This is a genomic window from Frankia sp. Hr75.2 (genome assembly GCF_949319125.1).
Classification (GTDB): Bacteria; Actinomycetota; Actinomycetes; order Frankiales; family Frankiaceae; genus Parafrankia; species Parafrankia soli.
Map to the genome: position 1 here is coordinate 57672 of NZ_CASGGV010000099.1, position 53483 is coordinate 111154.

Annotated in this window: 42 protein-coding genes and 1 tRNA gene (1 of these 43 only partly in view); 17 read left to right on the forward strand and 26 right to left on the reverse strand. The window is 71.6% G+C overall.

All coding sequences use genetic code 11. The features are described 5' to 3' along the window. From AC559T_RS09040 to AC559T_RS09060, 5 genes are all read right to left on the reverse strand, one after another. Window positions 1-1016: the 5' portion of a hypothetical protein gene (locus AC559T_RS09040; protein ID WP_498868437.1), read on the reverse strand. It extends 757 nt beyond the left edge of the window; 1016 of the gene's 1773 nt are visible here — the first part of the coding sequence; the start codon lies at window positions 1014-1016; the stop codon falls past the left edge of the window. 83 nt (window positions 1017-1099) lie between these two features. Continuing rightward, on the reverse strand, window positions 1100-4078 hold the full coding sequence (locus AC559T_RS09045; protein WP_498868438.1) for an ATP-binding protein: 2979 nt from the start codon (window positions 4076-4078) through the stop codon (window positions 1100-1102). Between the two features lie 187 nt (window positions 4079-4265). Continuing rightward, window positions 4266-5093, reverse strand: coding sequence for an FHA domain-containing protein (locus AC559T_RS09050; protein WP_498868439.1), 828 nt, complete (start codon window positions 5091-5093; stop codon window positions 4266-4268). A 190-nt stretch (window positions 5094-5283) separates the two neighbouring features. Then, entirely contained in the window at window positions 5284-5679 is a 396-nt protein-coding gene (locus AC559T_RS09055) for a hypothetical protein (protein WP_498868440.1), read from the reverse strand. Between the two features lie 421 nt (window positions 5680-6100). Next, the gene (locus AC559T_RS09060; RefSeq protein WP_498868441.1) at window positions 6101-6724 is read right to left on the reverse strand and encodes an HD domain-containing protein; all 624 of its coding nucleotides are present in this window, start codon (window positions 6722-6724) and stop codon (window positions 6101-6103) included. 580 nt (window positions 6725-7304) lie between these two features. Here AC559T_RS09060 and AC559T_RS09065 point away from each other — a divergent pair. Further along, window positions 7305-8318 carry a tyrosine-type recombinase/integrase gene (locus tag AC559T_RS09065; RefSeq protein ID WP_498868442.1) on the forward strand — a complete coding sequence of 338 codons (1014 nt, stop codon included), beginning with the start codon at window positions 7305-7307 and terminating at the stop codon, window positions 8316-8318. Between the two features lie 90 nt (window positions 8319-8408). Here the strand turns inward: AC559T_RS09065 and AC559T_RS09070 are convergent. Then, window positions 8409-8481: transfer RNA gene (locus AC559T_RS09070), tRNA-Arg, on the reverse strand. Between the two features lie 143 nt (window positions 8482-8624). Further along, window positions 8625-9158, reverse strand: coding sequence for a metallophosphoesterase family protein (locus tag AC559T_RS09075; protein WP_112109242.1), 534 nt, complete (start codon window positions 9156-9158; stop codon window positions 8625-8627). 146 nt (window positions 9159-9304) lie between these two features. Between AC559T_RS09075 and AC559T_RS09080 the strand changes: the two genes are divergently transcribed. After that, window positions 9305-10864 carry an MFS transporter gene (locus AC559T_RS09080; RefSeq protein WP_498868443.1) on the forward strand — a complete coding sequence of 520 codons (1560 nt, stop codon included), beginning with the start codon at window positions 9305-9307 and terminating at the stop codon, window positions 10862-10864. Between the two features lie 93 nt (window positions 10865-10957). Here the strand turns inward: AC559T_RS09080 and AC559T_RS09085 are convergent, their stop codons facing one another. Beyond that, on the reverse strand, window positions 10958-16144 hold the full coding sequence (locus AC559T_RS09085) for a BTAD domain-containing putative transcriptional regulator (protein WP_498868444.1): 5187 nt from the start codon (window positions 16142-16144) through the stop codon (window positions 10958-10960). Between the two features lie 329 nt (window positions 16145-16473). Here AC559T_RS09085 and AC559T_RS09090 point away from each other — a divergent pair, with 329 nt between their 5' ends. Further along, window positions 16474-17160, forward strand: coding sequence for a hypothetical protein (locus tag AC559T_RS09090; protein WP_368954981.1), 687 nt, complete (start codon window positions 16474-16476; stop codon window positions 17158-17160). Between the two features lie 98 nt (window positions 17161-17258). On the opposite strand, the gene rpsD is transcribed toward AC559T_RS09090, so the two are convergent. Beyond that, window positions 17259-17864 (reverse strand): 30S ribosomal protein S4, encoded by a 606-nt coding sequence (rpsD, locus tag AC559T_RS09095; RefSeq protein ID WP_112104952.1) that lies wholly within the window; start codon window positions 17862-17864, stop codon window positions 17259-17261. Window positions 17865-17946: 82 nt separating this feature from the next. On the opposite strand from rpsD, the gene AC559T_RS09100 reads away from it, so the two are divergent. Continuing rightward, complete coding sequence (locus AC559T_RS09100; protein WP_498868445.1) at window positions 17947-18603, forward strand: hypothetical protein; 657 nt, start codon at window positions 17947-17949, stop codon at window positions 18601-18603. 54 nt (window positions 18604-18657) lie between these two features. Here the strand turns inward: AC559T_RS09100 and AC559T_RS09105 are convergent, their stop codons facing one another. The 6 genes from AC559T_RS09105 to AC559T_RS09130 form a co-directional block, all read right to left on the reverse strand. Next, window positions 18658-18945 carry a hypothetical protein gene (locus tag AC559T_RS09105; protein WP_071062308.1) on the reverse strand — a complete coding sequence of 96 codons (288 nt, stop codon included), beginning with the start codon at window positions 18943-18945 and terminating at the stop codon, window positions 18658-18660. Window positions 18946-19014: 69 nt separating this feature from the next. Further along, window positions 19015-19284 carry a hypothetical protein gene (locus AC559T_RS09110; protein ID WP_020463714.1) on the reverse strand — a complete coding sequence of 90 codons (270 nt, stop codon included), beginning with the start codon at window positions 19282-19284 and terminating at the stop codon, window positions 19015-19017. 122 nt (window positions 19285-19406) lie between these two features. After that, the gene (locus AC559T_RS09115) at window positions 19407-24410 is read right to left on the reverse strand and encodes an FtsK/SpoIIIE domain-containing protein (RefSeq protein ID WP_498868446.1); all 5004 of its coding nucleotides are present in this window, start codon (window positions 24408-24410) and stop codon (window positions 19407-19409) included. A 48-nt stretch (window positions 24411-24458) separates the two neighbouring features. Next, on the reverse strand, window positions 24459-25706 hold the full coding sequence (locus tag AC559T_RS09120) for a GGDEF domain-containing protein (protein ID WP_071062312.1): 1248 nt from the start codon (window positions 25704-25706) through the stop codon (window positions 24459-24461). Window positions 25707-26070: 364 nt separating this feature from the next. Next, window positions 26071-26868, reverse strand: a complete 798-nt coding sequence (locus tag AC559T_RS09125) for an enoyl-CoA hydratase/isomerase family protein (protein WP_020463678.1) — start codon at window positions 26866-26868, stop codon at window positions 26071-26073. Between the two features lie 64 nt (window positions 26869-26932). After that, window positions 26933-27790: an LLM class F420-dependent oxidoreductase gene (locus AC559T_RS09130; protein ID WP_248829842.1), complete on the reverse strand. Its 858-nt coding sequence runs from the start codon at window positions 27788-27790 to the stop codon at window positions 26933-26935. Window positions 27791-28318: 528 nt separating this feature from the next. Between AC559T_RS09130 and AC559T_RS09135 the strand changes: the two genes are divergently transcribed. Further along, window positions 28319-29887 (forward strand): ABC transporter substrate-binding protein, encoded by a 1569-nt coding sequence (locus AC559T_RS09135; RefSeq protein ID WP_498868463.1) that lies wholly within the window; start codon window positions 28319-28321, stop codon window positions 29885-29887. Between the two features lie 439 nt (window positions 29888-30326). Here AC559T_RS09135 and AC559T_RS09140 read toward each other — a convergent pair whose 3' ends face one another. Beyond that, window positions 30327-31178, reverse strand: coding sequence for a DUF72 domain-containing protein (locus tag AC559T_RS09140; RefSeq protein WP_112108718.1), 852 nt, complete (start codon window positions 31176-31178; stop codon window positions 30327-30329). 144 nt (window positions 31179-31322) lie between these two features. Here AC559T_RS09140 and AC559T_RS09145 point away from each other — a divergent pair, with 144 nt between their 5' ends. Together AC559T_RS09145 and AC559T_RS09150 are read left to right on the forward strand one after the other, a co-directional pair. Beyond that, complete coding sequence (locus tag AC559T_RS09145) at window positions 31323-32390, forward strand: ATP-binding cassette domain-containing protein (RefSeq protein WP_498868447.1); 1068 nt, start codon at window positions 31323-31325, stop codon at window positions 32388-32390. Then, window positions 32387-33244: an ABC transporter permease gene (locus tag AC559T_RS09150; protein ID WP_071062324.1), complete on the forward strand. Its 858-nt coding sequence runs from the start codon at window positions 32387-32389 to the stop codon at window positions 33242-33244. The genes AC559T_RS09145 and AC559T_RS09150 overlap by 4 nt, the downstream gene beginning before the upstream one ends. Before the next feature lie 59 nt (window positions 33245-33303). On the opposite strand, the gene AC559T_RS09155 is transcribed toward AC559T_RS09150, so the two are convergent. Then, complete coding sequence (locus AC559T_RS09155) at window positions 33304-36552, reverse strand: ATP-binding protein (RefSeq protein ID WP_498868448.1); 3249 nt, start codon at window positions 36550-36552, stop codon at window positions 33304-33306. 233 nt (window positions 36553-36785) lie between these two features. Here AC559T_RS09155 and AC559T_RS09160 point away from each other — a divergent pair, with 233 nt between their 5' ends. Further along, on the forward strand, window positions 36786-38318 hold the full coding sequence (locus AC559T_RS09160) for a PstS family phosphate ABC transporter substrate-binding protein (RefSeq protein ID WP_498868449.1): 1533 nt from the start codon (window positions 36786-36788) through the stop codon (window positions 38316-38318). A 173-nt stretch (window positions 38319-38491) separates the two neighbouring features. Next, window positions 38492-39274, forward strand: a complete 783-nt coding sequence (locus tag AC559T_RS09165) for a TSUP family transporter (RefSeq protein ID WP_498868450.1) — start codon at window positions 38492-38494, stop codon at window positions 39272-39274. A 177-nt stretch (window positions 39275-39451) separates the two neighbouring features. Here the strand turns inward: AC559T_RS09165 and AC559T_RS09170 are convergent, their stop codons facing one another. The 3 genes from AC559T_RS09170 to AC559T_RS09180 all read right to left on the reverse strand — a co-directional run bounded on the left by AC559T_RS09170 (window position 39452) and on the right by AC559T_RS09180 (window position 41808). Then, window positions 39452-40594, reverse strand: a complete 1143-nt coding sequence (locus AC559T_RS09170) for a glycosyltransferase (protein WP_498868451.1) — start codon at window positions 40592-40594, stop codon at window positions 39452-39454. Between the two features lie 54 nt (window positions 40595-40648). Continuing rightward, entirely contained in the window at window positions 40649-41224 is a 576-nt protein-coding gene (locus AC559T_RS09175; RefSeq protein WP_112108712.1) for a TetR/AcrR family transcriptional regulator, read from the reverse strand. Window positions 41225-41370: 146 nt separating this feature from the next. Next, on the reverse strand, window positions 41371-41808 hold the full coding sequence (locus AC559T_RS09180; protein ID WP_235014822.1) for an MmcQ/YjbR family DNA-binding protein: 438 nt from the start codon (window positions 41806-41808) through the stop codon (window positions 41371-41373). Between the two features lie 124 nt (window positions 41809-41932). On the opposite strand from AC559T_RS09180, the gene AC559T_RS09185 reads away from it, so the two are divergent. Genes AC559T_RS09185 through AC559T_RS09195 form a run of 3 tightly spaced genes read left to right on the forward strand, consistent with a single transcriptional unit; the run spans window position 41933 to window position 43580 of the window. After that, entirely contained in the window at window positions 41933-43066 is a 1134-nt protein-coding gene (locus AC559T_RS09185; protein ID WP_498868452.1) for a zinc metalloprotease HtpX, read from the forward strand. Beyond that, window positions 43015-43422, forward strand: a complete 408-nt coding sequence (locus AC559T_RS09190; RefSeq protein WP_498868453.1) for a hypothetical protein — start codon at window positions 43015-43017, stop codon at window positions 43420-43422. Before AC559T_RS09185 ends, AC559T_RS09190 begins: the two co-directional genes overlap by 52 nt. Then, window positions 43419-43580, forward strand: coding sequence for a hypothetical protein (locus AC559T_RS09195; RefSeq protein ID WP_498868454.1), 162 nt, complete (start codon window positions 43419-43421; stop codon window positions 43578-43580). The genes AC559T_RS09190 and AC559T_RS09195 overlap by 4 nt, the downstream gene beginning before the upstream one ends. A 68-nt stretch (window positions 43581-43648) precedes the next feature. Here AC559T_RS09195 and AC559T_RS09200 read toward each other — a convergent pair whose 3' ends face one another. From AC559T_RS09200 to AC559T_RS09220, 5 genes are all read right to left on the reverse strand, one after another. Further along, the gene (locus AC559T_RS09200; protein ID WP_235014821.1) at window positions 43649-44188 is read right to left on the reverse strand and encodes a hypothetical protein; all 540 of its coding nucleotides are present in this window, start codon (window positions 44186-44188) and stop codon (window positions 43649-43651) included. 144 nt (window positions 44189-44332) lie between these two features. Then, window positions 44333-45079 carry an SDR family NAD(P)-dependent oxidoreductase gene (locus AC559T_RS09205; protein WP_498868455.1) on the reverse strand — a complete coding sequence of 249 codons (747 nt, stop codon included), beginning with the start codon at window positions 45077-45079 and terminating at the stop codon, window positions 44333-44335. A gap of 54 nt (window positions 45080-45133) precedes the next feature. Next, window positions 45134-45559: a cupin domain-containing protein gene (locus AC559T_RS09210; RefSeq protein WP_498868456.1), complete on the reverse strand. Its 426-nt coding sequence runs from the start codon at window positions 45557-45559 to the stop codon at window positions 45134-45136. A 39-nt stretch (window positions 45560-45598) separates the two neighbouring features. Beyond that, window positions 45599-46111 (reverse strand): flavin reductase family protein, encoded by a 513-nt coding sequence (locus AC559T_RS09215; protein WP_498868457.1) that lies wholly within the window; start codon window positions 46109-46111, stop codon window positions 45599-45601. Further along, window positions 46108-47121: an SGNH/GDSL hydrolase family protein gene (locus AC559T_RS09220; protein ID WP_498868458.1), complete on the reverse strand. Its 1014-nt coding sequence runs from the start codon at window positions 47119-47121 to the stop codon at window positions 46108-46110. Before AC559T_RS09220 ends, AC559T_RS09215 begins: the two co-directional genes overlap by 4 nt. A gap of 255 nt (window positions 47122-47376) precedes the next feature. On the opposite strand from AC559T_RS09220, the gene AC559T_RS09225 reads away from it, so the two are divergent. From AC559T_RS09225 to AC559T_RS09245, 5 genes are all read left to right on the forward strand, one after another. Beyond that, window positions 47377-48534 (forward strand): LLM class flavin-dependent oxidoreductase, encoded by a 1158-nt coding sequence (locus tag AC559T_RS09225; RefSeq protein WP_498868459.1) that lies wholly within the window; start codon window positions 47377-47379, stop codon window positions 48532-48534. A gap of 66 nt (window positions 48535-48600) precedes the next feature. Next, complete coding sequence (locus AC559T_RS09230) at window positions 48601-49455, forward strand: SDR family NAD(P)-dependent oxidoreductase (RefSeq protein ID WP_498868460.1); 855 nt, start codon at window positions 48601-48603, stop codon at window positions 49453-49455. Further along, window positions 49452-50300: an SDR family NAD(P)-dependent oxidoreductase gene (locus tag AC559T_RS09235; RefSeq protein WP_498868461.1), complete on the forward strand. Its 849-nt coding sequence runs from the start codon at window positions 49452-49454 to the stop codon at window positions 50298-50300. Before AC559T_RS09230 ends, AC559T_RS09235 begins: the two co-directional genes overlap by 4 nt. A 27-nt stretch (window positions 50301-50327) precedes the next feature. Beyond that, a complete protein-coding gene (locus AC559T_RS09240) occupies window positions 50328-51242 on the forward strand; it encodes an IclR family transcriptional regulator (RefSeq protein ID WP_112108705.1) in 915 nt (304 codons plus the stop codon). A gap of 130 nt (window positions 51243-51372) precedes the next feature. Further along, a complete protein-coding gene (locus tag AC559T_RS09245; RefSeq protein ID WP_071062340.1) occupies window positions 51373-51987 on the forward strand; it encodes a class I SAM-dependent methyltransferase in 615 nt (204 codons plus the stop codon). A 54-nt stretch (window positions 51988-52041) separates the two neighbouring features. On the opposite strand, the gene AC559T_RS09250 is transcribed toward AC559T_RS09245, so the two are convergent. Further along, entirely contained in the window at window positions 52042-53106 is a 1065-nt protein-coding gene (locus tag AC559T_RS09250) for an NAD(P)-dependent alcohol dehydrogenase (protein WP_498868464.1), read from the reverse strand. Window positions 53107-53483 lie beyond the last annotated feature (377 nt).

Genomic DNA, 53483 nt, shown 5'->3' on the forward strand with positions numbered 1-53483 from the left:
AGATCGCGAATACCATCGATAATTTCGACGATATTGACAACCTCTTCGACGAAATCCCGAACGAACTTCGCCGCTTCAACCGCCGCGGTATGACTGTCGCCCCGCTCATGGGCCTCGTAGGCATTTTCGAGGTGCTTCTCGGCCTGCGCGAAGGGGGCGTACTTCACACCTTGTTCCGCGGCGTCCCTGAGCGCCTCGTCGGTGCCGACGCCCTGGCTCTTCTCCGCCACGAAGGTGCTCACCGCCTCGATACCTACCGGATAGAGTTGCGCATACACTTCGCGCAGCTCGTTGTACAGCTCCTTCTTGCCGTCAGCTTGCTGTGCCGGGTCCCCGAACACCACGTCCCACTCGGCATTCATGATGGATGCCGAATGCTTGACGATCTCCACGGTCTCCTTCAGCCCAGGGTAGGCGATCGCGGGTATCGCCTTCTCGAGAACCTCGTTGAGGGTCTCGACTGTTGGATTTGACCCGATCTTCCGATCGGCCTGCCGCGCGGCCTCCCCAATCTCCGCCGCCTTTTTCTCGACCGTGTCCATGACCGCCAAGGCCTTCTTCTCGACGGCACTGGCCGCCTCGTGCGTCATCTTTTCGGCGAAGGCTTCGGCCTCCCGAATCTTTGCCGCTGCCGCGCTGTCGAGAGCTCTCCCGAGCTCCTTCGCCATGTCGAGCTGTGAAATCGGTGCGGTCGCCGCCCGGGCCAAAGAGTCATCGCCCTTTGCCTCCAGGGAACCGCTTCGCTGGCTGCCGCCGTCCGGGGCCGGGGCGCGGCCGGCCTCGGGCCGCGCGTCAGTCTGGCCGGGCTCAGGGCGAGCGAAGTCCGCCGAGAGACTCTGCTCGACCTTCGGCAGGTGCTCGTCTCGCTGGGTGACGCCGCTCCGGTCGGGCCCATGCGCATTGTCGCGACTCTCAATGCGGCTCTCGGCACTGTGGATCTCGGAACTGTGGCTCGCAGCACTGTGGCTCGCGGCCTGGCTGGCCGCGGAGGAATGCTCCATTTCGAGTCCGTCCACCGGATAGCCCTATCCGCTGTACGGAGCGCGGTCGTCGGACCTGGAACTCGTCTCCGTACTGATGTCGCGTCGAGCGGCCCGCATCACAGACCGGCCTCGGCCATCACGCGGGCGAGAATCCGGCGGCTCGTTCTCGGCAGTTTCCGGCGGTCGCCGGCGAGCATCTGCTGCTCGAAGCAGACGCACACGCGGCGGACCGCGAGTTCGACGTCGCGGGCCACCTCCGCGGGCGTCTCCGAATCGGGGAACTCGACCAGCTCGTACGCGGCGTCCTGGCAGACCTCCCAGGTCTGCTGGGCGCGGCTGTCGCCGGAGGCCGTGTCGTTCTCGTCGGCCGTGCGCCACGGGGCCTGGTACCGCCCACTGGCCACCAGGTCCGCGACGGCCGAACGGTAGAGGCACAGCGGCGGCTCCTGGGCGCAGACCAGCTCGCAGACGGGGTACGGGGAGAACTCGCGGGCGTCCAGCCGGTGCACCGTCCCGCGAAATGCCGCCGCCAGCTCGCTGGCGTGCGGGTTCCCGGCCAGTCTGGCGAGCAGCAGCTCGCGGAGGCGGTCACGGAACTCGGCCGTGTCGGCGTACGACCACCCGCCCTGGATGCCACGGCGGGTGGCGAGCCAGTCCGATCCGTGCCCGAGATAGGCCCGGGACAGGTCGTCCGGCTGGACGGTGACCGGTCGCTGCGCCCGCAGCACGAGAAGCAGGTCGTCCCAGAGCCGTTCGAGCGCATCCGGCCGGGTGGTGAGAGAGAGCACCAGCCTGCTCAGGGTCCGCCGCGCGGATTCGTCGTCCGAGATCCGCCGCGCCGCCTCGCACGCCGCCGGGGTCGCGCAGGTCGACGCGCAGAAGGGCTGCGGGAGGAAGAGGTCGTCGAACGAGCCCGCGGCCCGCCACCGTCGCATGTGCTCGGCCACCCGGGTGTCGGACGGTGGAGCGGCGGAGATCGCGTCCTTGACGAGGGGAACCCGCACCAGCAGAGGTGCGTCGTCGCCGCCGCTGAAGACCACCGCCTCTCCCACGTCGAGCGAGGTCAGGGCGGACGACTGCCGCTCGTCCATCGCCATGGCGCCGGACAGTGCCGCCCGGTCGTCCGCCGCGACGGTCCGATGCGCGATCTTGAGATTCGTGTTCTTGATGACGTCGGGGGCGAGCCGGACCGGTGCCTGGTCGACGATCACGACACCCTGGCCATAGGCGCGGATCTCCGACAACAGATGGGAGAACGTCTGGACGGCCCTGCCCCGCGGGTTCGCCGTCTCCTCGGAGGCCGGCGTCGCTACGTTGGCCAGCAGCCGATGGGCTTCCTCGATGACGAGCAGGTGCACGAGGTCCGCCGACTGCCCCTGTGCCCGCCGGTGCTCGGCGAGCCGGATGAGCAGCAGGCCGATGAGGAAGGCCCGGTCCCCCTCGTCACCGAGCGCCTCGAGCTCGACAACGGTCGGCATGCCGAACAGTTCCCGCGCCGGCAGCGACCGGACGACGTCCAGCATCGCGCCCTTGGCACCTTGGCGCAGCGAGTCGAGCCGGGTGACGAGAGCGGCCGTCAGATCTCCGGTGACCTTCTGGTCGTAGCCAAGCGTCCTGATCACGTATTCGCTCTTCGCGATCAGGTCGGACAGCGTGGGGAAGGCGGCGGCCCTGTCCAGATCCGCCGCCTGGCGGCCGTCGGGCGCGCCGAGCCGCGCGTTGGTGTTCGTCCGCAGGTCCCACCCCCGGTCGACATAGACGTCGTGGAGGCAACGTTCCAGAATCTGCGGCAAGGGCGTCCACATGCCGAACGCCGCGGTGAAGACCGCCCGCAGCAGGTTGAGGTGCTCGCTCACCGACGTTCCCACGGGCACCTCGAACGGGTTGAGTACGAACGGTCCAACAGTCGGGCTGCCCGCGGTGAACACACGCATCCGCGGGCCCAGCGCCGGATGGTCGATGAGTGCCCGATACTCGGCCTTCGCCGGCTCGATCAGCAGGAACGGGACGTCGTGCGCCGTGGCCGCCAGCAGCAGCGACATGATCGTGTTGGTCTTGCCGGATCCGGTCAGACCAGCGACGAAGGCGTGGCGCGTCAGGGAGCGACGGGACACCTTGTACGTCCCGGCCGTCGGACGACGATGTTGCAGTACGCGACCGACCAGCAGACCCTCGTCGCCTTCGACCGCCGGTCGCGCCACCACGTCGAACCGAGCGGCAACGTCGACCGAGAAACCGGGCGTCTCGATCTCTGGAAGATGTGCGCACGCCGCGAGCTGGGCTGTCGAGAGAAAGGTCTGGCATTCGAACGGACGTCGGTAGAGTCCAGGCGGGTTGTCGCCCGGCTGGTTCGGCATCGCCCAGGCCGTGACCAGCTCGCCGACCTGGTCACGGTCGAACACCCGGACCGGCTCGGGCAACGAGCGCTCGCCACACATGACGCTGCGCCATGCCGCAGCCAGCCGCGGATAGCTCTCGTGATCGCCACCGAGGTATACGGCGGTGCGCCACGCCCCGACGGCAAGACCTTCTCCCGCGGAACGGAGCACCGCCCTCAGGAACTCCACGTACTGCGCGGTCAGCGGGCTGGGCGCGCGCGCGTCCTGGGCTGCCGACTCGACCGCGCGCATCTCGTTGAGGACCATGTTCCGGATGTTGCCGACCGTCTCCTCGCCGAGGGGATACGCGAGCACGAGAGCGCCCCAGTGAGCGCCACTCATCGAACGGATCACCCGGTCCATCGGCGCGGCCCCGTCGTGCTGGTCGACTCCCGCCGGCGCGGGGACTCCGAGTGCCATGCCGGACAGCGGCCAACGAGGTGGCAGAACGGCGGCGCTCTCCACGTCGACGATGGGATACAGGCCCCTCAGGACGGACTCGACCACGCCGATCCGACGATCCTGGATGGCGCCCGAGCCGGCCTTCGTCGACCAGGTCCCCATCTGGACGGACACCCCGTCAGGCGCGCCGAGCACCTGCAGGACGAACGGGATGCGGTATCCGTAGAGGCCGGTGATCAGCTCCGTGGTAGGGGACCGCCACCGTTCGCCGTCCGCTGCCACCGTCGCGCGGCGGAGCTTCTCCGTCCTGCCCACACCTCGCACCCGAAGCAGTCGACGCGCACCGGGCACAGCCTCCGTCCACGGCGTTCCGAGGAACGTCGGCCCGGGACCGCAACGCTGCAAGTAGTCCATTCGCACCGTGGTGACGGATGCTGTGGACATCGTTCCACCGTCCTCTTCCACGTTTTCGGCAGCCGGCCGCGCCAGCTGTTCACGCCGACTACTGGACCTCAGCGCCGGTCGAAGCGTTAATGACTTTCTTCGCTATCAAGGCCCCGTGCTTCCAGCGCCCGGAGACCTCGACCTCGTCGCCGTCGCTGAGCCGCCCGGTCCGGTGCCGGTAGTAGTCGACATTGACCTCGACCGGGGGCATCCGGTTACCCATGGCGTCGTATCGTTCGACACGAAATCTCAGGACGCCATCGGTCTCGGACACGCCCCGGGCGACCCCGCGGACCTTGTCGTTGCCACGCCTGGCCTGCTGGTCGACGGGCTGTGCACGCTCACCTGGCTGCAGCAGGCGCTGCAGCCAGTCGGACGCTGCGTCGAACGCGCTCGCCGGTCCCGCCGTGCTTTCGGGTGCCGCCTGCCCGGGAACCTGAGGCAGCGGCCACCACGGCAGCGGCTGGGCCCGCTTCGACGTGGAAGGTGCCGCCTGGGAGGAGACTGTCGGCACGAATTCGGCGTCCATGTCTTCGGTGACGTCGAGGTATTTGCCCGGCTGTGGGCCGACGTCCTGGCTGTCGGTACTACCGTCGGCGCGGAACGTCAGCCGCGCCCGGCCGACCCGGATCGAATCACCCGACACGAGCAGCTGCGGCGCGCTGATCGTCCGCCTGTTGACACGTACGCCGCGGGCGGGATCCAGGTCGCGGATCAGCCAGCCCTCAGCACGCCGCTCAATCTCCGCGTGTCGACCGGAGACGGTCCCGTCGCCGGGGAACGCCAGGTCGTTGCCGTGGTCCCGGCCGAGCGTGAAGGGACTGCGCGACACCGCGATCGCCAGGAGTTGGCCCCCCTGGGACAACTCCAGGAACACCTTGTTCACGGTTACCTCCGACAATTGGCCAAGATCGGCCCACCGGGTCGGCTACTACCTGTTCGCCGATCCAAATTCGACACCGTAGTGGACGGTTCGCAGCCATCCATGAATTTCCGGCGACGCTGTAAATGTCGACTGGACGACAGCGACGGAAAACCGGTCCGGGCGGCTGGGCGGCGCCGGGCGACCGTCGCGGTCAGCCGACGACAGCGCCGGCGAAGATCCCCGCCAGGACGAAGAGCATGAACAGGACGAAGAACGTCAGGCCGGCCGCGGTCACCACCTTTTCCGAGGTGGCAGAACCGTGGATCCGCGCTCCGGTGGAAAGGTTGGTGGCATTCTTCGCCAGCAGCGTTCCACGAGACCAGCGGCCGGAGACCTCGACTTCGTCGCCGTCGTCGAGCTGACCGCTCTGGTAGTGGGTGAACTCCGCACCGACCGGGCGCAGCCGGTTGCCCATGGCGTCATATCGCTCGATGCGGAACGACAGAACGGCACCTTTCCCCGTCTGGCGGACCTGAACGTACCGGGCGGTACCGCGGATATCGCCCTCGGCGCCGTCCCGGTCGGGCACGGAGTGACTGCGCGACACCGCGATCACCTGTGCTCACCATGGGAGAGTTCCCGAAACATCTTGTCCACGCATACCTCCGACCAGCCGGCCAGGATCGGCGCACCCGCCTCTAGTGGACGGTTCGCGCCCGCCCATCGTTCCCACTGGGAAAACTATCGGCCGATCCCGCCGAGGGGCAGGGTGCAGGCCGCACGTTTCCGGGAGTGCTGGCACCCCAGACCGCCGCTAGCCGACGGAAAAGCATATCGGGACCAGCAGTCGCCTCACTCGTAATGCGCGCCACCTCCATCGCGGGCCAGCCCTATGCGGGCTCCCACCGATGATCACCCGCCTGCGGTCCGCCCTTCGCCAAGACTCGACCGTTCGCCAACTCTGTGGTGAAGCCCAGGTGGTCAGGTCATGAGGCAAGAGCCGTGTCCAGAAGCTCCCACCGCACGTGTCACTGGGAACGCGTGTCCAGGCTGTCGACAGCCAAATGACCGAAAGCGTCGCTCCAGGCCGCATACCACTGGCGGAACCATGGATGGGACTGCGCGAGCGGGACGACAGAGCGCACCGTCTCCTGGTAGTACGAACGACGTTTCTCCGGCCGAGGATGTGCGTCCAGCCGCTGCACGTTGCTCAGCCGGTCCGCCAGCTTCACCAACAGTGCATCATCCGGAGCGCTAAGCAACCGTGTCAGATATGCCGCCCGCACCTCCTCACGTGTCTGGCCCTCCGACGGTGCGGGCTTGGTCACCCAGTCGACCAAGCCCGCGACGCGGTCACCGAAGCGCTCGCGCACATCCTCCAGCGAGCACTCCGTGTCCTCGACCACATCGTGGAGCACGGCCGCGCGCAACACGTCGATGTCAGTCGTTCCGATCGCCTCCACCAACACACACACGACCTCAAGCAGATGCTCGGCATAAGGCTCACCCGCCGGCCGAGTCTGGTCCCCGTGCCACCGAACAGCGAAGGCGACCGCATCATCCAGCGAGGCTAGATCCTGTTCCGCAATGCGCCTGGCCAATCGCTCACGCACGGACGGCCAACCGGCCGCCGCCTCGAACACCTGCAACATGCCCCGAGCTCCCTTCATGTGCCACAGCGACCGGCAAGCAGAACGCCCTCGTACACGATCACATCAGGACACTACTAGTGATCCACGGCATGCCCGTGCCTGCTGAAAGGTGGGGTCTGACCAGGGCAAGCCGGACGGCGGCGTACGGCTGGGGTCCGACTGCTGCGATCGAAACTCGCAGCTCACACGAGATTCCGCAGGCTACCGGCCGCCGAATCGGATTGAAGCATGGCGCCCGTTGGTGGTGTCCGGAGAGATCGGAATTTTTGCTGCCTCGGGTTTGAAGGTGACTCCGGGACGGATGGGCGCTGGTAGGCGGGCCGGTCATGCCGCTTGATGGTCAAAGAGGCTCGGCTGTCCGGCCTTCCACGGATTTCGTTGGGAAGCCGACCCGTACCGCAGGCGCCTCCGACGCCGAGGAACGGAAGCGGCGCGGCAGCTCTACTTTTCCCTGCTGCCGCTGGTACAGCGACCCGACGTGGAACGCTGTGTCTCGACGTCAGGGGCCACCCCTGGATGCGCTTTCCGCCTTCGGCCATGGCGCGGTGCGGGGTGCGACGCCCCCGGCGAGCACGGCCGCTTGCGGCCGCGCACAGGCGGTCGCGCGGCGCAGCCTGCACCGCGCGCTCTTGACGAGATCGTCGACCCGTCGGAACGGGCGGAGTCCACGAAGTCGAACTACCGCGTCATGGTGAACAACCACATCCGCCCGGCTCTCGGCTCGCGCCGGCTCGTCGAGCTGAAGCATGAGGATCTTCAGCGGTTCCTTAACCGCAAGGCGGCGGACGGTTACAGCACGTCGACCATGCGCACGCTGCGTTCCGTCCTGCGGCAGGCGCTCAACGAAGCGGTCATCACCGAGAAGATCAGTCGCAATGTCGCCGAGACGCTGCGGGTCCCGAAAGCGCGGAAGCCGAAGCGGAAGGTGGCCGCGCTGAGCAGGGGCGACGGGCTGCGGCTGCTCGACGAAGCGAAGTCCACCCGGCATTACGCGCTGTATGTGCTGCTGGTGCTGGTCGGTCTACGCCGTGGGGAAGCGCTCGCGTTGCGCTGGTCCGACTTCGACGAATCGGCGTGCACGCTGCGGGTGGAACGCCAGGTGACCCGGGTGAGTGGCGTGAAGGGGCTGGTCGTCGGCCCGACGAAGAGTCAGGCCGGAACGCGCACGCTCACGCTGCCGACCCGGTGTGTCCGGGTGCTCCAGGCACACCGCACCGCCCAGCACGCCCACCGGCAGGCCGCGGGGAAGCGGTGGAAGGAGAACGGGCTGATCTTCCCGAGCACCGTCGGCACGCATATGGAGCCGCGCGGGCTGAACACTCACCTGTCCAAGCTGTGCCAGCGTGCCGGGCTGCCGCACCTCGGCCCACACGCGCTGCGCCACACCGCGGCGACGATGGCCTACGCGCTCGGTGTCGACTGGAAGCAGATACAGGGGATGCTCGGCCACACGATGCTGTCGACGACCATGGACATCTACGTGGACATGGTCGACACCGTGCACGGTGACGCGGCGGCCAAGCTGGACGGCTGGTTCCCGGTGGAGGACAACGAGGACCCGGAGGACGGGACGACCGAGGCAGAGGGGGCCTGACGGGCTGTTGGCTGTCAACTAGGCTGTCAAAAGAACAGAGCCCCGCGCCGTGTTATCGGCTGCGGGGCTCTGACCTGTCTCAACCAGACGTGCGCTCGGAGGGACTCGAACCCCCAACCTCTTGATCCGTAGTCAAGTGCTCTATCCGTTGAGCTACGAGCGCCTGCCGGTCACTCTCGCGGCCGGCTTCGCCAGCTTACAGCACCCGGAGGGCAGCCTTCGAACCCCCTCCCCTCCAACCGCGCCCCGGGTCGGGGCGCCCAGGGCACGCTCCGCGCGGGGGCGCGTTTCGCCCGGGATGGCCCGTCAGCGCGCTCGGACGGGGGTCGGCTGCGGTAGGCGGTGCAGCTCGACATCGAGCAGTGTCTGGTCCTCGATCGTCGCTGTCAGATAGGTCGGATGGGGCTGGCGCCGGCGGTCCGTGGGTGAGCCGGGGTTCAGCAGCCGCAGCGGGCGGCCGTCCTGCGGTCGGATCGTCGTCGTGTCCCACGGGATGTGGGAGTGGCCGAAGACGATGACGTCGGCTTCCGGGTAGGTGGCGGCCAGGCGGCGATCCCGGGCGGCGGCGGCCCCGGTCTCGTGGACGATCACGAAGCGCAGGCCTTCCAGCGTCACGCGGGCGATCTCGGGCAGGATGGCGCGGATCTCGGGTCCGTCGTTGTTGCCGAAGCACGCGATGAGGCGCCGTGATCGTTCCGTGAGCTGGCGCAGCAGCTCGGGGCCGACCCAGTCGCCCGCGTGGAGGACGGCGTCGGCTTCGTCGACCGCGGCCCACACCCGCGACGGCAGATCGCGGGCCCGCACCGGGACGTGAGTGTCGGCCAGGACGACGAGGCGCATTGGTCCAGTGTCCGTGATTTTCGGTGTTCTGAGCGTGCGCCCGGGGGTAGCGTGCAGCGGCCGGCCGCCTGGCCGGGCGGCGTCGGGGCGAGCGGGGCGGCCGGGGTGGTCGCGAGCTGATGGGCCGATGCCGAGCCGGTAGGCGGATGTCGACTCGGCGGATGGGGGCCGAGCCGGTGGCCGACGGGAGCGGATGGGCGGCGGTCGACATGGCATGGACCGCCGCGCAGTGGCGGCGACTGCGACGGGCTCGTGTGGCCACCATGGTGGTCTTTTTCTTCCTGGCGCTGTTACTCGCCGCGTGGGCTCCGCGGATCCCACAGGTCAAGGATGCGCTCGCGCTCGGCGACGGTGAGCTCGGGCTCGCGCTGCTCGGCGCGCCGGTCGGTGCGATCGTGACGCTGTGGGGCGCCGGTGTTCTGGTGAGCCGGCTGGGCAGCGTGCCGGTGATCCGGTTCTCGCTGGTCGCGTACGCGACCCTCGGGCTGGTGATCATTACCGCGACCGGCCCGCTGTCGCTGTTCGCCGCGCTCGCGCTGCTGAGCGGTGCGAGCTGTGCCCTGGACCTTTCCGCCAATGCCCAGGCCGCGGCCGTCGAACACCGCTTCGGACGTCGGATCATGATGATGGTCCATGCCGCCTGGACGGCCGGTGCGCTCGTGGGCGCGGGCCTGGGCGCCGCCGCCGCGGCGATCGAGCTGCCGCTGAGCATCCAGTTCTCGGTGCTCGGCGCGCTTACCGTGGCCGGAGCGTTACCTCTCACCGGATGGATGCTTCGCGGGGACGGTAGTCGGGAGTCCGCGTCCACCGGCTTCGTCGTATCCGACGCCGCCGCCGATGAGCTCGATGGCGCTGACGGGGAGGTCGAGACCGGCGACAGCGCGGTCGGAGCCAGGGATGGTGTGGTCGGGGCCGGCGCCGAGACCCACGCGCGGCCGGCCACGTCGATGCTTCCACCGCCCCCGGCAACTGGGCTGTCCCCAGCGTCTGCGGTGCCTGCGCCGCCTCCAGCGCCCGCGGCGAGGCCGGTGACTGCTGTGACTCCGCGGGCGCTGCTGCCCTTCGTCCCGCTCAGCGTGATCGCGTTTGCCAGTTTCCTCGGGGAGGGCGCGGCGGCGGACTGGAGCGCCGTCTATCTGACGGATGTCACCGGGGCGTCGGCCGGCGTCGCCGGGATCGGGTACGTGGCCTTCATGGCCTGCATGCTGGTGGTGCGCCTGGTCGGCGATCGTGCGGTGGAGACCTTCGGGATCCGGCGTGTGGTCCGTCCGCTGGCTCTTACCGCCGCGGTGATGTTCGCCGTCGCACTCGCGTCCGGAGCGACGCGGACGGGAACCGCGCTGGGGATCGTCGGGTTCGCGGTGCTCGGCGCCGGGCTGGCGTGTGTCATCCCGGCGGCCTTCTCCGCCGCGGCCCGCGCCGCGAACCTGGTGGGGCTGCCGGCCGGGGCGGTGATCGCCGTGGTCAGCTCGGTCGGCTACGCGGGATGGCTGACGGGGCCGCCGTTGATCGGAGGCCTGGCCGAACTCGTCGGACTGCGCGGGGCCCTGTGGAGCGTGGTCGCGTTCACCTGCGCGATCGCGCTGTTCGCCGGGACGCTGGCCGGTCCCGCGCGGCCGTCGTGGACCTCCGGGGAACGAGGAACGTCAGCCCCGTCGAGGCGGTCTGTTCCACCGAGACCACAGGGCTCGGCGGACATGTCGTGACCGCGGGTCATCCGGCAGGCGCTGCTCGTCCGGTCGGTCCTGCCCGTCCGGCGGTATGTGCCGAGGCCGATTGGCGGCGGCGGGGGATTCCGGTCAGTGGTGGCGGCGGCGAAAGCCCGGCAGGAGTTGCTGGACGAGCGCGTCCGTCTCCGGTTCCGCCGCGCCGCCGCGCCGGGTCGACTGCGCCGACACGGTCCGGTACAGCTCGCCGGCGACGGCTTCGAGGGTCCGGCGGTCACCCCGGGCGGCCACGGTGCGCAGCAGGTCACGCCACAGCGTTTCCGCGGTCGGCGCGGCGCGCAGGCCGGTCCGGCACGCCGCCATCGCGGTGGCGGTGTCGCCGGCTTCCAGGGTCAGCATGGCGAGGCGGTGCGCGGCGTCGATGACGGCGGAGCGCATCGTGCTCTCGACGGGCGTCGACCGGGCCCACCCGTACCTGCCTTCGGGCAGGCCGGACCACAGCGGCCCGCTGACCAGGTTCAGCGCCGCCCGCAGGTCGGATTCGGGATCGCTCGCGTCGTCGGGCCGCGCCGCACGATGGGTGTAGGCGACGAAGAGCTCCCAGTCGCAGCGGACGTCCGTGCTGAGGACCCAGCGCCCGTCCGAGGTGGGCTGCAACCGGGGCCGCCCGCCGGCGTCGACGCCCAGCCAGGTGCGGGCCGCGATGAGCCCGGCCAGCACGCCGGTGCCTGATCCCCCCGGCGCCCGCGGATCGGGGACCGAGCCGAGGGGGAGGTCGAGCAGGTCGCTGACGTCCTCGGGGTACGCGCCGTCGCGGTGCAGCGCGAGGAAGACGACGATCTCGGTGAGCAGGTCGATCTGGTTCCGGTCGGGTCGGCCGGGGGCGTCGACCGACGGGGTGCCGAGCACGTGCACCTCGGCTTCGGTGGCGCCGGCCGGGTCCGGGTCCAGGCGGGGCAGGGTCTCGAGCGGGCCGTTCCCGTGGAGGGGCGCCGGCGGGGCGTCGGCCTCCTGGTGCGAAGCCGCCGGATAGCCCTGCTCTGACGAGTGGGGTTCCGGATACGACGGGTGAGAGCCGGGCGGATACGACTCCTGCGAGGACGGCGCCTGCGGGTACGGCTCGTACGGATGCGGCTGCGGCGAGTTCGGCGCCTGCGGGTACGGCTCGTACGGATGCGGCTGCGGCGAGTTCGGCGCCTGCGGGTACGGCTCGTACGAGTGCGGCTGCGGTGATCTCGGTGCCTGCGAGTGCGGCGACGGTGAGTTCGGATCCTGTGGACGGGACGGCGCCGGATAGGACTCCGCCGGATACGACCCCGGCGGGGCCAGGTATCCCGGGGGCGGCACCGGGGGGTGGAGCTGCGCCTGGTGCGGCTCCTGCGGATACGGCTGCGCCGGGTGCGTCGGCGGCTGGGCTTGATACGGTTCGCGCTCGTTGGGCGGGGGTGGCGGGTAGGGCCGGTCCCATCCGACGTCGCCGACGTCGCCGACGTCGGCGCTGGTGGCGCCGGTGGCGGCTGCCGGGACGCCTGGGTGCTCTTGCCATTGCTGCGTGGCGGGTTCGTCCCGGTGCGCGGGCTGCGGCTGGTCGGGGCTGTGCTGCTGTGCCTCGTCGTGCCCGTGCGCCGGCCGGACCAGCAGCGTGCGGGGGACTCGCGGCACGTCCGTCGGCTGTATGGCCGGTCGATCGGATTCGACCAGGTAGGGCGGGGGAGCGTCGGACGGCTGGTGCTGCCCCGCGCGGCCCGGCACGTCCGGCGTGGCGGCCTGCGGCCGGGAGCCCGGCGGCGCGTCGACTGGCGGCGGGGCGACCGTCGGCGGGGCGACTGGTGGGACTGGTGGGACTGGCGGCGGAGTGACCGTCGGCGGGGGGACCTGAGGCAGGCTGCTCGGGGGTAGCCCGGACGGCCCGTCGACCGGCATCCGGATGACGGAGGGCCCGGTCTGCGGGACGGGCAGCCAGGGCACGACTCCGGGGATCGAACCCGAGCCCCGGGGCGGACGGGTACCCTCCGGGCCGTCCGGGGCCGGAGGACGGTGCTCCTCGGGGTAGGGCGGCGGGTAGTGGCCCGCCGGCGCGGTCGGCTCCGGTGCGTGTCCGTCGGGCCCGTCCGCCGCGTACTCCGCCGAGTAGTCGTCCGCGTAGTCCGCCGGATGGCCGGCTGGACGGTCCGCCGGGTGGAGGGAACCGCCCGCGATCGGGTAGGGCCCGGTTCGGTAAGGGTCATCGTCCGCAGCCCCGGCTGGCGGGTAGCCGCCCGTGGCCTGGCCGCCCGGGCTGCCGTCCCACTCCTCGCTGTCGTACCGGTCCGTGCCGTCGGGCCAGCTCTCGCTGCCGTGCTGGTCCTCGCCGTCGTCCTGGTGTCCGCCGCCGTACCGGTCCTCGCTGTCGTCCCAGGCGTCGCTTCGCTCGGAGGGCCGGCTGGTGGGGACGGGAGCGTCCGCACCCGTGGTCAGCAGGCGCCGGCTGGCCCAGGACGGGCGCGGAGCCTCCGCCGGGCGCGCGCCGGTCGCGATGCGGAACATCGCCAGAACGGCGGAGTACTCCGCCGCGGCGAGGGTCTGGGCGTTGACCTCGACGCCGAGCACCCCGAGGGACATCCGCGCGTCGGGACCGACCGCGAACCGCCAGCGGGCGGCGGGGCTGTCGCCGACCATGAGCACGCCCACCGTCTCGTCGCGCCCACCGGAGAGTCGGGCCAGCCGTTCGGCGTGCTGCGGGGCGGGTGGCCCGGCCAGCACCAGGAGATCCGGCGCCCACAGCGACTGGATGTGGGCGGCCTGCCGCCCGCGCAGCGCGGCGCCCGGTTCGTTGCCCCATCCGGTGTCCCGCGGCCCGCGCGCCTCGAGCTCGTCGAGGACGTCGGAGAGGCTCGAGGACGTCCGAAGCCGCCCTGGCGCGATCGGGCTGGGGTCGTCCGCGAAGCCCACAAGACAGACCCGCAGGTCGTCGGACCACATGTTGGTGGCGAGTTCCACCGCGACGGAGATGGCCACCTCGCTGGCGACGGCCGGGTCGCCGACGAGGCTGATCATCCCGGGTGCGCCCTCGAGGTCGACGAGGATGCGGCAGCCGGTGGCATCCCGGCCGAGGGTGACCAGCGCCGGGTAGGGCGCCGGGACGTCCGCCGACAGGCTGGCGCTCGCGTCGAAGGGCAGCCCGTCGGGTGCCTCGGGGTTGCGTTCGATCCGCCAGGAGCCTGGGTTGTTGCCCTGCTGCCAGGGGGCGGGGGGCGGTTCCGGCACAGCCGGCGCCATGTGCAGGACGAGCGCGGCGTCGGTGAGGATCGCGGCGTACACCGGCGGCAGGGGACGGCCCCGCGAGGTCAGCCCGGCGGACATCAGCCGCAGGGACCGGTCGACGAAACGGGCCGAGGGCAGGTCGGCGGCGAGCCGCAGGGCGTGTTCGACCTCGGCGGAGAACGGGTCCGCGCCGGCGCCGCCCGGCCGGCGCCGGGTCAGCGCGGTGAGCACGCCCGCCGCGAGCAGGGCCGCGCCGGTGATGCCGCGCCCGCTTCCCAGCCGCCCGGGCCCCATCCCGCCGGGCGTGCCCGTCTCGCCGCCCCACGCGGAACGCTCGCCGGAGTTCCCGATACCCGGCCCGTAGGGCGACGGCTCCTGGCCCGCCTCCGGCCCGTCGGACCAGCCGCCCGCACCGCTGCGCAGCGGCCCGGTGGATGCCGGCCCGCCACCGATGTCGTCGCCTCCCGGGGCACCGTCGGTGCCGCCGCGACCGTCCGCGGAGCCCTGGGCGGCGAAGCGGGCGTGGACCTCCTCGACCCAGGAGGCTTCGCGGTGCGGGACCCGCAGGGTCCGTACCTCCTCGCCCTCGGCGTCCGGGGGAAGCATGAGCACCCATCCCGGGGCGATGAGGGAGGGCTTGGTGAGGGTCTGGCCGTCGGGCTGCGCGCGGCCCTCGTTGAGCGCGAAGATCTCGTGGTAGCGCAGGCTGTTGCCGAGGAGCCGCCGGGCGATCGCCCACAGCGTGTCGTACTGGCGCCCGTCAGGCGGGCGGACCTCGCAGAACTTGACGTCCATGCCGTCCGGGAAGAGGTCCGCCGGGGCCTCCTCGCCGGCGGTCAGCGCCCGTGGCGCGGCTTCCCGTTCATCCCACCGGTAGCCCCCGGAGCGGTCGGTCGCGGGACCGGAGCCTCCCGAGGCGCCGCCCTGGTCCGACCTGTCGCCGGCGGCCGGACCAGCATTGGTGCCGGTGGCCTGACCTGCGGTGCCGTGGGTGGCCGGAACGGTGTTGGCGCCGGCGGTTCGGCCCGGAACGCCTGACGGGGCACCGGCCGGGACGCCCCGGCCCGCCCCGCCACGCGCCTCGGCCCCGCCACCGCCGGTGCCGGCCGGCAGAAGGCCGCCGGCTGCCGAGCGGGTTCCAGGGCTGGTACCGGGCACCGGCGGCGCGGCCCCGCCCGGCCCGGCGGGGATCGGCTGCTGCCCGGTGAGCCCGCGGGCCAGCCGTGAGATCGCGGCCGGATCCGACCGGCGTAGCGGCCCCGTCGGGGCGGCCCGCTCGGTGCGGGTCGCCCGGTCGGTGCGGGACCCGCGTTCGGCCCGGGCCCCAGCGCTCCCGGCACGGGTAGCCGGCTCGGAACCACCGTGTGGTGTGGCTTCATCACTCCCGGCGGCGCCGGTGTCCGCCGGGCCGTTCGCCGGCCGTGTGGACGGTCGACCGCCTCGGCTGCCGGCGCCCGCGCGGCTGCCGGCGGTCGCCCGTCCACCGGTGCCTGCCCGCCCAGCCGCGCTCGCCTGCGCACCTGTGCTCGTCCGCCCGCCGGGGTTCGTGCGCCCGCCGGTGTTCGTCCGGCTGGTGCCGCCGGCCCGGTAGCCACCGCGTGCCGGGCCGCCGGACCCACCGCGAGCCGGGGCATGGGCGGGGTGCCGCGCGCCCGAGCGGCCCGTCGAGTTGTTCCGGGGCGAGGTGAGCCGCAGTGTGTCGTCGACGAGGCGCCGTGCCAGCGCCTGGCTGCCACCGCCGAACGGGATCCGCGGGGCGAGCCCCGTCTGCCGCCGCTCGGCGCGCCATTCGGCGATGACGCACACCATGAAGTGGATCCAGACCAGCCAGGCGGCCAGGACCATCAGACGCAGCACCTTGCCCGCGCCGAACTCGCCGGTGAACGCGCCCTCGTCGCCCACCGCCGCGGCGACCGGTGTGCCGGTGAGGACGAGCAGGAGAACGGGAACACCCACGCCGAGCCCCAGCAGGAGCGCGGCGCCGGAGCCGCCGCGCCGGCGCTCCCCGTTGCCTGCGGTCGGTCGTGAATTGCCCGCCTGGATCACAATGTGACAGTTCACCACGTCTGGGCTCACTACAGGTCATATTCCGGCCGAGCGGCCGTAGCGTTCACACAAAGGACACGTGGCTTGCTGACTGTAACGAGTCGTCGGAGGTGCCATCGCCTCCGCGCGTCCCTGCGCCCATGGGCGATGCCGGCTGCCTCCGCGCCCGGGCGCCCTCCCGCGCCTCACGTCCCGCACTCCCTTGTCTTGCCTGGGACGTCCGACTTGTCATGGTTCGGGGTGATCGTGCATACCTTTGCCAATTGGGGAGTTTGAAGCACGGGCGTGAGCGTGACGTGTTGGAGTTCCAACACAGATGGCAGTGTTCTGAGGTCACATCCGAGCAGAGGACGACCTGGGTGCAGGGGCATACGAAGGCGCAGCGGTGGAAACCCGATCGCTTCACCATCACGGTGCCGGACAACTGGTTCGCGTTGGACACACAGGCCGCGCGCAGTTCGGTGGCGATCTCCCGGATGGCCGCCGCACGGGTACGAGATCATCCGCGGCTCGCGGGGCAGGGCTCGTCTGTCGCCCGCATCCTTCGCGAGGCCGCCGCGTACGCGGACAGGCGTGGCGCCGTCTACTGCGCGGTCATGATCGAGGAAGTCCGGGGGGCCGGCCTCTCCGCGTGTCTCACGGTGTGCCTGCACTCCGCCCAGGACGAGCCTGACCTCCGGCGATCGTCACGGCACGGACGCGACCTCGGCCGTCCGGCGCGTGACCTGCTGCGGCATGGGCGCGCGGTGCCCTACCTGCCGTCCCGGCGCTGGTGGCGGCGGGTCGGATTCGTCGACCTTCCCGCCGCCGGCCGCGCTGTGCGGACCTGCGCGTTCGAGCAGCAGCGACCGATGGACGGCGGGCCGGCGGCCATCCGCCTCGTGATGCGGACGACGGTGCCCATCCCCGGGCTCGACCGGGTCGCCGTGATCTCCTGCGCGAGCCCGAACACCGGCCTGGCTCCGGCGCTGCACGGCCTGTTCGAGGAGGTGACCGCGACCTTCAGGTTCATCCATGACCCGCAGCTGCCCGAACTCGAACTCTGAGGCCGGCCGCGACCACCAGCCCGCCGCCACCGTCCGGCCGTGACGGGAAATCGGAGCAGGCCGAGCGCCGAGGATCACCCGTGCTCGGCCGGATCCTGTCAACGCGCGTAGTACTCGACGACAAGTTGTTCGTCACAGACGACCGGGATCTCCGGCCGGGTCGGCCGCCGGCTGAGCACGGCCACCAGCGCGGTGCGGTCGACGTCGAGGTAGGCGGGCGGTGCCGTCCCCGCCGGCTGGGTCTCCGCGACGATTCGGAACGGCGCCATGGGACGGCTGCGCCCCGCGATCGTGACCACGTCACCTGGCTGGACGCGGTACCCGGGGCGGTCCACCCGGCTGCCGTTCACCTGGACGTGGCGGTGGCTGACGAACTGGCGGGCCTGGTAGATCGTCTTGGCGAAGCCGGCGCGCAGGACCACCGCGTCCAGGCGGGTCTCGAGATCCTCGATCAGCAGGTGGCCTGTTCGGCCGGCCCCCCGGTCGGCCTCGTCGAACGCGCGCCGGAGCTGCTTCTCGCTGATGTGGTACTGGAAGCGCAACCGCTGCTTCTCCCGCAGGCGCTCCTTGTAGGGCGACATGGTCTTGCGGCCGCGGCCGTGCGGGCCGGGCGGGTAGGGCCGGTTCTCGAAGTACCTGGCCGCCTTGTCGGTCAGCGGCAGGCCGATGCTCCGGCTCAGCTTGGCCACGGGCTTGTGGCGCACGGGCCTCCTCCTTTAGGTTAGGTAACCTTAAATAAAGCGAACCTAACCATAGTGGACGCTGGAGGAGTACGTGGTGGACGGCATGATCGATCAGCACGACGCGGGGCACCCGTCGATCAGCACGCGCACCGCACCCACCGAGGCGGTGCACGTGCTGGCCGCGCGTGAGCTGGTCCACGATGCCGCCTACGGCAGCCTGGTCATGTGGGGTGGATGGGTCGTGCACGGCCTCCGCTTCGCGACCGTCGCCGCCCCCACTGCAGCCGGCCCTGCTTCCGCCGGTCCCACTGCGACCGGTCCCACTCCGGCCGGCCCCGAGGCGACGGGACCCGCCGACGCCGTTCCGACCGGCTCCGAGTCGCTGGATCTGTTCGGAGCCGGTGGCGCGCCCGCCCGCATCGTGCTGCTGGCGCCGGCATCGGTGGGACGTGTCCTGGGGGATCAGGACCAGGCCTGCCGGTTCCAGATGTGCGGACCGGTGCGTTCGGACGGCTGCGACTGGGTGTCCGTCGTCTTCGGCGGATGGGTCGCGCCGGTAGCCGGGCGATCCGTCCCCGACCTGGCGTTGCACCTCGCCGATCGGCATCCGACCGGGGACCTGTTCGAGCTCGGCGGCTCCTGGGTGCTGCTGGACATCGAGCTCGCCGAGGCCACGATCCGGACCCGCGGCGGATGCGTGCAACTGGACACCGACGACGCCGTCAACCTGCTCGCGGAGCCCTCGGGCGCCGGTCTCTGACGACCCCGCTCGGCAGCGCCCACCCAGCCAGGGTGGCGCCCGGTGACGACCTCGTCAGCCGGCCGCCTGGATGTCGGTCTGGATCTCGGCGAGGCGGATGCGCAACCGGTCGAGCTGGGTGTGCAGGTCGGTCAGGGTGCGTTCGTACGTCGGCCAGATCGACGTGCGGAACTCGGTGGCGGTGCGACCGTCCCAGTTCTCCGGCTCCAGGAGGACCCGGGCGGTGGCGCGCAGGTTGTCGAAGTGGGCCAGCATCGGGCCGTTGATGATGCCGGCGAGATCGTCGACGGCGGTCGACGCCTGTGGCGTCGCCCGGACGGTGACGCCTGAGGTTGTCGTCATCAGATGCTCCTGGGGCAGAGGGGCGTGTCGGGCTCTTCGGGTCGCGCCTGGGAGTGCTGGTCGGGGCGGTCAGCTACCGGCCAGCGCGGTCCGCTGGTTGATCTCGGTCACGGTGCGGGCGAGGTCGGCGAGGTTCGTCTGCAGTGCGGACAGGGTGTTCTGCACCTCGGGCCAGATCTGCGTGCGGAACAGCTGCGCCTTCGGGCCCTCCCAGTTCGTCGGGTCGGCCAGGGTGTTGCCGCGGGCGACGAGGCTCGCCGTCGTTGTCTGGAGATCCGTGAGCCGCTGGGTCATCTGGCCGGCCGCGTGCTGAGCCGCGGGGGTGGTGACAGTGCGCATGGGTGGTCCGTCCGTCCGGGGTCATGGGGTCGGATGCACAGGCAGTAGGTTGCTGTCCGGGAGATGGTCCTGATGTGCTCCGATCGACAGCGTGATGTTACCTTTGGTGTCGGACTGATGCATCAACTCCGATTTTCTGGGTGCGGTGGCGGTCGCGCCGCTTCTGCTGGTGATGGTTCGACTACCTGGACGGGTGTGATCGTGCCGCGGCGGACCAGGAGCCCCCGCCCGGGCGGCCCCGGCCCGCAGACGGTTCGCGGCAGCCGGACGCCGAGCAGGTCGCCGTCGGCGGGGCCGCCGGGAGAAAGCAGCAGACCACTTCTCGAGCGGCGGACATCGACCAGAAAGCCGCGGAACTGGCCGGCGAGATCCTCGGTGGTGCCGGCGGCCACCAGCCCGCCGCCGTGTCCTCCGCGCAGGAAGGCGGCGAGCTCGTCGCCGAGTGGCGTGGGCGAGACAAGCTCCGCGTCGTCGACCAGTACGACCGTCTGACCGGGGCCACCGAGCCGCCGGAGGGCCTCCTCCAGCGCCATGCCCTCCACCAGCTGGACCACCGCGGGGCCGATGAGGCCACGCAGCGGAGACAGACGCGGGCAGACGACCGCGAGCCGTGATCCCACGCCGAGCAGGCCGCGCCCGATACTCATCAGCGTCGAGCTGCGCCCCGACCGGGACGGGCCGGCCACGACGAACCCGGGGCCGTCGAAGTCGAGGTCGATGCCGACGGGTGCCAGCTCGTCGCCTCCGACGCCCAGGATGACCGGGACTCGCCGGCCCGGCCCCGCCGTGGCGCCCGGCTCCGGTCCGGTCGGGTGCAGCTCCGCGATCTCTCGCGCGCTGATCCGCGAGGGCAGAACGTCCACCCGGAACGGGCGCGGAACCGGCGGGCGCGGGGCCCGACCTGGCCCGGGGCCTGCGTGCGGTCGCGGGAACGGGCTGGCGGAGGAAACCGGGGCACCCTTCGCGACGGCGCTCGGCTCCCGGCGGCCGCCGGGAGCCGCCATCCGGCGCAGCATGCCCGCCTGCGCGGACCCGGCGGGGTCGTTGGTCAACAGGGCGACCTGCAGCTCGACGGGGCCGGCGGCGTCGCGCCACACGGGTGCCACGCGGCCGGCCGGCCCTCCGATCAGAAAGCCGCGACCGGGTGGCAGGGCGTCGGGGATCCGGGACGCCGCCAGGCCCGCCAGGCCGTAGTCGGCGCGTTCCGCCATCCGCAGCACCAGCCGTTGCTCCATGGTGGACGGCAGCCGGCCGGTGAGACCGCGGCGGTCGGTCGTGACCAGGATCCGCAGGCCGACAGCGGGGCCGTCCCGCGCGAGCGCCAGCAGGCGGTCGACCGCCGCCGCCCCGTCGAAGCTCTCGAAGGAGGCCAGGAATCCCTCGTACCCGTCGAGCAGAAGGACCAGGTAGGGCAGCCGCCCTGGCCGTGCGCCGCCCGCACCGCCCGGGCGGTGCGGGCGGCGCGGGCGGAACTCCTCGTGCTCCGCGCGGCGGTAGGTCTCGTCCGCCGCACGGGGCGAGGTCTCGTCCCCCGTGCGGTGGCGCTGGATGGTGCGAGCCCCGGCGGCGAGCCTGGCTTCGGCCAGATCGGCGAAGCCGCCGGCAGCGAGAACCTCCTGCCGCCAGGTGACCTCGTCCGCCAGCCGGGCGAGCAGGCGGTGGACCCGTTCGGTCTCGCCGACGCCGACGACGGCTCCGGTGTGGGGGAGAGCGGTCAGCGGCGCGAGGCTGTTGTTCCCGCAGTCCAGCCCGTACACGTGGACGTCGGCGGGGGACACCGCCCTGGCGAGCGATCCGGCGAAGGTCCGCAGCACCGTGGAACGGCCGGAACGCGGGGACCCGAGGATCATCAGGTGGGACCCGTGCTCGAGGTCGATCGCGAAGACGGGCTGGGCCTGGGCCAGGCACAGGTCGGCGAGTGCGAGCGGGACGGGAGGCAGCCCTGGCCCACCCGGGCCCGAGCCCGGCGAGCCGTCCGTGGGGAGATCGTCGATCGTGATCCGGACGGGCAGCGGGGGCAGCCACGGCCGCCGCGGCCCCGGGACACGGCAGATCCGGGACGCCTCCCGCAGCGCCCGGGCCAGCGCGCGCAGATCCGTCGGTTCCTCGCTGTCGCGCTCCGCGATCTCGGCCTCGTGGCCAGGCCCCGCCGCGATGCTCTCGGCGCGGGCGACGGTGTCCGCGAGATCGGCCGGTGGCGGCCAGGGCGACTCGATCACGATCGGCGCCGCGGCCGGTGCCTCGGCGCGGCGCGGGGACCCACCGATCCGGCCGGTCTGAAAGGTCAGCGGGGAGCCCTGGCCGACCCGCACGATGGCCTGGCCCGGCGACGACCCGGGGATGAGCGCGGCGTCCGGCAGGCCCAGCACGTCGATGCTCTCCGCCTGGTCGGTGACCCGCAGCGCCACCCGCAGGTTGGTGTTGGCCATGATCTCCGGCGAGACGACGCCCGCCGGCCGCTGGGTGGCGAGCACCAGGTGGATCCCCAGCGACCGGCCCCGCCCGGCGAGCCCGACGAGCCCGGAGACGAACTCCGGCAGCTCGCGGACGAGGGCGGCGAACTCGTCGATGACCACGACGAGGCGCGGCAGCGGTTGCCGCGCCGGGTGGGAGGGCCGCGGCGCCCGGCTGTAGTCGTCGATGTCCTTGCACCCGGCATCGGCGAGCAGCGCCTCGCGGCGGCGCAGCTCGGCGGCGAGGGAGTCGAGGGCACGCCGCACCAGGTGCGGATCGAGGTCGGTCACCAGACCGACGGTGTGCGGGAGGTGGGCGCAGTCGCCGAACGCGCTGCCACCCTTGTAGTCGACGAGGACGAAGGTCATCTCATCCGGCCGGTTGCGGACGGCCAGCGAGGCCACCAGCGACTGCAGGAACTCCGATTTGCCGGATCCGGTCGTGCCGGCGACCAGGGCGTGCGGCCCGTCGCGGCTCAGGTCGAGGCTGACCGGCCCGGCGGGGCACACCCCGATGGGGACCGGCCCCGGGGCCCTCTCCGTGATCCAGCGCGGGGCGAGCGCACGGGCGGTCGGCGGGTCGAGGTCGAGCAGCTCCAGCAGTCTGGTCTCCGCGCGTGCGGAGGCCGGTCCGCGTTCGCGCGGGCCGGGGTCGCGAACCGGTGCCAGCGCGCGTGCCAGCTGTTCGCACCAGGCCGCGGCCGCGGGACCGGAGATCTCCGCGCCCAGGCCGGCGCTCGTGCCCGGGCCGCCTGTCGGCTCGCCGGCAGGGTGCGGATCGCCGCCCCCGGCGGGCTCGCCGGCGACCAGGTCGGGGCAGACATGGTCGACGCCCTCGGCCCCCTGCCGCCGGACCCGAATCCCGCCCGGCACCTGTTCGACGACCGTGTGGCATTCGGGCGGCAACAGCCGCGGATCACGTTCGAGGCACACGACGTAGACGCCGACGAGGGGCCCGGAGCGCAGCACCGGGATCAGTGCGGCCCGCATCGACGCCGCGCCCTCGACGACGACCAGCACCGCGGGATCGCGCGGCACCTGCGCGGCACCGCCGCCTCCGGCGCGGGCCAGCCGGGCGTCGATCATGCTGGCGAGCTCGTCGACGCGCCGCGCCCGGCCTGGCCCGTCCGCCCCGACGAGGATCGCTCCCGGAGGCCCGTCGGGCTGGCGGCAGTGCGGCAGCCACCGCGCCCACTCCCAGCTCGCCGGGGACGCGGTCCCGACGACGAGGTGGACGGCGAGATCCCGTGGGCTGTGGTGCACCGCGGCCTGCGCCGTCAACCAGGACCCGACCACCCCGGCGAAGTCCCCCGCCCCGACCACCCCGAGGACCCCGGTCTCGGGCAGCGGCACCGTCACCGGGACGTCCCGCAGCTGCCACCGGGTCTGTCGGCGGTGATCCGGCGCGGCGGGGTCGTCGAGGACGACGCCGCCCGGCAGGTCGCCCGTGCCGACGCGCAGGTGGAGGAAGTCAGGGTCTTCGGGACGGCGCTCCCAGAGACCACGCCGCGGGCCCAGCGCGCGGAGCAGTGTCGCCGCCGGGTCCGGATGGGCGCGGCGGAGGGCAGCGGCCTCGCGGTCGAGCGCGGCGGTGGCGTCCCGGTCGATCTCGGCCCGGATCCGCTGGTACTCCGCCAGCTCACGCCGGTGCTCCCGCGCTGCCTGGCGCCGGGCCGCCAGGTAGGAGCCGACCAGGGAGAGCGGCGCCAGCGCCGCGAAAAGAAGCAGGTAGTAGGCGTGGAGGAGTACCGCCATCCCGGTCGCGGCCGCGGCGGGGAGGAGCGTTGCCAACACCGGGGGCGGTGCGGGCCGCGGCGGAACCGGCGGCGTGGGGAGGCGGTACCGGGAACCGCCCGGGGCACGCAGCATCCGCGGCTCGCGGCTGATCTCCAGGTACGGCCCGGCCGGAGCCGGCTGGAGCAGGGCGTCCGGCTCGTCGGGCACCGTCAGCAGCAGCCGCGCCCCGCCGACGCGCAGGGTGACCCGCGGCCCGGCACCGCCGCGTTCACCGGCCGGGAAGGAGACGGGGCCGTCGCGGCGGCACCCGTCGATCCACACCGTCGCCCCCGAACGGGGGGTGATCGTGCAGGAGCCGTCGACGTCGACCCGCAGGGACAACGCGCGCCGCGGCGTGGAACGGCCGCGCAGCACGACGCCGCCGGCAGGGTCCGACCCCAGGCCGTATTCGCCGGCCAGGAGCCGGTGCACCATGCCGGCGCCGGGACCACCGGTGACCCGGAGCTCGACAAGCCCCACCGGCTCGTTGCGCCCGGCTCCGAGCGGCGCTCCGAGCAGCGCGCCGAGCGGCGCGCCGAGGGGTGCTCCGAGCGGCGCGCCGAGCCTGAGAACGGAGCCGTCGCGCAGGGGCGAGGCGTCCAGCCGCAGGCCGGGGTCGACCTCCGCGCCATCGACGTGGATCGCCGCCGGGGGCTCGCGGGCGCCCTGCACCGCTCCGGGCGATCGCCCCCGCCCCCGACCTCCCGGCCGCCGCTCGGATCCGTGCGCGTGCTCCGCCAGCGCGGCCGCGATCGCGCCCAGCGGCGTTGCCCCGTCGGCGCGGAGCAGTACCGTCCGCCTGGTGGCCCGCCGACTGTCGGCAGGCACCAGGCAGGCGCGGGCAGGCGCCCGAGGGGACGTGTCCGCGACGCCCGCGACATCGATGGTGATCCACATGGCGGGCACGATACAAGCCGAAGTCGACAGTGTGCTCTCTGTAACTTCTTACGAAGAGTCGCCTGATTTCGAGCGATTCTGGCGGCGGCTGCGGCCGCGACGGGTCTCGCGGGCCCGGGAGCGCGCCTTCACGATCTCCTCGCCGGCCATTCTCACCAGCGCATCGCCGTCCAGCGGCCGGTGAACCGGGGCCGGTGGGGTGCCGAGGCCCGCGGCGTGGTCGGCGCCGAGCGGCGCGACCTCGCCATGGCCCGATCGGAGCCCCCCACCGAACGCGATCCCGACGCTGGCCGTGACCCGGACCCGGTGGTCGTCCACGACCAGTGGATCGACGAGGCAGGAGGTCAGCCGGTCGGCCAGTGCCACCGCCGCGTGGCCGGTCACCTCGGTCGTCACGACGACGAACTCGTCCCCGCCCCAGCGGCCCAGCACCGCGCCGGGCCCGAGCACCTCGGCGAACCGGAGCGCGACCGCGCGCAGCGTCCCGTCGCCGACCGTGTAGCCGAACCGCTGGTTGACGCGCCCGAAGGCGTCGAGATCGAGGAAAAGGACCGCAACTCCGGTGCCCTCGGCCGTGCCCCCGGTGCCCTCGGCCTCCACCCCCGCGGCCCCGGCCCCGGGAAGGGTCGCTTCGGCTTCATTTCCCTCGACCCCCGCGGTGCGGTCGGCTGTCGGCGGCTCCGCCGGGTCTGGCCGACCGGTCCGAACGGGTACCGTCCACGCCTCGAAACCGGCGACGCCCGCCCGTTCGGATGACGTTCGCCGGCCGCTGTTCCTGGTTACCCCGGGGGGTGCCATCTGGCCGGAACCGACGGTCGGCGGCGCGGCCAGCGCCTCGGCGATCAGATCACGGAGAGCCGAGCGGTTCGGGAGCCCCGTGACCGGGTCGTGAGTCGCCCGGTGGCGCAGCACGGCCTCCCGGTCATGGCGATCGGTGACGTCGTCCACCACGACGACCAGCCCGTCGCCGCGGCTGAGCGCCCTGATCCGGACGTCCAGCCAGCGCTCGCCGCGCGGGGTGGCCAGCGGGATCTCGACGCGGACCTGGTCGCGGCGGTTGTCCAGCATCCGGCGGGTCAGCCCGGCCAGTGTCCGCAGCGGTTCCGTGCTCCGCCCGGCTGCCTCGCAGGCGGCCAGCCAGCTCGCCCCGGGGCGGACGGGGACGACCGCCAGCCCGGCCGCGGCGCTGCGCCGCCACGCGTCGTTGAGCCGCACCACCATTCCATCTGGTCCCAGTACGGCGATGCGTGACGGTAACGAGTCGAGGACCGCGGCGGCCACGTCGTCGGTGATCACCGATTCTGATTCCCCTCTCGGGACGTCGAAGCCGCGGCTGCGCCAGGTTCTCCATTTCCTCCGGCAGCCGCGCGCGGGATCACCGCCGACGGCCCGACCGATATCCGTGATCCTTGACGCCGGACTGTCGCCCCGTCCGGAAAAGGGTCTGGTGGAGTGCGACCGATGCTTTTCGGTAGTGTTCCGGGCGTCGAATTCTTGTGTCGGACTGTAAAGAAGTCGACGAATATCCCCAGCTATCCGGGTCTGCCCGGCATCTGGAACCGCGCGGCATCCTGGGCTGCCCGGCATCTGGAGCAGCCCAGGTATCGCGCACTGGAAGTCCCGGGCCGCAAACCTCTCAGCTGGCGGAACGGGTGTGAGGTCAGCGCCGCCCGCCGTCGCCGGCGAACTGCTCGGGGACCCATTCAGGCGCCCGCTTCTCCATGAACGCGCGCATGCCCTCACGTGGCTCGGGCGACTGCTGCATCGCCCAGAACATGGTCTGGTAGTCGATGAGCCCATAGCGCTCGTTCAGCATGCGCTTGACATGCATGCGGGCCGCCGGGGCGGTCTGCAGAATCTCCCCGGCGGCCTGGACGGCGGCCTCGCGGAGCTGGTCGTGCGGCACGACCCGGCTGATCACACCCAGCCGCTGGGCCTCGGCGGCGTCGAAGCGGCGCGCCGACAACAGCAGGTCACGGGCCACCGCGATGCCGACGTGGGCGGGCAGGACGGCCGCATAGGTGGCGTCGGGGATCCCCCGCAGCAGCTCGGGGACCCGGAACGTCGCCTGGTCGCTGGCGACCGCGATGTCCGCCATCATGGCGATCAGCAGGCCACCGGCCTGGCAGATGCCGTTGACGGCGGCCACCACCGGCGCCCGGCTGTCCCGGATGGTGAGGAACGGCAGGACGTCCTCGCCGCGCAGGTCGGGCGGCAGGTTGTCGCCGGGCTCGGACCTGCTGCCGAGGTCGCCGCCGGGGGCGAACACGTCACCGGTGCCGGTGATGATCAGTGCGGCCAGGTCGGGCGAGGTGTTGACCAGCTGTACGGCCCGCTTGATGCCGAAGTACATCGCCGGTGTCAGGGCGTTCCGGGCGGCCGGCCGGTCGATCACACACCAGCCGATGGCTCCGTCGCGCTCGAAACGCAGGCCCGCCGCTCCCAGGTCATCGGTCATGCTGCTCCTCCCTCGTGCCGCCGCTCGCGATGATGGCATGCCAGGGCGTCGCCCGGCGGTGCGATCACACGGCGGCGGCGATCCGGCGCCACTGTTCGCGGGGAAGGACCCGCGCGTCTTCGGTGAGCACCTGGAGGGCGACGTGGTCGGCGCCCGCGGCGCGGTGCTCGTTGACCCTGCGCATGATCGCCTCCTCGTCGCCCCAGGCCACCACCGCGTCGAACAGCCGGTCGCTGACGGACGCCAGATCCTCGGCCGAGAAGCCCAGTCGGAGCAGGTTGTTCGCGTAGTTCGGGTGCGTGAGGTATCTGCGCAGCCAGTCGGCCCCGATCGAGCGGGCCTCTTCCCTCGTCCCGCAGAGGATCACTGTCTGTTCCGGCAGCACGAGCGGGCCGGCGCCGAGCACCTCACGGGCGCGGCGGGTGTGCTCCGGGGTGACCAGGTACGGGTGGATGCCGCGGGCCCGGTTCGCGGCGAGCGCGAGCATCTTCGGGCCGAGCGCGGCCAGCACCCGACCGGTCGACGGCACGGATGGCCGCGCGGCGTCGAGCGCGTCGAGGAAGCCACCCATCGCGGCCAGTGGCCGCTGGTAGCGGCCTGGTTCGCCGGCGTCGACCACGTCGGCGTGACTGACCCCGATGCCCAGCAGGAACCGGTCGCCGTGCTCCGCGGTGAGCGACGCGGTCCGGGCCGCGGTCTCCTCCGGGCTGTGCATCCACAGGTTGAGCACGCCGGTCGCGATGACGGTGCGCCGGGTCGCCGCGAGCAGCCGTCCGGCGGTGTCGAAGGCCGGGCCGCCGGCGTCGGGGAACCAGAGCGCGGCGAATCCCAGGTCGTCGAGCTCCGCGGCGGCGTCGGCCGCCTCGGCCGGATCCCCGAACCGCAGGTGCAGGCTCCAGATCCCGACCCCGCTGAGCTCCATGTCGTCCTTTCGCCGCCGTTCCGCTGGCTTTGGGCACTCTACGCCCGATGCTGCACTGGGTGCCAGCATCGATATCGGAGGGCATCTGTGGCGCTGGGTCCGGCGCGGCTGCGGCTGCGGCTGGCGTAGGGGTGCGACCCGTCCGCGCCGGAGCCGTCCCGCGAACGGATCCAGCCGGCCGTGACAAAGACACAGGTCAAGGCCTACCACGCAGCCGTGCCGCCAGGGACCGCCGCTGAGCGGGAGCGGCATGGCTATCGAGTCGAAGCGGCTGCGGAGCCGACGAAAAATAGGTGAAGATATAACCCGTGGTGACTGACCCGGCGAGTGGCCATCTCGGCCGCCGCCTCGACCACGTCCCACGACCGCGCGTGCGCCGAGGTGCGGCGCCGGTGACCGGGCCGGCAGACGGGCCCGGTAGGCGAGGTCGGTAGCCAGGTCGTCGGACAGACGCCGCTCCAGCCGCACATTCCCAACCATGATCTTGCCGGATTTCGTTGATCATGAACATCGATGAAGGGGCCGAAGATGATTCACCGCGCGCGATTACTCGTCACCGCTCTCGTCTGCTGTACGGGTCTGCTGCTGGGGGCCTGCGGGGGAGGAGGTGGCGATACCGGTACGTCCGCGTCGGGGGCCACGGGTGAGCCTGTGGCGGGTGGCGAAGCGCGGATCCTGCTGCTGAGCGAGCCGCGCACGATGGACCCGGCGGTCATCGGCAACGTCTACGCCAGCGGAGCCCTCATCGGGAACGCCCTGTACGGAACACTGATGACCGACGACGAGGCGGGTGAGATCCACTACTCGATGGCCGAGTCGTTCGAGTCCGCCGACAACGGCAAGACGTTCGAGCTGAAGCTGCGGCCGGGGCTGGTGTTCTCGGACGGTACCCCGCTGAATGCGGATGCCGTGAAGTTCAACTGGGACCGGACCAAGGAACCGGCCACCGGCTCCGCCAGCCGGGCGGATGCGGCGATGATCGCCTCGTCCGAGGTAGTTGACGACGTCACGCTGCGGGTCACCCTGGTCACCCCCGTTCCGAAGTACTCCGAGGCCATCGTCACCTCGACGCTGAACTGGATCGCCTCGCCGGCGGCCCTGCGGAAGGGCGGGCCGGCCTTCGACAAGAACCCGATCGGCGCCGGGCCGTTCACCCTGCAGAACTGGGCCCGCCAGGACAACATGCGGCTGGTCAAGAACCCCCGCTACTGGGACGCGCCCAGGCCGTACCTCGACTCCCTCGTCCTGCGCCCGGCACAGGACAGCAACCAGCGCTACAACACGCTGCTCACCGGTGGTGCCGACCTGGCGGTCGACTCGAGCTGGATCAACCTCGGCAAGGCTGACGAGGCGGGGCTGGCGGTCGACTTCCTGCCGGCCAGCGGCGGCATCGTCGCCGCGCTGAACACGCGCCGGGCGCCGTTCGACGACGTGCGCGCACGTCAGGCGGTCGCGAAGGCGCTGGACATGGACGCGCTGAACCTCGCCGTCTGGAACGGCAGCGCGCGGATGGCCACCACGCTGTTCACCGACTCATCACCGTTCTACTCGCCCACGCCGTTGCAGAAGACGGACAAGGCGACCGCCCAGAAGCTCTTCGACGAGCTCGCCGCCGAGGGCAAGCCGGTCTCCTTCTCGTTCACCACCACTCCGGCGTCGGAGAACCGGAAGATGGCCGAGAACATCCAGGCCCAGCTGAGCGCGTTCAAGAACGTCAAGTTCCAGGTCCGGGTCATAGAGGTCGCCGAGTTCTCGGCGCTGCGCACGTCGCACGACTACGACGCGGTCCTCACGTCCTCGATGTTCCTGGACCCCGACCCCCGCCTGCCGACGACCCTCCTCGGGGGCTCGCCGGCGAACCTGTCCATGCTCGACGATCCTCAGCTGAACGAGAGCCTGCTGGCGGGACGGACCGCGACCACCGTGGAGGAGCGGAAGAAGGCCTATGACCGCGTGCAGGCCCGGCTGACGGAGGTGGTCCCGATGATCTTCTTCGCGCGCGGGCCGCTCGGCGCCATCTCGGCCAGGAACGTCGGCGGTGTCACGCAGTACGGCCTCGGATCGCTGCTGCCGGAGAAGCTGTGGATCCAGTCATGACGGCCTGACAACGGCACAACGTACACCGCCTGACGGCCGTCACCTGGCGCGCGTCGATCATCGTCGGCGCGCGCCAGGGCGGCCTCGGGCAGCGGTGCCGGGTGGACGTCGTCCTCGCCGGGCACGGGCTCCACCCGGTCACCCACGCGCAGGGTGCCGCCGCGCACGATTATCTCCGGGTCGTCGGGCGCGACTTCGGGCGTACCTTCCAATCCCGGCTCGAGGACTATCCGAACCGGGGAGTCGCCGAGCGTTATCTGTTCGGCAGGGCAACGCTCCCACTTGAGGGACGACCGGGATTCGCGGCGGATCTGCGGGCCTACGAGCGGGGCCCCTCCGCCGCCGCGGCGCACGAACCGGCGGCATCCTGGGCGGTCTGGTACCGGCGGCAAGTGCGGATGCCCGCCCCGATGCTCGGTGTGCTGTACCTGGCGTGCGGTCAGAAGAGGGTCAGGGGCTCGGCTGGTATCGGCTGCGGCAGGGGATCGAGCCCGGGCACGCGGGCCCGGACCTCGTCGTGGAAACGGCGGGCGAGCAGCGGAGCGTCGACGTTGTCCGGGGTGTGGATGAAGACGGTGGGTGATCGTCCCTCGCGCAGCCACGTGACGGTGGTGTCGACCCAGTGCCGCCAGCCCTCGACCGTCCGGGCGGAGTCGTCGCGGCCGAGGTAGCGGACGATCGGCTGGTCGGTCAGCGCGAGTGACCGGAGCGGCATCCGGGGCTTCTTCGCCCAGGCGTCCCGTTCGGCGTCGCTCGTCGGCGGGCTCCGGAAGAACTCGGTGGTGTCGAACGGAATCCATTCGGCGCCCACGGTGGCGAGTGCGTCCTCGAGCAGGCGCGCCGCGCGCGGGTCGGCGAAGAAGGCCGGATGGCGGACCTCCACCGCGTACCGGTGGGACGTGTCGAGCCGGCGCAGAAAGCGGGCGAGCAGCGACACGTCGGCCGGGCCGAACGCCCCCGGCAGCTGAATCCAGAGGGCGTGCGCCCGCGGGCCGAGCGGCTCCATCGCGTTCAGGAACGAGCGAAGCACCTCGTCGACGTCGGTGAGGTGGCGTTCGTGCGTGATGACCTTCGGCAGCTTGACCACGAACCGGAAGCCGGGGTCGGTCTGCCGCGCCCACGTGGCCACGGTCTCCCGGGCCGGGGTCGCATAGAACGTGGTGTTCCCCTCGACCGCGTTACACCAGGCGGCGTAGTGCCGCAGGCGCTCGTGGGCCGGCAGCGGATGGGCCAGCAGGCGCCCCTGCCAGGACTTGTGACTCCACATCGCGCACCCCACGTGCAGATGCATGTCTCGTGCCCTCCGTCGCTGGATCGCGCCGGCCCGCGCCGGCCGGCTGAAGGTCGGTGAAACCGGGGTGTAGGGGCGGTGATACCGCCGCTGTCTAGCGTCGTCCCAGCTTCCCAGCTGCCGAGCACCATGGAAGGACGACGCGTGACAGCCACACCCGCTGTCCGGGCCGATGGCCTGGTCAAGAGATTCGGCGATTTCCGTGCCGTCGACCGGATCGATCTCGAGGTGCGACACGGCGAGATCTTCGGCGTGCTCGGGCCGAACGGCGCAGGCAAGACGACGATGCTGAAGATGCTGGCCACGCTGCTGCCGATCGACGGCGGCCGGGCCGAGATCTTCGGTGTGGACGTCGCCGCCCAGCCGCACCGGGTCCGCCAGCTCATCGGCGTGACCGGCCAGTACGCCTCGGTGGACGAGGACCTCTCCGCCACCGAGAACCTGTGGCTCTTCGGCCGGCTCCAGGGCCTGAAGGCCGCGGACGCTCGCGCCACCGCGCGCCGGCTGCTGGAGCAGTTCGGCCTGGAGGACGCCGCCGAGCGGAAGATCTCGGCGTTCTCCGGCGGCATGCGCCGCCGCCTCGACCTCGCCGCCTCCCTCATCACCCGACCGCCGTTGATCTTCCTCGACGAGCCGACCACCGGGCTCGACCCACGCACCCGAGGCCAGATGTGGAACACCATCCGCGGTCTCGTCGAGGACGGCTGCACCGTCCTGCTCACCACCCAGTACCTGGACGAGGCCGACCAGCTCGCCGACCGGGTCTGCGTGATCGACCAGGGCCGCAAGGTCGCCGAGGGCACTCCGGACGAGCTGAAGACCCAGGTCGGCGATTCGACCCTGCAGCTTCAGCTCGCCCCCGGCGCCGACCAGGCGCTCGCCCGCGAGGTGGTGTTCCGGGTGCTCGGCGAAGAGCCGGTCACCACCCCCGAGTCGGGCCGGATGAACGTCCCGCTCGATGTCGCCGACCGCGCCGCCGACGTGCTGATCGCGCTGCGCGAGGCCGCCGTCTCGATCTCCTCGGTCAGTGTCGCGAAGCCCAGCCTCGACGAGGTCTTCCTCGCCCTCACCGGCCACGGCACGGATACCGGAGACGGCACCGGCACCGGCACCGGGGACGGCACGGGCACCGGCACCGCCGGCCCGGCCGGCGCCGTCCCCGGCCAGGACACGAACAGCCCCGACAAGCCCGTCATGGAGAAGGCCCGATGAACACCCTCGTAGCCGAACCGTCCGCCGCCCGCCCGCGATCGGCGCCAGCCGTCGACCCGGCCGCCGCCGTAGCCCGCACGCGCGCCCGCCCCGGGCTGGGCGACACTTTCAACCAGACCTTCGCGATGGCGTGGCGGGCGCTGAAGAAGATGCGCCGCAACCCGGAGCAGTTCTTCGACGTGGCGCTGCAGCCGCTGCTGTTCACCGCGATGTTCGCCTACGTGTTCGGCGGCGCGATCTCCGGTGACGTCGACAGCTACCTGCCGTTGCTGATCCCCGGCATCGTCGCCCAGACCGTGCTCACCACCTGCATGGCCACCGGGGTGCAGATGCGGGAGGACATGGACAAGGGCGTCTTCGACCGGTTCCGGTCGTTGCCGATGTCCCGGATCGCGCCGCTCGCCGGGCCGATGATGGCGGACCTGATCCGTTATCTGATCGCGGCCGTGCTGACCTACCTGATGGGCCTGATTCTCGGCTACCGGCCGGGCGGCGGGGTGCTCGGTGTGGTCGGCGCGGTCCTGCTCGCGGTCTTCACCGGCTGGGCGCTCGCGTGGGCGTTCACCTGGATCGGCACGCTGGCCCGCAGCGCCCGCAGCGTGCAGGGGATCTCGATGATGATCCTCTTCCCGCTCACCTTCCTCTCCAACGCCTTCGTGCCAGCGGACACGCTGCCGGGCTGGCTGGAGTCCTTCACCAGGATCAACCCGGTGTCACACCTGGTCTCCGGAACCCGCGACCTCGCCAACAACGGCGTGATCACCGCGCAGGTCGGCTGGACGCTGCTCGCCGGCCTCGCCGTGATCGTGATCTTCATGCCGCTGTCGGTGGCCAGCTACAAGCGGCACCTCTAGCCGGGAATCCGGTGCCCTCACCCGATGGGCGGGCGACGCCCGGTCGGCGTCCCGCCCGGTCAACTGCCCGGCCAGCCATCCAGCCATCCAGTCAGGCGTTCGGCCAGGTGCTCGACGAGGAGGCGGGCCTCGTCGAGAACCTGCGCCGGGCGCCGTCCGGCGACGCTCGCCCGGACCGCCGCGAGCGTGCCGGGCGCGCGGCGTTCGGCGATCGGCTCGATCCGCGACCACCCCATCGACGGGATCGTCGCGGGGTAGGCGAACCGTTCCGCGAGCGCCAGCAGCCGGACCGCGTCCTCCGGGGCCATCCCGGCCAGACCGTCTCCGGGCGCCGGGAGGTTCTCCCGAAGACCCCAGGCGCCCAGTGCGAACAGCACCGTCCCGTACACCGGGTAGTCGGCGCCGGCCTGCCCGCGTCGGAACGCTTCGACGCAATGGGTGAGGCAGGCCCGGAACAGGCTGTGACCGGTGGCGAGGTCGTCGGCCGTGCTCGCGTGCCGGGCGAACGCGGCCACCGTCGCCGCGTCGCACACGAGCACCCAGGGCTCGAGGCCGGTGGGTTCCACGCCCGGCAGCCGCAGGGCCCGCATCTCCTCCGCCGCGTCCACGTACCGGCGTAGACCACCGGTCGTGTCGCCGCGGGCGATCATGATCTCGGCCTCGGCGGTGGCCATCATTCTGCCGCCGAGCCCCGTCCTGTCCTCCGGGGCACTCTGGGCGAGGTGGCTCTCGGCCGCTTCGAGCCGGCCGTCGTTGATGGCGTCGAATGCCAGCAGCACCCTGAGCTGCGCGACGTCGTCGCGGGCGCCGAGCCGTTCCAGGACGGGCAGTGCCGCGCGAGCACACGACCGGGCGGTGGTGACGTCCCCGAGCTGCATCGACAGCGCGGCGAGCTGGGTGCGCAGCACGGCCGCGATCCACGGGCCGTCCTGCGGCGCGGCGAGCGCCAGCGCCCGTTCGGCGCAGGCCGCCGCCGTCCGCGGGACACCGTCGTTCTCCCACAGATGGGTCAGCCACATCAGCGCGATCAGGCGCGTGTGCCGGTCGGCGTCGTCCACGAGCCGTTCCAGCCGTGCCGCGGCGTCCGCGGGCCGGGTCGGATCGAGCGCAAGCTGCACCCGCACCGAACCGGCCAGCCACGTGTTGTCCGCGTCCGCCGGATCGAGCGGCACCAGCAGTTCGCAGGCATCCTCCGGGTACCTGACGGTCATGAGCATCTTCGTCCGCAGGATGGCGATCCGGCTGGCCAGGGTCGCCGCGGCCGCCGCTGGCGGCGGGGCCCAGTCGTGCAGGGCCTCGGCGACCGCGTTGGCCAGCACCATCATCCGCGTGTGATCGCCGCGGATCTCCCAGAACGGATTGAGCACCGCCAGCAGCCGGACGACCGCCTCGGTACCGCCGTCGACCAGCGCGGCCCGCAGTTCGTCGGCGAGGTTCGTCTCCTCGGCCGCGACCGCGTCGATCGCCGCGAACTGCCGCTCACTGAGCAGGTCCGCGCCGTGCCGGGTGACGTAACCGACCGCCCAGGCCCGCTGGGCCCGCCGCGCCCACACCTGCTCGCCGGCCTCGGTCAGCCGCAGCCGGCCGAACTCGCGGACGGTCTCCAGCATCCGGTAGCGGACCCCGTCGGCCGACTCACGCACGCTCAGCAGCGACTGGTCGACGAGGTTCTGCACCGCGTCGAAGGCGTCCAGGGGCTCCGGGCCGGCGACCTGCCCGGCGGGGTCGGGCGCGCCGAGCACCTCCTCCGCGGCGTCCAGGGTGAACCCGTCCGGAAAGAGCGCCAGCCGACGCAGCGACCGCCGTTCCGGCTCGGCCAGCAGGTTCCACGACCAGTCGATCACCGCGAGCAGCGTGCGGTGACGGTCCGGCGCGCCGCGGTCGCCGCCGCGCAGCAGGGCGAAGCGGTCCGCCAGCCGCCGGTCGACGTCCTCCACCGACATCGCGCGGACCCGCGCCGCGGCCAGTTCGATCGCCAGCGGAAGGCCGTCGAGCCGGTCGACGATCCGGCCGACCACCTCGGGGTCGAGCCGGACGGTGGGCCGGGCGGCGGCGGCGCGCTGACGGAACAGCTCGGTCGCGTCGGCGCGGCCCAGCTCCCCGAGCAGGTAGACCCGCTCGGCGCTGATCGCCAACGGCGCCCGGGTCGTGGTGAGCACCCGGACGTCCGCGGTGGCGGTGACGAGGAAGGCGACCAGCTCGGCGACCTCCTCGACGAGGTGCTCGCAGTTGTCCAGCAGCAGCAGGCTCGACCCGCGCGAGAGCTGCGCGGCGATACGCGTGCGCAGGTCGGCGCGCTGGCCCGGGGACAGCACCCGGCGCTCGCCGATCGAGTCGCGGACACCGAGCGCCGAGCCGACCTCGCCGAGCAGGTCCTCGGGCGCCGTCACCCCGACCAGGTGGACGACATGCACCACCGGCAGCGTGCTCTCCCGGGCGAGCCGGTGCGCCAGCCGGGTCTTGCCGAGGCCGCCCGGCCCGACGATCGACACCACCCGTGACCGGTCCAGTAACGTCCGCAGCCGCTCGACGTCCCCCTGGCGGCCCAGCAGGGGAGTGGCGTCGTAACGGAGGCCGTCGCGGACGGGCTGGTCGGCGGCGAGCAGATCGCGCTGCAGCCGGGTGAGTGCCTCCCCTGGGCCGACACCGAGCCGTTCCCGCAGGTCCCGACGGTGGCGTTCGAAGCGCTCCAGGGCCGCCCCCGGCCCGCGGACGGCGGCCTCGCTGCGCAGCAGGTCGGCCAGCAGGGCCTCGTCGTCGGGCCGCTCGGCGTGCGCCGCCTCCAGGAGCCCCAGCGCCTCGGTGTGCCGGTCTGTCCGGCTCGCCGCCCGGGCCAGCAGCAGCCGGGCCGCCGCCAGATCGCGGCCGGCCGCCCGGCGCACGTCGGCGAGCGGGCCCTGTTCGCCCGCCGGCACCGGCGACAGCGACGCGCCGAGCTCCAGCGCCTCCCGGGCCCGCTCGGCGGCGGCGGCCGGATCGGCCGCGAGGAGGGTGCCAGCCTCGGCGACCAGCCGGCCGAGCAGACAACTGTCGACCTCGGCCGGAGGCAGGTCGAGCCGATAGCCCTCGCCATCGCGTACCACCGCGGCGCCGCCGCAGGCGGCCCGCGTTCGGGAGACGACCACCTGAAGACCCTTGGCCGCATTGGCCAGCGGCTCCCCGCGCCAGATCAGCTCCACCAGCCGCTCGGCCCGCACCGGCCGCCCGCGTTCCGCCGCCAGCGCCGCCAGCAGCGCCCGCGGCCGGTCGCCGACCACCGGGATGCCCTTCCAGCGCACCCCGTCCAGGAGAGTGAGGCCCACGCCCATCCCGGCCACTCTAGAGCGGCAAGCTGTGATCGGCGCGGCGACGGGACAGCGGGGGGCTCGGGTGGTGCGCCCGGCGGTGTGACGCCTCCGCAGGAACCTCCTGGATCACCGGATGAATTCACGGCGAATATCAGGCGACCGAGTAGACCGCGGCTCTCCAGTCCGCGACGGGCCCCATACGGTAATCGAATCAACACGTCGGGCCGGTTGGGCATGCGGGGGCGAGCTGCATCGTGAGCTGGCTGAGTGCCGAGAACATCGTGGCCGTGCTTACCGCGGCGCTCGGCATAGTGGCGTCCTTCGCGGTGGTCTGGTACGAGCGCCGGGTGCCGCGCCGCAGGCGCATTGGCTACCGCGTCCAGATGGACATGCCCATCGGCGGTGACAATCGTGACGGGCAGGGTCAGGAAAACATACGGCTGGGCCTGTTCAGCGATCTCCCGGACATGTCCGACGCGACCCTCGTCCTCCTGCGGGTCGAGAATGACGGTGCGCAGAGCGTGGCCAGCACCGACTACACCGGCGGCGACCTGCACGGTCTCACCGCCGTCTTCACGGAACGCATCGTCAGGGGTGTGACCGTCACCCAGCCCAACGCCGACCACCTCATGGAGCACTTCGCGTCTTCGAGGGGGATGCGGCACAGCGGCAACACGATCTACCTGCCTCGTGTTCCGCTCGACAGCGGTCAGCACTACAAACTGCTCGTGCTCCTCACCGGCGGCAGCGTCGGCTGCGCCGTGCGCGTCACCGGTGGGATCCGGGAGGGCGCGGTGCAGCCCAACCGGAGCACCACGGTCGACGACAAGCCGCCCCTTTTCAACCGGCCCGCCCGCCTGATCACCATCCTGCTCACGCTCTGCGTCACGGTGCTGGCGAGCATCGTCGTCGGTGGCGGCGGTGCGCCCCCGCCCATCGGCTGCGCCACAGGGAAGCTCACCGTCAACGGTTCCACGGCCTTCGCGCCCGTGGTGCAGGAAATCGCCAGGAGATACGAGTCGGACTGCCCCGACTCAAACATCACGGTGGAGGCTCGTGGCAGCAACGAAGGCATGCAGAGACTGGTGGAGACGGGCGAGTCCGAGAACGGTTCCCCCGCCATGATCGTCATTCGTGACGGTGGTGGATCGCAGCTCGACCCGCGCCTTCAAGGGGACCGGGTAGCGGTTTCCGCCTTCACCGTCGTGGTGAACGACGAGGTGTCGGTCAGCAGCCTGACGATCGAGCAGATACGCCGCATCTACCGGGGCGATGTTGTCAACTGGAACCAGGTTGGCGGGCCCGACCTCCCGATCCTGCTGGTGAGCCGCGACGCCAACTCTGGTACCCGCGACCTGTTCCGGCGGCGCATCCTTGCCGGCATTGGTGAACCCGCCTACACCTCCCAGGACTGCGAGCACCGGAACTCACCGCAGGACAAGGTCATCCGCTGCGAGCTCGACAGCACCGAACGGGTACTGCGAAGCGTGGCCAGGCTGCCGGGCGCGATCGGCTACAGCGAACTGCGTACCGCCACGACCGTCAAGGGCCTGCGCACCGTGCGCATCGACGGGCAGGATCCCTCGATCGAGGCCATCCGCAACAGCACCTATCCCTTCGCGGAGGTCGAATACGCGTACACCTACGGGCAGCCGCCCGCCGGCTCCCTCACCCTGAGCTTCCTCGACTATCTGACCAGGGGCGGCGGGCAGACCGTCATCAAGGCTCACGGCGCTCTGCCGTGCTACAGCCCGGAAGGCCTCAGGCGCTGCCAGGAGGGGCCCTGAAGCTCCACGGGTGACGGTGGGCGGTGCGCCCGGCCAGACCGGCCGTGCGGAGCCGCTCGCGGCGGCTGCCGATCCGGCCGGTACCGGCCATGACGGCGATCAGGCGCCGACCCGTCGTCCCGTGCGCCAGCGGCATCCGTCAGGATCGGAGGTGTGAAAGCGGCCCGGCCCGGGTGACCACGATCCTGCTCGGTCTCGCCTCTGGACTGCTCATCGCGACCATCACCGCGCCCGTCGGGGTCTCCGGCGCGGTGTTTCTTCTTCCTGTCCAGCTCGACGTGCTGCACGTTCCCAGCCCAGCGGTCACACCAACCAACCTGCTGTTCAACCTCATCGCCATACCCGGGCCGCTCGGCCGCTACCACCAGCAGAAACAGCTCGGTGGCCACCTGACCCGGCTGCTGGTCCTCGGCACCCTGCCGGGGGTGGTGCTCGGTGCCGTCGTCCGGGTCCACTTCGCCCCCGGCGCCCGCCTGTTCCGGCTCCTCCTCGCCGCGATGCTCCTAACCCTGGGCGTCTGGCTCTGCGCTCGTACCCTGCGTAGACAGCCGCACCAGACCGTCCCGAGCGTCTCGTCACCACGGCCGCGCACCATCACCGTGCTGGCTCTGATCGTCGGGTTCGTCGGGGGCATCTACGGCATCGGGGGCGGCTCGCTCCTCGGCCCGATCCTGGTCGGACGCGGCATGTCCGTGGCCGTAGTCGCCCCCGCTACCCTCGCCTCGACGTTCCTCACCTCGATCGTCGGCGTCGCGGCCTACGCCGTGCTCGCCCTGACCACCGCCGGGAACATCGCCCCCCATTGGGCACTCGGACTTACCTGCGGACTCGGCGGACTGGCCGGCGGATACCTCGGCGCGCGCCTCCAACCCCACCTGCCCAACACCGCCCTACGTCTCCTCCTCGGCGTCCTGGCCTGCGCACTTGCCGCCGTCTATCTGATCCAGGCCGCTTGATGCGCCCGGCACACGAACACGCCGGTTGAACCGCCCCGCAGCAAACGCGCACCGCTTTCGCTGGAAGCATTCGAGCGAGTGCCGCGCCGCTCACCCGCTCTGCGAACCTGCTCATGAACCTTGCTCGGACTCGGACTCGGGCTCGGGCTCTGGCTCTGGTTCGGGCCATCCTCACTGTCAGGCGGCGTGCCTTCCCTGCGGCTGGCCCGGGTCGAGGTCCTCGACCTCGGCGATGAGACGGCCGTCGGCGGCGTCGCGGCGCAGGGCCGCGCCGAGCCGCGCGGCGGATCGCCGGTAGGAGGGATCGTCCAGGACCCGCCGGACGGCGTCAGCGATCTTCGCCGGCTTCGCCGCACGACTGACCGACCGCCCGGCGCCGTGGTGGACCACCCGGGCGGCGTTGTCGGCCTGGTCGCGGCCGTGCGCCAGCACCACGACCGGGACACCGGCGGCGAACGCCCGTGCCAGGGTGCCGTGGCCTCCGTGGGTCACGACGAGCGAGACGTGGCGGAGCACCTCGCCGTGGGGCACGGCGGAGACCACGGTGACTCCGGGCGGTGCGGTGAGCTGACCGGGATCGATCACCGGGCCGGTCGTCACCAGACCGCGCAGCGACAGCGATCCCACCGCGTCGGCGACCCGCTGCAGGCATTCGGCCTGGTTCTGGAACGTGCTGGACATGGACACCAGGACCAGCGGCGCGTCCCCGGCCGGCGGCTGCCACGGCTCGGCCGCCCACACCGGCTCGTCGAGGACCGGCCCGACGTAGCGGACGTTCGCCGGCAGCCGCGCAGGGAAGTCGAACTCCGCGCTCGTCATCACCAGCTCGCGGCGGGCCCGGTGGGGCTGATCCTGGTAGTGCGCCATCGGTTCCAGGCAGTACGCGGCTCGCAGCGCGTTGAGCCCGGGCAGGGCGGCGCCGTCCCACATCCGCTGAGACATGGCGCCGACGAGCCGGTCGCGCAGCCGGCCGGCCGGTCCCCGGGCGGGTCGCAGCCCGGGGCCGAACGGCGGCAGCCCCGGTGCGGGCAGCGGGTAGAGGTTCGGCATCAGGACGTCGAACGGCACTCCGTCGGCCTCCGCGGCCACCAATAGCTCCCACTCCCGGTACGGAGCGTGCTCTGGCTGGTTGTCGGGCCGGTTGAGGCCGTTCCGCCAGGGACGGAAGGCCGCGCCGGTCGCGGCGACGGCGGGCACCATCGAGTCCTCGGCCAGGACGGTGACCCGGTGGCCGCGCTCGACGAGCCGTCGCGCGAGGCCGAGCTCCGGAGCTACGGAACCACCACCGTCAGTGAGGGCGAACAGGTACGTGTTGCTCATCGGTGACCTTCCTTCGGTCCTTCGCTCGGGATTCGTGCCGGGATTCCTGTCGGGTCAGCTGTCCGGCACGTCACGGATCAGCACGCCGCGTACCAGCGCGGTCATCGTCCGGGTGGTCTCCGGCCGGCTCAGGCGCAGGTCGCGGCGCAGCAACTTCCACGTGTAGACGTCGGTCGCCGCGTGCAGCGCGTTGAGGCCGCGCAGCCGGTCCGCCGGCACGGTGGGCAGGTGGGGTGCGAAGACCTCCTCCAGCCAGGCCCGGTGCGCCGCCCGGGCCTGATCGAGGATGGCCGCCAGGCGCCCGAGCCGTTCGGCGGACATCGCCCAGCGGACGTTGAGGTCACCGGACCGCTCGTACTGCTCGACCAGCACCTCGACGGCGTGCTCCGGATCGCCGTGCCGCACGGAGGTCCGCAGCCCCTCGATCTCCGACCCCAGGAGCTCGATCGCCGCCGAGGCGGCGCCCTCCTTGGACTCGTAGTGGTTGAGGACGGTCTGGTGGGAGACGCCCGCGCCGGTCGCGATGTCCGCCAGGGTGATGTCCTCGTAGGGCTGCGCGAGCAACAGTCGCAGCGCGGCCCGCGCGATCCGCTCCCTGGTGGCCGCCACCGCATCCGCCCTGGTTCCCATGAGTCGAGCCCTCCCCGGATCGATTCGCTTGAGTGACAGTCAAGCATTTCGCTTGAGCGGCGCTCAAACTTTGTCGGGGGTGTGACAGCGCGCGACAGCCGCCCGCGCCCGCGGCGCCGGCGATGCTTCCTGGTGATCGGGCGGGCTCAGCCCAGAGCTGGCTGCTCGCCGCTCTGCTCGGCGTGCTGCCTGCCGTGCTGGTCGGTGAGCTGCTCGGCGTGCTGGTCGAGGTCGCCGCCGAGCGCGTCCGGCGCGCGCATCCGCCAGGCGTCGGTCACGAGCTCCCGCAGGCGGCCGACCGTCACCTCAGCCAGGCGCACCATCACCAGGGGCAGGCCGTTGTAGCCCGGCACGGTGAAGAAGATGTCAGGCTCGCCGAGCAGGAGCGCCTGCTTTTCCGCCTCGTCGCCGACGAACAGCACCGCGGTATCGGTCCGGATCACGCGCGGTTTCCCGGGCGTGCGCTCGGGATAGGACCAGACGAAGCCCCTGCCGGCCACCCGGAAGTCAAAGCCCTCGCTCGCGATCTCCACCACGTGCGGCAGCGCCAGCGCCAACCGGCGCACATCGTCGGCGTCAGCCACCGAGGTCTCCCCGAGAACGCGCCCGCAGCATGCGACGAGGCTATCCTCCGGCAGCCGGGAACGGTTTTCGATAACTTGGTCCGGGTTGCCCGGCTGGTTGTCTGGCCGATTCGGGGGGCGGGGCATGACGGGTTACGTCTGGCGGCGTTCGGCGGCCGCCTTGTCGGCGCTGGGCGGTGTACTGATCCTGGCCGGCTGGCTGCTGACCGTCTTCACACCGGTGCCGGTCCTTGTGCCGGTGGCCGTCGTGACCGGCCTTGCCCTCCTGCAGTACCTGGTGGGGCCGCGGGTCGTGGAGTGGCTGGCCCCGGCCCGCGAGCTGGAGCGTGGCGCCGACGGATATCTCAGCGACGAGCCGGTCGCCGCGATCGTCGCCCGGCAGTGCCGGAACGCCGGCATTCCGCTGGTCCGGCTCGGCATCGTCGAGGACGGCGACCCCAACGCGTTCACCTTCGGCCGGACCAGGCGGGACGCACGTATCTGGATTTCCCGCGGGCTGCTCGACCGGCTCAACGACCGCGAGGTCGAGGCGGTCGTCGCGCACGAAATCGGGCACATCAGGAATCGGGACTTCGCCGTGATGACGGCGCTGTGCGTGGTGCCGACCCTCATGTACTACGCGGCGTCCGGCACGCGCAACGGCGACCAGTCCGGGGACAATGACCCGGCCAGGCTGATCGGGTCCGCCGCCTACCTGCTTTCCGAGCTGGCGCTGCTGAGCTTCTCCCGTGCCCGTGAGCTGGGCGCCGACCACGCCTCCTGCGTGCTCACCGGGGACGGCGACGCGCTGTGCTCCGCCCTCGGCAAGATTGTGCACGGGATGGGGGAGCGGGATCAGGATCTCGCCGCCCGCGTCCACGTGCTTCGGGAGAACGACGAGAAGAGAGCGGCCCGTCGGCTGGCTCGCCGGGAGAACAGGGTCCGGGCCGTCGGAGCCCTCGGCATCGCCAGCAGCGGCTCGGCGCCGTCCGTCGGCCTGATCGCCCTGGAGCTGCCCCCGAGCGTCTCGTGCGGGCGTTGCGCTGGGAGGTCACCAGCCCCTGGGCACGCTGGCTGGAGATCCTCTCCACCCACCCCCTCGTCTCGACCCGGATCGCCGCGCTGGAGGCGAGCGGCCTGCCCGGCGCGCCCCGGCAGTGGCGGGGAGCCCGGAGCGCGGCGCGCGGGAGCGCCGGCGAGCGGGTCCGGGCCCGCGGGCAGTTCCTGGTGGAGCTGCCCGTGTACTTCGGTGGCTGGATCTGCCTGGGTGCCGCGCTGATCCTCGCCCGCCGCGGGCCCGACCACTACGACCTGGGCTTCCTCGCCGGACTGGTGACGGCCGCCGGTGCGCTGCTGCTGATCCGCGCGGGCCTGCGGGCGCCGCTGGGCACTCCGGAACCGGTCGGACGGCTCATCGAACTGCTCGACCGGCTCGACGCCGGGCCACTCGGTGCGATACCGGTCAGCCTGCGCGGGACGATCGTGGGCCGGGGCGGGTTCGTGACCTCGCCCGACCTCGTCCTCGCGGACGCCAGCGGGACGGTGCCCGTCGTGTACCGCCACCCGGCGCCGGGAGGGCGGATCCTGTTCGCGCTGACCCGGGCCCAGTCCTTCGTCGAGACGAGGTGGTGGTGACCGGGTGGTATCTGCGCGCGCCCCATCCGTACGTCGAACTGCGCACCGTGACCGGCGCCGAGGCCGGAACCGTCCGGTGCTGGCTTTTCGCCGCACGCTATCTGCTGTCCGCCGCGGTGCTCCTCGCCGGAGCCCTGCTGTTCGTGTACGCCCCCTGAGCCCGATCCTCAACCCAGCCTGGTGTGGTGTGGATGATGCGCCGCGACAGCGGATGTCTCGACGGACGTCAGCGGGACAGTCCGGTCGCGCGCAGCGGCCGGAAGAACGCGCGGATGTCCGCCACCAGGAGTTGCGGTTCCTCGGCCGCGGCGAAGTGGCCACCACGGCTCATCCGGGTCCAGTGCACGAGGTTCGCCTCGCGCTGCGCGAGGGCGCGTGGCACGTGCGTCAGCTCGTATGGGAACACGGCGATGCCCGTCGGTGACTCCAGGACGGGCCGACGGTCGTGCGAGGGGGTCCACGGCCGCTGGAACGAGTCGGCGTAGAACCGCAGCGAGCCGCTGACGGTGCCGGTGAGCCAGTAGAGGGCGAAGCTCGTGATGAGGTCGTCCTTGGTGAAGCGGCGTTCCACGTCACCGCCGCAGTCGCTCCACGCCTGCCGCCGCTGCACCATCCAGGCGGCCAGGCCGACGGGAGAGTCCTGCAACGCCCAGGCCAGGGTGCGGGGTTCGAACGTGTGCGTCAGGAAGTGCGTGAGGTTGAGTGCCGCGGGGCGCTGCCTGTCGAAGTCGGCGACTTCCTCCGGCGCGAAGTCGTCCCGGCTCACCCCGCGCAGGCTCTTCCGCCCAGACCGCGGTGCGCAGCCGGTCGCCGAGCACCGCCAGCCGGTCCTCGCTGATGTGGATGCGAAAAGGCTCGACTGCCACGTGTTCACCCTCCGGCCACGATTACCAGGTGAGAAGGCCGGCGGTCAGCTGACGGTGAGGCCGTTGTCCATGGTGTAGACGGCACCGGTCACCGAACGGGCCTCGCCGGAGGCGAGGAAGGAGAACAGCGTGGCGATCTCCGCCGGCTCGGCCAGGCCGCGCAGGCCAGCCATGCGACGGGAAAGGTCGGGGTCCATGCCGGCCGGGAACGTCATCGCCGACGCGATGTTCGTGTTGGTGCCCGCCGGGGCGATGGTGTTGACGCGCAGCGGCGTCTTGAGGAACTCGACGGCCAGCGCCCGGGTGAGCTGGATGACGCCACCCTTGCTCATGCAGTAGGCGGCGGAGTAGGGGAGCCCCTGGATACCGGCGTTGGAGGCGATGTTCACGATGTTGCCACCCGTCTCCAACAGGTGCGGAATGGCGGCCTGAGCCAGGAAGAAGTAGGCGTCGAGGTTCACGCCCATCACCCGTCGGTACTGCTCCAGAGTCACCTTCGTGGTGTGCTCGGCCAGGTAGATACCGGCGACGTTGCCCAGTACGTCCAGCTGCCCGAACTCGTCGACGCACGCGGCCACCGCCTCGGCGCACGCAGCCGGGTCGCTGACGTCAGCCTGGCGGACCGACACCGTGCCCGCGGTGAGCGCCTTCGTCTCGGCCAGCCGGCCCTCGTCTATGTCGAGGGCCAACACCGCGGCGCCTTCCCTCGCCAGCCGGATGGTGATCGCCCGGCCCATGCCTGATCCGGCGCCGGTGATGAGGGCGACCTTGCCCTCGAACAAATCTGTCACGACTGACATCCCTCGTTTGGTAGATGGCCACAGGGCGCTGGGTCAGGGCAGCGGTCAGGAGGACGACCGTTGATCGACGAAGATGCCGGGCTGGCCGGCGTGGATCTCGATCCACTCGGCGCCCTCGTCACCGGCCCGCCAGGCATAGAGAAGGTCGGGCGTGAAGAAGCCCATGCCGGCCCCCACGTGCCGCCTGCCGAAGATCAGCTCGCCGCGGAGGACGTAGTTCAGCTGATGGGTACCGTGCCGATGGGGCTTGACCTTCTCTCCCGGCGCGGCGGTCTCATGGTAGACGCACAGTTGCGGGGACTGGAGAATCGTCCTGGTAACCAGGTCGCGGCCGAAAAGGTCCAAGTACTGCCGGGTTTCCTCGGAATCCCCCATGATATCCACGTTGGTACGGCCCGGGAGCTCGTTGACGTCGAAGAAGAACTGCCGAGGCCTCTCCTCTTCGCCGTTCCGGTCGGCGTCACCGTCCATCAGAACGCTCCTTCCGGTTTGATTCGTGACCATCAATGGTTATCTGACGGTCAGACTGGCGTAGCTGCTTCGGTAGTAGAGGAGCGGAGCGGCACCCTTGTCGTCGACCGCGAGATCGCAGACCTTCCCGACGACGATGGTGTGGTCGCCGGCCTCGTGGAGAGTCTCGATGCGGCAGTCGATCCACGACGCGACGCCGGGCAGGATCGGGACGCCGGACGGCGCGGGCCGCCAGGGGACGCCGCGGAAGCGATCCTCACCCCGCACGGTGAACCGGCGTGACAGTTCCTCCTGGCCGTCGGCGAGGACGTTCACGCAGAACCGGCCCGCGGCCCGGATCGACGGCCACGTGGTGGAGGTGTGCGCCACGCAGAACAGCACGAGCGGAGGAGCGAGCGACACCGAGCTGAACGAGTTGGCCGTGAGACCCACCGGACCGTCCGCCGGGTGCGACGCGGTGACGACCACGATTCCCGTCGCGAACGTTCCAAGCGCGTTCCGGAAGGCGTTCGTGTGGTCGTCGGTGTGGTTCGGGGGCCGTGTGCCGCTCATGTCCCCGGCCCCGCCTTCCGCAGGACGGGTTCCAGGCGGTCGGCCATGACCGCGTGGCCGTCGTCGCCGGGGTGGACGCCGTCGGCCAGGAGTGACTCGTCCAGCAGGGTCTCGCCGTGAACGAGGGTGAGTGACGGGTCGCCGCCGTCGATGCGTGCCTGGACGAGGGACGCCATCGCGACCCGTAGATCGTCGAGCGTGGCGCCGACGCGGTTGGGGGTGGTCTCGGCGTCCGGGCGGCGGATCGGCGTGGTGACCACGACCGGCGTGTCCGGGTGCCCCTGCCGCACCACGGTGAGGAAGACGTCCAGCCCGGCGCGCAGCAGTTCGGCGGTGTGCGGGATCGTCGACCAGCAGTTGGTGCCGTAGCTGATGCTGATCAGTGCCGCCGGGACGCTCGCCAGGTGTTCGGCGGAGGGGATCTCGCCGCGGGCGGCGCCGGCGTAGCCGAGGTTGCAGACGTCGAGGCCCAGCCGGCGGCCCAGCCGCGCGGGCCAGGACGAGCCCGCCGAGCTGGCGACCCAGCCCTCGACGATGGAGTCACCGTAGGCGAGCCAACGTGGACGGGGCGGTCCCGGTTCGAGGGAACCGCCGACCGGGGTGAGTGAGAGCACGGTCGGGCGCATGCGTTCGGGCAGGTACACGGTCGTCGTCCGCGTGCCGGCGTTCAGGGGCAGCTCCACGGTGCCCTCGCCGTGGACGGCCGGGGCGGTCGCCAGCAGTGAGTCGCCCACCCACATCTCGAAGGTCTGGCCGACGCCGACGCCGACGCCGACACCGACACCGACGCCGGGGCCGCGTGGGCCGCGGGCGTCGCACTCGGTGCGATACGCGACGACCACCGCCTCGGCGTCGCCCTGTAACTCGAGCCGGACTCCGACCGGAATGGAGGCCGCCTGCCAGGTTCCGCCCGGCAGGCGCGGCGCGTCCGCGGTAACCGCGCGCGGGTAGGGGATCTCCGGCGTACCAGCGAACGGGCTACCCCGGAGAAATAGACGTGGATCAAGCAACGGCATCACGACCTCGCATTCACCGTTGCGCGGCCCGGATGCCTGACGCTTCGAGACCGCCGCATTGTTCCGTATCTGGAACAACCATCTTGCGTTCAGGAACGTAACGACCTGGGAGTGGGGGTGTCAACCGGCTGGGTTAGGGCTGGAGTTCGGGTCGAGCTGTCTGGCGGCGACCCCGTTGACATCGACGGAGCGGCACTTATGGTGGTCACTGTACCAACCACGCCGTTTGCTATAACAAACGAGGCCGCCGTGAAACTGGATCTGCTGTACGAGGTGGACGTCCCGAAGCCGTGGTCGAAGCCCCATCCCCACGGGCAGCGCGAGGCCGAGCAGGCCGCCTACCGCGAGGCCATCGCCCAGATCCGCCTTGCCGACGAGATGGGTTTCCACACCTCCTGGCACGTGGAGCACCACTTCCGCGAGGGGCGGTCCCACTGCTCGGCGCCCGAGGTCCTCATCGGGGCGCTCTCGCAGGTCACCGAACGGATCCGGCTCGGCTTCGGGGTGACACTGCTGCCGCCCGCGTTCACGTCACCCGTGCGCGTTGCCGAGAAGGTCGCCACGGCCGACGTCCTGAGTAATGGGCGCGTCGAATGGGGGACGGGCCGCTCGACCCCCATGGAACAGACCGCTTTCGGTGTCGACATCCCGCAGAGCAAGGATCAGGTACGTGAGGCGATCCAGGCCATTGTCGAGGCCTGGGAATCCGAATACTTCTCGTTCGAGGGAAAACACTGGCGATTCCCCGCGGCGGGCAACGTCCCCGTCCGCATGGTCACCCCCAAGCCGGTGCAGGATCCGCACCCACCCTGCTGGATGGCGGCGTCGAGCACGGGCAGCGCCCAGGCCGCCGGCGCCATGGGCCTCGGCCTGCTCTCACTGTCGATCATGCGGCCGCTGGAGCAGATGGCGGAGACCATCCAGCTCTACCGGCGGGCCGCCGCCGCAGCACAGCCGATCACCCGCGTGGTCAACAACCGCGTGGCGGCCTACACGCTGGTCCACTGCGCGGACACGATGGCCCAGGCCGAGGCGAACGGGATCTGGGACGCCACCTGGTGGTGGTACAGGAACCTGGCCGAGTTCACGCTGGAGTGGGAGTTCCCGCACGCCTCCGAGCAGGAGCGGGAGAAGATGTTCCCGATCCTCGAGCAGCGGCGGAACGCGCCGCCGGATCCGAGGCAGTTCAGCGACGCCGACATGATCATCGTCGGTGATCCCGACGAGTGCCTGCGCAAGATGCTCCGCTACGCCGAGCTCGGGGTCGACCGGCTGCTCTGCTACGTGCAGTTCGGCCGGCTGTCCCACGAGGCCGTGATGCGCACCATCGAGCTCCTCGGCACCCACGTCATCCCCGAGCTCGAACGTCGCGAGGTCCAGGTCTCGACCTCGGTGACCGCCACCTGATCCCGACGATCCCGATCGCAGGCAGAGGCAGAGACATCGGCAGCGGCAGCGGCGGAGGCAGGAACGATGACACGGTTGGATGAATCGGCGATCCCCGACTACCCCGGGCTGCTGCGCCTCGACGGACGGGTGGCGATGGTCGTGGGAGCCGGCCAGGGCAACGGCCGGCACACCGCCCACGCGCTGGCGTCGGTGGGAGCCAGGGTCGCGTGCGTCGACGTGGATCCCGATCTCGCCCGCGAGATAGCGGCCGAGGTGGGTGGCTTACCCTGCGTCGCCGACGCGCGCCGGCGCGACGACGTCGAGCGTGTCGTCGCGGAGACCCTCGCGGCCTACGGGCGCCTCGACGCCGTCGTCGACATCGTCGGCATGGCCCTGTGGTCGACGCTGCTGGAGGTGACGGACGAGGACTGGGACGCGACCTTCGGGCTGGTGCTGCGGCACGCCCACCTCATCACGCAGATCGTGGGCCGGCAGATGGTGGCCGCCGGCGGCGGGGCGATGGTGTTCACCGCCTCGGTCAGCGGCCTGACCAGCGCGCCCAACCACGCCGCCTACGGAGCGGCCAAGGCCGGCCTGCTGTCCCTCGTGCGCACGGCGGCCGTCGAGCTCGGCCCGTCGAACATCCGGGTCAACGCCGTCGCACCCGGTTCCATCCGGACGCCGCGCCTCATGCGCGCACTACAGGCACGGGGGGACGTCTCCCCGCCGCCGGCGGTGGAACCGCTGGGCCGTTCGGGCGAGCCGCGCGACATCGCCGGCGCGGCCCTGTTCCTGTGCTCCGACCTCTCCCGGCACGTGACCGGCCAGACCCTCGTGGTCGACGGCGGAGCCACCGCCCGCTTCGCCTACATGGGCTCCGGACTGTCGTCGACGGTGCTGCCCTCGACTGCGCCGCCCTCGACGGCCACGCCGTCATGACCCGGGACGGGGCGGCCCTCGAGGAGGACGGACGCGCGGAGCCGGTCAGGGCGCTGGGCCGCGCGTTCGACCTCACCGGCCGGGTGGCGATCGTGACCGGGGCGGGCCACGGCATCGGCCAGGGCGTAGCCCGGGTGCTGGCGGCGGCCGGCGCCGTGGTGGTGTGCGCGGACGTCGACGCCGGGGCCGCGGGGGCGACGAGCGAGGAGATCGCCGCCGCCGGCGGGTCGGCGGCGCCGGCCGCCGTCGACGTGTCGCGCCGAGACCAGGTCCACGACCTGGTGCGCGCGGCGGCGTCGGAACACGGACGGGTCGACGTGATGTGCAACAACGCCGGGATCATCATCGACGTCCCGGTGCTCGATCTGTCCGAGGAACAGCTCGACCGGGTGCTGGCCGTCAACCTCAAGGGCGTGCTGTTCGGGTGCCAGGCGGCCGGGGCCGTGATGCGGAGCCAGCGGGCGGGCAGCATCATCAACATGGCGTCGGGTGCGTTCGACACCGCCCCCGCCCGCCTGGTGGCCTACTCGATCTCGAAGGCGGGGGTGGTCCAGATCACTCGTACGCTGGCGAAGGAGCTGGGTCCGGACAGGGTCCGGGTGAACGCCATCGCGCCGGGTCTGGTCGAGACCGACATCACTCGCCGCCACTACACCGCCGAGGACGGGACCGTCGATGAGGACAAGCGCGAAAGATTCCTGGGACGGAGCCGGGATCTGGCGCCGCTGCGGCGCATCGGGACGACGGAGGACGTCGGCCACGCCGCGCTGTACCTGGCGTCCGAAGCCGCCCGGTTCGTCACGGGCCAGGTCCTGCGGCCCAACGGCGGCGTGTCGATGCCATGACGTGACCGCGCGGCGCAGGCCCGCCTGATGCCGCGGCCCGCCCCGGGGGTCGAGCGGACCGTCGCGCTCATCACCTTCCTGAGCCAGCATCCCGGCCGGCCTTTCGGCCTGTCGGAGCTGGCCCGGCGGCTGGAGATGAACAAGGCGACCGCCCACGCGATGCTCGCCACCCTCAGCGACGCCGGCTGGCTGCTGCGCGACCCGGAGGACAAGACCTACCGCCTCGGGCCCGCCCTGGTGGCCGTCGGCGACGCGGCCGCCGGATCCGGGCGTCAGGCCCTCGAGCTCGCGCGACCGCACATGCGCCGGCTCAGCGACGAGCTCGGTGTCCAGGCGGTGGCGAGCTCCGTCATGGGCGAGGACATCCTCGTCCTCGCCGTCGAAGGGCACGCCGCGACGCCCGTCGGGTTCGGATCAAGGCCCGGTAACCGGGTTCCGCTGTCGCCGCCGCTCGGGACGGTCTTCATCGCCTGGTCCGACACCGAGACCGTCGAGCGGTGGCTGCGCCGGCTGAGCCCCCGTCCCGACGACCACCGGCTCGGCATCTACCGCGACGCCATCAAGACGATCCGGCTCCGCGGGTACACGGTCGCACTCGACGACGACCGGCACCACAGCCTGGCCCGGGCGCTGAGAACCTTCGCCGCGGGCGACGGCGACGCCGAGGTCCGCGCCGCGGTCGAACGCGTCATCCAGGCCCGGGGCGTCGACGACGACTACCTGCTCGTCGACCTCGGCGGCATCGAGTCCTACCAGCTCAGCCTGATCGGGGCGCCGGTCTTCGACGGCGCCGGCCGGGTGTGCCTGGCGGTCACCCTCGCGGGCTTCCCGCACCGCCTGAGCCCACAGCAGGTCGTCCCCTACGGCCGGCGGCTGACCGCGGCCACCACGGCGATCACCCGGGAGATCGGTGGGCGCCCACCCAACCAGGCGGGGAGCTGACCCTGGGCCCGGCGCCGCCCCCGCTCCGTTACCGCCGGCGCGGGAACAACGTGCCTTGATGGTCAACCCGCGGCCGGGTACCAATGCCGGGGCAGGGGGCCGGACACCCATGCCGCGACAGGGAGAGACGATGGGCTTCTACGACGATCAGGTGCTTCCCCGGTTCATCGACCTTGCCCTGGGCAGGCCCGTGGAGACCACCCGGGCGCGGGTGGTCTCCGGGCTGACCGGCGAGGTCCTGGAGATCGGGTTCGGCTCCGGGCGCAACCTGCCCCATCTCCCGCCGCAGGTCACCCGCCTGCTCGCCGTGGAACCCGCGGTGGTCGGTCGCAGGCTGGCCGCCGGTCGCCTCGCCGCCACCGCCGTCCCGGTCGAGTTCGTCGGTGACGACGGCCAGCGGCTCCCCGTCCCGGACACGTCGGTCGACCACGTACTGGTCACCTGGACGCTGTGCACCATCCCGGACGTCGAACGCGCGCTCGGTGAGGTGCACAGGGTGCTGCGCCCCGGCGGGACGCTGCACTTCGTCGAACACGGCCGTTCGCCGAGACCCGGTGTCGCCCGGTGGCAGGACCGCCTCACTCCCCTCTGGGGGCGGTGCTTCGGCGGTTGCCATCTGAACCGGCCGGTCGACAGACTGATCGAGAACGCCGGGCTCACTCTCGACACCATCGAGACCTACCGGATGGGCGGGCCCGAGTTCTTCGGCTTCGCCTACGAGGGCATCGCGTCCAAGGCGGACTGACAGCGGTGGTCGGCGCGGTCCCGGGCAGCGCCCGGTAGGGCCGCCGACACCGGATCAGTCGAAGACGATCACCTGACGGCCAACGACGTCACCGCGGGCGAGTGCTCCCAGGTTATCGTTGATGTCCTCGAACTTGACCGTGGTGACGATGTGTCTGATCTGCCCCGCCGCGGCAAGGGAAAGGACTTCGGTGAGGTCGTTGTAGTTTCCCCAGAACGATCCGAAGTAGGAGAGTTCGGTGCCCACGATCACGTTAAGTGGTACCTCTACCTTGGTACCCATGAGTCCCACCGAGGCAACTGCTCCCTCGGCCGCGAGAATCCCGAAGTCGAGCGCGATCGACGCGGGGGCACCGGCGCAGTCCAGGATCGCGTCGACCGTCCGCCGTCCGGTGAGCCTCTCCAGGTCGTCCTGTACCTGACTGGAGCTCAGGTCACGGGTGTTCACGGTGTGATCGGCACCGTTGCGCCGGGCGAGCTCCAGCTTCTCGTCGGTGCGGGAGAACGCAACCACGGTGGCTCCACCGCCGAGCAGCTTTGCGTACTGCACGGCGTAGCTGCCGAGTCCGCCGATGCCGGCGACCACCACGGTGCGCCCCGGTCCGAGTTTTCCAGCCGCCTGCAGTTTCTTCACCCCGCGGTAGGGAGTCAGCCCGGCATCGGTCAACGGCGCGAGATTCTCCGCCTTCTGGTCGCCGCCCGGCACCCGGACCAGGTGCCGATGGGGAACCACCACGTATTCTGCGAAGCCACCGGGCGGGCCGAATCCGATCCATCCACCGGTCCCGGTGCACAGTTGTTCATTGCCCGCATGGCACTGGCGGCACGTTCCGTCTCCCCACCCCGGGTTGACCACCACCAGGTCGCCTTCGGACAGGCCCGCCGAACGCGGTACGGCAGAGCCGATTCCGGCCACGCGGCCCGCGACCTCGTGCCCGGGTACGGCCGGGAACTCCATCGGTGCGGCCGGCTGGAAGTAGCCCTCGAGCAACTGGTGGTCGCTGCGGCAGATCCCGGCCGCCGCCACCTTTATCAGGACCTCGCCCGCCCCAGGAGCAGGCACCGGAATCTCCTCGAGCCGCAGCGGCTCATGGTACCCGTGCATTCGGGCCGCTTTCATCAGCACAGCGATCTCCTTCGCTCCACCGGAACATGCGTTGTTCTACCCCGAGTTGCCGGTTCCAAGCGTGCGCGCGTTCCAGGCAAATTACGCGCTTTCGAGGAATTTTTTCACTCGATCAACCGTCAGAACTAGCTACGTTTATCTATTCTCCCAGGTCGGGGCATAGTTGCTGATCGTGATGGTTGCGGAGAGGGTCGAATCTCGGCGAATGATCTGTCGCCCGTTTCGTGGGCGTCATCCTGGCAGTGGATGCAGGGAGATACGGGCTGTGGTATCAGACAGCATGTCCGAGTGGGACGAGACTCTCTACGCGGGTAGCGCCGAGTTCTACGCCACCGGGCGCCTGCCCTATCCGCTGGCGCTTCCCGGGGTTC

Coding starts and splice junctions, on each gene's coding strand:
- AC559T_RS09215 (WP_498868457.1), bottom strand. CDS start 46,111: ATGAGCGGCACACGGCCCCCGAACCACACCGACGACCACACGAACGCC.
- AC559T_RS09060 (WP_498868441.1), bottom strand. CDS start 6,724: ATGTTGCAGGTGTTCGAGGCGGCGGCCGGTTGGCCGTCCGTGCGTGAG.
- AC559T_RS09135 (WP_498868463.1), top strand. CDS start 28,319: ATGATTCACCGCGCGCGATTACTCGTCACCGCTCTCGTCTGCTGTACG.
- AC559T_RS09080 (WP_498868443.1), top strand. CDS start 9,305: ATGTCGACTCGGCGGATGGGGGCCGAGCCGGTGGCCGACGGGAGCGGA.
- AC559T_RS09230 (WP_498868460.1), top strand. CDS start 48,601: ATGACACGGTTGGATGAATCGGCGATCCCCGACTACCCCGGGCTGCTG.
- AC559T_RS09175 (WP_112108712.1), bottom strand. CDS start 41,224: ATGGGAACCAGGGCGGATGCGGTGGCGGCCACCAGGGAGCGGATCGCG.
- AC559T_RS09235 (WP_498868461.1), top strand. CDS start 49,452: ATGACCCGGGACGGGGCGGCCCTCGAGGAGGACGGACGCGCGGAGCCG.
- AC559T_RS09245 (WP_071062340.1), top strand. CDS start 51,373: ATGGGCTTCTACGACGATCAGGTGCTTCCCCGGTTCATCGACCTTGCC.
- AC559T_RS09250 (WP_498868464.1), bottom strand. CDS start 53,106: ATGAAAGCGGCCCGAATGCACGGGTACCATGAGCCGCTGCGGCTCGAG.
- AC559T_RS09155 (WP_498868448.1), bottom strand. CDS start 36,552: ATGGGCGTGGGCCTCACTCTCCTGGACGGGGTGCGCTGGAAGGGCATC.
- AC559T_RS09240 (WP_112108705.1), top strand. CDS start 50,328: ATGCCGCGGCCCGCCCCGGGGGTCGAGCGGACCGTCGCGCTCATCACC.
- AC559T_RS09100 (WP_498868445.1), top strand. CDS start 17,947: ATGATCGATCAGCACGACGCGGGGCACCCGTCGATCAGCACGCGCACC.
- AC559T_RS09125 (WP_020463678.1), bottom strand. CDS start 26,868: ATGACCGATGACCTGGGAGCGGCGGGCCTGCGTTTCGAGCGCGACGGA.
- AC559T_RS09140 (WP_112108718.1), bottom strand. CDS start 31,178: ATGCATCTGCACGTGGGGTGCGCGATGTGGAGTCACAAGTCCTGGCAG.
- AC559T_RS09115 (WP_498868446.1), bottom strand. CDS start 24,410: ATGTGGATCACCATCGATGTCGCGGGCGTCGCGGACACGTCCCCTCGG.
- AC559T_RS09150 (WP_071062324.1), top strand. CDS start 32,387: ATGAACACCCTCGTAGCCGAACCGTCCGCCGCCCGCCCGCGATCGGCG.
- AC559T_RS09210 (WP_498868456.1), bottom strand. CDS start 45,559: ATGGACGGTGACGCCGACCGGAACGGCGAAGAGGAGAGGCCTCGGCAG.
- AC559T_RS09110 (WP_020463714.1), bottom strand. CDS start 19,284: ATGCGCACTGTCACCACCCCCGCGGCTCAGCACGCGGCCGGCCAGATG.
- AC559T_RS09075 (WP_112109242.1), bottom strand. CDS start 9,158: ATGCGCCTCGTCGTCCTGGCCGACACTCACGTCCCGGTGCGGGCCCGC.
- AC559T_RS09185 (WP_498868452.1), top strand. CDS start 41,933: ATGACGGGTTACGTCTGGCGGCGTTCGGCGGCCGCCTTGTCGGCGCTG.
- AC559T_RS09105 (WP_071062308.1), bottom strand. CDS start 18,945: ATGACGACAACCTCAGGCGTCACCGTCCGGGCGACGCCACAGGCGTCG.
- AC559T_RS09170 (WP_498868451.1), bottom strand. CDS start 40,594: ATGAGCAACACGTACCTGTTCGCCCTCACTGACGGTGGTGGTTCCGTA.
- AC559T_RS09130 (WP_248829842.1), bottom strand. CDS start 27,790: ATGGAGCTCAGCGGGGTCGGGATCTGGAGCCTGCACCTGCGGTTCGGG.